Genomic DNA, 52,819 nt, shown 5'->3' with positions numbered 1-52,819 from the left:
TCGACGCGGAACGTATCGCCGCGCTGGAAGCCTGGGTGCAGCGCGGCTTTGCGCCTGATCTCACCCTGCTGTTCGACGTGCCACCCGACGTGGCGGAAGCGCGGCGTTCGGCTGCACGTACCGCCGACCGCTTCGAACGCGAAGCCGACAGCTTTTTCAGCCGCGTGCGCAATGCCTATCTCGAGCGGGCACGGGCCGAACCCGCGCGTATTCGCGTGCTGGATGCGCGTCACAGCATCGCCGAGCTGCAGATCGAGATCGGCCACTTGCTGGAAGGGCTGGGGTGAGCGCGCCGTATCCCTGGCTGGAAGCGTCCTGGCAGCGGTTGCTGGCGACCCGGGCGCGCCCGGCGCAGGCCTTGCTGCTGGCGGGGCCGCGTGGGGTGGGGAAAGGGGTATTGGCGCGGGCATGGGCGCAGGCGTTGCTGTGCGAGGCGCCGCGGTCGGATGGCGCGGCTTGCGGCGAGTGCCCGGCCTGCCATTGGTACGAGGCGGACACCCATCCGGATTTCCGGCTGCTGACACTGCAGGAGAAGACCGGCAAGGAAGGCGAAACCCGCATGGCCACGGCGGTCGAGGTCGACCAGGCGCGCGAGGCGGTCGATTTCGTCCAGATGTCCACCTACCGTGCAGGGTTCCGGGTGGTACTGGTCGATCCGGCGGACGGTCTCAACCTGGCTGCAGCCAACGCGTTGTTAAAGGTGCTTGAGGAACCGCCGTTAAATACGGTATTCGTGCTGGTTTCGGATCAACCGCGTCGACTGTTGCCGACCATACGCAGCCGTTGCACCCGGATCGATATCGGCTTGCCGCCGGCCGGTCAGGCAGCGCAATGGCTGGTCGGGCAGGGTGTGGACGACGCGATGGGCCTGCTGGCGCTTTCCGGCGGTACGCCGCTCGACGCGCAACGTTGGGCCGAAGGGGCCGAGCTGGACGAACGCCGCGGCGTGCTGGAAGGCTTGGCAGATCCCGGTCGGCTCGATCCGGTAACCCTGGGCGAGCGCTGGAAGACGGTCAATCCGCAGACCTGGCACAACGTGGCTTACAAGTGGCTGGGCGATTTGCTGTCGGTCAGATTGCTGGGCAGCGTACAGTTCAACCGCGATTTTGCGGAAGTGCTGGCGCAGTTGGGCAAGAAGGCCGATCTGCCCAGACTGCTGGCACTTGCCAGAACGCAGGCGAACGAAGGCCGGACGCTGGCACACCCGCTCAACCGGGCGTTGCAGCTCGAAGCCTGGCTGATCCAGTACCGGCACGTGTTTGATTGAAAAAAAAAGGATCGATGATGAATGCAGCAGTCAATGATGTCGCAGGTCAGGTACGCCCCGGCGTGCTGTCCCTGTCCATCAAGGAAAAATCCGCGCTTTTTGCCGCCTACATGCCCTTCATCAAGGGCGGCGGACTGTTCATTCCCACCAACAAGCAATACAAGATGGGCGAGGAAGTGTTCATGCTGCTGACGCTGATGGACGATCCCGCCAAGCTGCCGGTGTCAGGCAAAGTGGTATGGGTGACACCCTCGGGCGCCCACGGCAGCCGTACCCAGGGTGTGGGCGTGCAGTTCGCTTTCAACGAAAGCGGCAAGGCGGCGCAAAACAAGATTGAAGGTTTGCTCGGCGGTTCGTTAAAATCGGTGCGTCCCACTCACACCATGTAACGCCGTCTGCGGCGTTCCCGAGCCGCATGTATATCGATTCCCACTGTCACATCAATTTCCCCGATCTCGCCGGCAAGCTGCCCGAGGTCTTCGACCTGATGGCGGCCAATCAGGTGAGCCACGCGCTCTGCATCAGCGTGGAACTGGAAAAATTCCCTGAAATCCGCGCGCTGGCCGAGGCGCATCCGAACGTCTATGCATCCGTGGGCGTGCACCCGGACCATGAAGACTGCACCGAGCCGACCGTGGCTGAACTGGTCGCACTGGCCGATCATCCCAAGGTGGTGGCGATTGGCGAGACCGGGCTGGATTATTTCCGTCTGACCGGCGACCTCGAATGGCAGCGCGAACGCTTCCGCACTCACATCCGCGCCGCGCGTGCCTGTCGCAAGCCCCTGGTCATCCATACCCGTTCCGCGGCCGACGACACCCTGCGCATCATGCGCGAGGAACAGGCAGGCGAGGCGGGCGGCGTGATGCACTGCTTCACCGAGAGCCTGGCGGTGGCCGAAGCGGCGATCGAGCTGGGGTTCTACATTTCGTTTTCCGGCATCGTCACCTTCAAGAACGCCGCTACGCTGCGCGAAGTGGCCGCTGCCATCCCGCTGGAACGCATGCTGATCGAGACCGATTCGCCCTACCTGGCGCCAGTGCCGCACCGCGGGCAGACCAACCAGCCGGGATTCGTGAAGCATGTAGCGGAAGAAATCGCACGGGTGCGCGGCATGACGGCCGAAGCGGTGGGCGAGACCACGACGCGGAATTTCTTTCACCTGTTTGCCTCAGCCCGAACCTGATCCCTCCATTTCCGGTATTGCGCGGCCGAGGCCCACAACCCGGGCGCAAGAAATAGGGGCAAGTCTGGCCGGCTTGACTCAAGTGGCTGGGGGCGAACCCCAGCCAATGCGTCAGAGGCCTGCGGTTTCCAGTTCGAACTGGATCGCCTGGATCCCCGCGCGTGCGCAGGCTTCGTCCTGTTCACCCGTTGCTGCGCCGGAGACGCCGACCGCGCCGACGATGTTGCCGGCAGCCTCGATCGGCACGCCGCCAGCAGAAAATACGAGTCCTTCGACCTTGCCGACCGAGAACGGTTGGGTAAAGCGATCAACCATCGCCGACGTGGCAGCGTTGAAGTTGACCGCCGTATAGGCCTTCTGCTTACTGATCTCCAAGGTCACGCGCGGCGCCAGCGTGTCGCGCAACACCACCATGGCATCGCCACTGCGATCGACCACGGTCACCCCGATCTGGATACCCTGCTTGCGGCAGGCTTCCATCGCGGCATGGGCGAGTTTTCCTGATGCCTCGACGGTGAGCCTGGGAATTTTGACGATGACGGGTTCTTCTGCGGCGATCGTAGGCGAGGCGAACAATACGGCACAGCTCGCAGCGATCAAAGGGAGTTTGCGCATGGGGATTTCCTCCAGTTGGTTAAAGTGGGGAATGTACTGCGGTCACCCGAAAAAGAGCCGCAGGCCATCTCACTCCGTAGAAAGGAAGCCGCACGCGGAGTGAAACCGAACTATTGTCCGAAGAACGATTTCACTTTATCCATGAACGACTGCGCGCGGGGGTTATTGTTGCGTCCCGGGCTCAAGTCATCAAACTCGCGCAGCAGTTCGCGCTGGCGCTCCGACAGGTTCACCGGCGTTTCCACCAGCATGTGGCACATGAGATCGCCCGGCGCGTGGCTGCGCACACCCTTGATACCCTTGCCGCGCAGGCGGAACACCTTGCCGGACTGTGTTTCGGCGGGGATCTTGATCTTGGCGTGGCCATCCAGCGTGGGAATCTCGACCTCGCCGCCGAGCGCCGCGGTGGCGAAGCTGATCGGCATTTCGCAATGCAGGTCGTCGCCGTCGCGCTTGAACACCGGATGTTCCTTGAGATGGATCACCACATAGAGGTCGCCGGGCGGGCCGCCATTGACGCCGGCTTCGCCTTCACCGGCCAGACGGATGCGGTCGCCGCTGTCGACCCCGGCGGGAATCTTCACCGACAGCGTCTTGTGTTTCTTGACGCGGCCTTCGCCATGGCAGCTGGGGCAGGGGTCGGCCACCATCTTGCCGGTGCCGCCGCAACGCGGGCAGGTCTGCTGCACCGAGAAGAAACCTTGCTGGATACGGACCTGACCGTGTCCGCCGCAGGTGGTACAGGTGGTCGGTGTGGTGCCGGGCTTGGCGCCGCTGCCGTGGCAGGTGCCGCATTCCTCCAGGGTGGGAATGCGGATCTTGGTTTCGGTGCCGCGCGCGCCTTCCTCCAGTTCGATTTCCAGGTTGTAGCGCAGGTCTGCACCGCGATAGACACGGTCGCGACGGTTGCCGCCACCTCCGCCGAAGATGTCGCCAAAGATATCCGAGAAGGCGTCGGAGAACCCGCCGCCGCCAAAGCCACCGCCCATGCCGGCCTGCTGGTCGATCCCGGCATGGCCGAACTGGTCATAAGCGGCCCGTTTGTCCGAATCGGACAGGATTTCGTAGGCCTGCTTGGCTTCCTTGAATTTCTCCTCCGCGCTCTTGTCGTCAGGATTACGGTCGGGATGGTGTTTCATGGCCAGCTTGCGGTAGGCCTTCTTGATTTCTTCGTCCGAAGCGTTCTTGGTGACGCCGAGGATTTCGTAGTAGTCGCGTTTTGACATGGTGTTGAGTGGTGAACAGGGAACTGTGAGCAGAAAAGCAAAAAGCGGTGAACGGGGTTGCCGCTCACCGCTTACCGTTCACGCTATTACTTGTCCTTCACCTCTTCAAACTCGGCATCGACCACGTTGTCGTCCGCGGCATGACTGCCCGCGCCTGCTTCTGCGCCGGGTTGTGCGCCACCTTTGGCTTGTTCGGCCTGATACATCTGCTCGGCAAGCTTGTGGCTGGCGGTGGCAAGCGCATTGGTCTTGGCCTCGATGGTGTCCTTGTCGCCTTCGCGCACGGCATCTTCGGCTTCCTTCAGGGCCGCTTCGATCGCCGCTTTTTCGTCGGTCGAGACCTTGTCGCCATATTCGGCCAGCGACTTCTTCACCGAGTGGATCATGCCGTCGGCGGCGTTGCGCGCGGTCGCGAGCTCGACAGCCTTGTGGTCCTCGGCCGCGTTGGCTTCGGCATCCTTCACCATGCGCTGGATTTCCTCTTCGCTCAGACCGGAGCTGGCCTGGATGCGGATGGTATTTTCCTTGCCGGTGGCCTTGTCCTTGGCCGACACGTGCAGAATACCGTTGGCGTCGATGTCGAAGGTGACCTCGATCTGCGGCATACCGCGCGGCGCGGGCGGGATGTCGGACAAGTTGAACTGGCCCAGACTCTTGTTGCCCGAGGCGACTTCGCGTTCGCCCTGAAGCACGTGCACCGTCACTGCGCCCTGGTTGTCGTCGGCAGTGGAGAACACCTGCGAGGCCTTGGTCGGGATCGTGGTGTTCTTCGGGATCAGCTTGGTCATCACGCCGCCCAGGGTTTCGATACCGAGGGAGAGCGGGGTGACGTCGAGCAGCAGCACGTCTTTCACTTCGCCCTGCAACACGCCACCCTGGATCGCAGCACCCACGGCAACGGCTTCGTCCGGGTTGACGTCACGGCGCGGATCCTTGCCGAAGAAGTCCTTCACCGCATCCATTACCTTGGGCATGCGCGTCTGGCCGCCGACCAGGATGACGTCGTCGATCTGCGAGGTGGTGAGACCGGCATCCTTCAGCGCCATCTTGCAGGGGTCGATGGTGCGCTTGATCAGTTCTTCAACCAGCGCCTCGAACTTGGCGCGGGTGATCTTCACCGCCAGGTGCTTGGGCCCGGAGGCGTCGGCCGTGATGTAAGGCAGGTTGACTTCGGTCTGCTGGCCGGAGGACAGTTCTATCTTGGCTTTTTCCGCCGCTTCCTTCAGGCGCTGCAGCGCGAGCACGTCCTTCTTCAGGTCGACGCCCTGTTCCTTCTTGAATTCTTCGGCGATGTAGTCGATCAGGCGCTGGTCGAAGTCCTCGCCGCCGAGGAAGGTGTCGCCGTTGGTCGACAGCACTTCGAACTGGTGCTCGCCGTCCATCTCGGCGATTTCGATGATGGAAATGTCGAAGGTGCCGCCGCCGAGGTCATATACGGCGATCTTGCGGTCGCCTTCCTTCTTGTCCATGCCGAAAGCGAGCGCTGCCGCGGTCGGCTCGTTGATGATGCGCTTGACGTCGAGACCGGCGATGCGGCCGGCGTCCTTGGTCGCCTGGCGCTGGCTGTCGTTGAAGTAGGCCGGTACCGTGATCACGGCTTCGGTGACTTCCTCGCCCAGATAATCCTCGGCGGTCTTCTTCATCTTGCGCAGGGTTTCGGCCGACACCTGCTGCGCGGCCATTTTCTTGTCGCGTACTTCGACCCAGGCGTCGCCGTTGTCGGCCTTGACGATCTTGTAGGGCATCAGGCCGATGTCTTTCTGCACTTCCTTCTCTTCGAAACGGCGGCCGATCAGACGCTTGACCGCGAACAGAGTGTTCTTCGGATTGGTGACCGCCTGGCGCTTGGCCGGTGCACCAACCAGGATTTCGCCGTCTTCGGTGTAGGCCACGATGGATGGCGTCGTGCGCGCGCCCTCGGCGTTCTCGATCACCTTCGGCGTGCCGTTTTCCATCACCGCCACGCAGGAGTTGGTGGTACCCAGGTCAATGCCAATAATGCGTCCCATGATGCGTTCCTTCTAAAAGAGTATTGAATTGATTCAAATGTGGGGGAGGCAGGGCCTATTTCAAGGCCGTTTCAATCCTTGCCCTTGGCGACCATCACCAGCGCCGGTCGCAAGGTGCGATCATGTAGGCGGTAGCCTTTCTGCAGCACAGTGACCACGGTGTTGGCCGGCTGGTCGGACTCGATCATCTGGATGGCCTGGTGCTGGTGCGGGTCGAATTTCTCGCCCATCGGGTTGATGTCGTTCAGGTTGAACTTGCCGAATGCGGAAACCAACTGCTTCAGGGTCAGTTCGACACCATCCTTGAGGTTTTCCACGCTCGGCGACTCCACCGCCAGCGCAGCTTCCAGACTGTCCTTGACTGCCAGCAGCTCGTTGGCGAAGTTTTCCACCGCGAACTTGCGCGCCTTTTCCACGTCGTCCGCCGCACGGCGACGCATGTTCTCGGTTTCCGCCTTGGCCCGTAGCCAGGCGTCGTGATGTTCGGCGGCCTGGAGTTCGGCCGCTTTCAGCATTTCCTCCAGGCTGGGCATGGTTTCTTTCTCGGCCTGGGTTGCGGCCGGGCTTGCATCGGTGTTGAGTTCGTCCTGCATGTGGGCTCCCAATTGGTACTGGCGGAGAACTGGGGACGAATGACCGGGATTCAAGGGGCTAAAGTCATTTTTTCTGCCCCTGTGGCGGAAAACCGCGGATTCCGCATTCAATTTGCCGGGCGTGGGCGCTTCCGGTATGATGCGCCGCTCTCGGAGAGGTGGATGAGTGGTTTAAGTCGCACGCCTGGAAAGCGTGTTCAGGATAATATCCTGACGGGGGTTCGAATCCCCCCCTCTCCGCCAGAATTCCCTTCATTTCCCCTATCAGCAACCCAGCCTGCGGATCCTAGGAGTCGACGGTTCCCGGCCGATGGCTGCGGGTGCATGCGGCAGCCCGGGCAAGCAGCAGCGCACGTTCGCGCGCGTTGCGAGTGAGGGTGGCGGCGCGTTCGAACTCGGTTCGGGCTTCGGCGATACGGTCCAGGCGGGCCAGCAGGTCACCGCGTACGCTCGGCAGCAGATGGTAATTTTCCAGACTGGGTTCGCCAAGCAAGGTATCCACGATTTCCAGCCCGGCTACGGGACCAAAGGCCATGGCCACCGCCACGGCGCGATTGAGCGTGACGACCGGCGAGGGCGCAACCTGGGCGAGCGCGTCATAGAGTGCGGCAATACGTGCCCAGTCGGTGGCATCGGCGGTAACGGCACGCGCGTGGCAGGCCGCAATGGCCGCTTGCAGGGTGTAGGGGCCCAGCGGTCCGGATTGGGATTCGGCGTGCTCAAGCGCGGCCAGACCGCGGCGGATGAGCAGAAGGTCCCAGCGCGCGCGATCCTGGTCGAGCAGCAGGATGGGCTCGCCTTTTGCATCGACGCGTGCCGCAAGCCGCGAGGCCTGGATTTCCATCAGGGCGACCAGACCGTGGACTTCCGGCTCGGACGACATGAGCCCGGCGAGCACGCGGCCCAGGCGCAGCGCCTCTTCGCACAGCGCCGGACGTACCCAGTCGTCGCCTGCCGTGGCCGAATAGCCTTCGTTGAAGATGAGATACACGACCTCAAGTACCGACGCGAGACGGTCTGCCAGTTCCGTGCCGCGAGGCACTTCGAACGGCACGTGCGCGGCCGCGAGCGTGCGTTTGGCACGCACGATGCGTTGCGCGATGGTGGCTTCGGGCTTGAGGTAGGCACGTGCGATCTCGTCGGTGGAAAGGCCGCCCATGATGCGCAGCGTCAGCGCGCTGCGTGCTTCGGGCGAAAGCACGGGGTGGCAGGCGGTGAAGATCAGGCGCAGCAGATCGTCGCCAACGTCATCGCTGAGCGCGTCGTCGACCCTGTCATTGAAGTCGGCGGCAGCTATTTCGTGCTGTGCGTCGAACTCGCGGCTGAGCTCCTCGTGCTTCGGCGCGGTCAGTTTTTCGTGGCGCAGGTGATCCAGCGCACGGCGTTTGGCAGTGGTCATCAGCCAGGCGCCGGGATTGTCCGGCACGCCTGCTGCCGGCCAATGTTCCAGCGCGGCGACGAGCGCATCCTGTGCAAATTCCTCGGCCAGGCCGACGTCGCGCAGCATGCGTGCAACGCTGGCGGTGACCCTGGCCGCTTCGATATGCCAGATCGCCTCGATGGTCCGGGCGGCTTCGCTGCCCGGATCAGGCGTGCCCATAGGCCTGTTTCAGCGCGGCAATGTCGAGCTTGGTCATCTGCAGCAGCGCCTGCATGACCCGATTGGCGCGGTCGGTATCGGGGTCACTCATCATGTCGCCCACTATGCGCGGCACGATCTGCCAGGGCAGACCGAATTTGTCCTTGAGCCAGCCGCATTGCACAGGAGCGCCGCCGTCAGCCGTGAGCGCGGTCCACAGGCGGTCGATTTCGTCCTGCGTATCGCAGTTGACGATGAGAGAGACGCCGTCGTTGAAGCTGAAGTGTGGTCCGCCGTTGACTGCCAGCCAGGCCCGGCCGAACAGTTCGAAGCTCACGGTACGGACGCTACCTGCAGGACCGCCGAACTCGTTGGCACCGCAGCGCGTGAGTCCCGTAATCTTCAATTCGCTGAAAACCGACGCGTAGAACCGGACGGCTTCTTCGGCCTGGTCTTTAAAACACAAACAGGTCGTCAAGGTATGCATGGATTTTCTCCGGATATCCAGGGGGCTCAGAGACTGATCATGGTCTTGAATCCGCCCCAGAACATGCGCTCGCCGTCGAAAGGCAGGGCCGCCGGATCCATCATGCTACCCAGGCGCGGGTCGGCCATGACTTTTTTATTGATGCGATCGCGCTCCTTGCGGGATTTGTACACGATCCAGGCAAATATCACGGTTTCGCCGTCCTTGAGCTTCACGCTCTGCGGGAACGACGTGTGCTTGCCGGGCTGGACGTCATCGGCGAGGCATTCGATGTATTCGAGCGCGCCGTGCTCGCGCCAAATCTTGCCCGTCTGGCGGGCCATGCGACGATAGGCCACCAGGTTGTCGGTGGGAACGGGGAGGATGAAACCGTCTACGTAGGGCATGGGTATCTCCTTGTTATGCGGATTGCATGTGGACCAGTTCCCAGATGTGCCCATCCGGATCCTGGAAGCCGTGACCGTACATGAAGCCATGGTCCTGGGGTTCGTTGTAGGTCGAACCGCCTGCAGCCACGGCAGCGCATACCATGGCGTCCACCGCTGCCCGGCTGTCGCGCGACAGGCAGACCAGCACTTCTGTATGTTGCATGGCATCGCATACTGGCTTGGGCGTGAAGCTCTGGAAGCGTTCGCGCACCAACAGCATGACAAAGATGTTGTCGCCGACGACCATGCAAGTCGCCGTGTCGTCGGTGAATTGCTCGTTGAAACTGAAGCCGAGCCGGGTGAAGAAAGCGATCGAACGCCTGAGGTCGGCAACGGGCAGATTGACGAATATCTGGGTGGACATGGAATTCTCCTAAACAGGGAAGCTCAACCAGGCGAAGGACGCATGCAATCCGTGGGAGGTGGGCATGGGTAATGCATACGCTTTTCCAATGACCTAGCCGACATGGCAGGGCGCAACCTCGCGCACCTCGACTGTGGCCCATTGCGCAGCAGGGCACGCGCTGGCGATGGCAATGGCTTCCTCGCGCGTGGCGCAGTCGATGAGGAAAAAGCCGCCGACCATCTCCTTGGCCTCGGCAAAAGGCCCGTCGCGCAAAACGGTCTTGCCGCCGCGTTGCTGGATCCGCACGCCATGTTGGTCGGGTCGCAGAGATTCGCTGGCGCGCAGCAAGCCGCGCGCCGCGAGTCCCTGGCCGTAGCGCACCATGTCGTCATAGAGTTGGCGGGCTTCTTCCTGAGTGCGCGTATCGCGCTGTCCGCGCGGCTCGACGATCAAAAGCAGATAAGCCATGGTGTCTCCTTGATGGATATTGGCCCGGGCGAACGTCCCCTTGCGCGCGTGGCCTGCTGGTCCGGACCACGATGCGGGAAGGGTTTTCCACCACATGTCGACTAATGTAACGCGGGTGCGCTGATCAGCTACCGAGCGCAGCAACCGCAGCCTGGATGTCCTGCGGACTGAGGTCGCGGATATGGGTGGCGATCGACCACTGGTGCCCAAAGGGGTCTTCGATCCTGCCATAGCGATCGCCCCAGAACATGTCGTCGACGGGCATCGTGACTTTGGCGCCGGCGGCGACGGCCCGTTCGACCGTTGCGTCGACATCCGTGACATAGAGATGGATCGTCACGGGCGAGCCTTGGCCGGATTGCGGCCCCAGCGAGCCGCAGTCGGGGAATTCGTCGACCAGCATGAGGTTGGAATCGCCGATACGAACCATCGCATGCATGAGTTTGCCTTCCGGGCCGGGCAGCCGGGCCAGTTCGACGGCGCCGAAGGCCTTGCCGTAAAACGCGATGGCATCGGCGGCGCCGCGGCACACCAGGTGAGGCGTGATCGTATGCATGCCATTCGGGATGGGGTTTGTTTGGGTTGGGCTCATGTTCATTTCTCCTGTGGGATTGAGGGGACGAAAACGTGTTCCGCTCCGGTGCTTCACTTCGTACGACGAACGGCGGGCTGCCCAATCGACAGGTTGCCGCTTGAGGGGCCGGGAGCGTCGTCGTTCGTGTGAGCGGGCGGCGTTATTGCCTTGCCATTTCCATGTCGCGGAAACGCTCGATTGCGGTCGATGGCGCGAAGTCGTCCAGTTCGTACAATTGCCGCACTTCGATCTCTGCCGGCTTGCCCGCACCGACCGGATTGGGGAACCGGCGCGCCCACTCCAGGCCTTCTTCGCGCGTCTTCACCTGGATCAGCGTATAGCCCCCGATCAACTCCTTGGTCTCGGTGAACGGGCCGTCGATCACCCTGCGTGACTCGCCGTCATAGCGGATACGCCAGCCTTGCGCGCTGGGCTTAAGGCCGGATGCATCGAGCAGCACGCCCGCCTTGGCTAGTTTCTCGTGGTAATCGGCCATTGCAGCCAGCAGGGCTTCATCGGGAGCCGGGTGCGCTGCGGCTTCGGATTCGGCGGTGGCTTTGACGATAATCATGAATCGCATGGGTTTCTCCTGGTTGTTTCGGGTGGGAATCGGACCCTTGCCTGAGGTCGGCGCAAGTCCTCCATCACTACGACGAAGCAGGCCGGGGGAAATCGACATCTGTCAGGCTGTTTTTCTGTGCCCTGGCAGAGTGGGTCGCGGACCGGCGCACGGGGCGGGCATGCCGGGGTGTCCGGAGCATACGCGGCGTTGAAAATAAATTAGAATGCCAAGCTTCTGAAATTTCAAGCTTCGGAAGCCTGTCGATGCGGCCCAGCCCCGGGAATATCTCCCTGTGCCGCCAACACTAAGCGACCCATATAAATACAGCAATGCCCAAACACGCCTACCATGGCAGGCTTTCCGTAGTCGTTCCCGTCAAGAACGAGCAGGACAACGTCGAATCGCTGGTGCGCGAAATCGCGGCCGCGCTGTCCGGAAACACTACGTTCGAAATCATCTATGTCAACGATGGCAGTACCGATGCCACGCAGGCACGATTGGATGCACTGAAAACCGAATTTCCCATGCTGCGGGTGATCCGGCATCGCGCTTCGTGCGGGCAGAGCCGGGCGGTGACGACGGGCGTGACTGTAGCGCGCCATGAATGGATCGCGACGCTCGATGGGGACGGGCAGAACGATCCTGCCGATATTCCGGCCTTGCTGGCCCGGCTGGCCGATCCGGCACAACCGCCTAATCTGGAGCTTCTGGCAGGATGGCGGGCCCGTCGCAACGACACCTTCCTGCGCCGGCTGTCGTCGAAAATCGCCAATGGCGTACGCTCGCGCATGCTGAAGGACAACACGCCGGATACCGGCTGCGGCCTCAAGGTATTTGCCCGCGAGACCTTCCTGCAGCTCCCCAATTTCGACCATATGCACCGCTTCCTGCCGGCATTGGTGATGCGCAATGGCGGCGCGGTGGTGTCGGTTCCGGTTCACCATCGTGCGCGCGAGCGCGGCACCTCCAAGTACGGCGTGCACAACCGGCTGTGGGTGGGGATCGTCGACTTGTTTGGTGTGGCCTGGCTCCAGCGGCGCGTGCGCCTGCCGGTCATCGAGTCCGATTCCGATCTGTAAATGAGGGCGCGCGTCATCGTCAAAGGCCTGGCGCTGATATTGAGCCTGGCGCTGTTGGGCTACCTGTTCGAGTCCAGCGATCTCGGCAACAGCATCAACGAAACCTGGATTGATGCGCGGGTGCGCGGACACGGCGTCAATGGGGCGCTGCTGTTCCTACTGATGGGCGGGATTTTTACAGCCATCGGCCTGCCGCGCCAGATCATTGCCTTTCTCGGTGGCTATGCCTTCAGCATTGGGCTGGGGACACTGCTGGGTGCGCTTGCAGGGTTGCTGGGCTGCATGCTGAGCTTCGGCTACGCACGCCTGTTTGGCAAAGGGCTGCTGCGTGCGCGGCTGGGCGAGCGCGCCGGGCGCTTCGACCGCTTCATACATGAGCATCCGTTTGCCATGACAGTGCTGGTCCGCCTGCTGCCGGTAGGCAACAATTTGTTGACCAACCTGGCTGCGGGGATTTCCAGCATCCGGCCAATACATTTTTTCGCCGGCACGCTGCTCGGCTACCTGCCGCAGACGCTGGTGTTCGCGCTGGTTGGCAGCGGCGTCCACATCGCGCCCGCCCTGAAACTCGCGCTTGCCATCGGTCTGTTTCTGATCTCGGGCGCGTTAGGCGCCTACCTGTATAGACATTTCCGCCACGGCCAGAGCCTCGACGCGCAGATCGATGCGGCGCTGGATGAAACTGATAAGCGATGATGATCATGACTCCACGACACAATCCTGATTCCACCGGGCGCGGCCTGCTGCTTTTGAGCCTGATGCTGCTGGCCGCATTGGCTGTAGTGGCGATCCTGACGCGCCCGCTGACCCCGATAGACGAAACGCGCTACGTCAGTGCGGCATGGGAAATGTGGCTGCGTGGCGACTTCCTGGTGCCGTTCAAGAACGGTGCGCCCTACAGCGACAAGCCGCCCTTCCTGTTCTGGATGTTCCAGGTCGGCTGGGCAGTATTCGGCGTCAACGACTGGTGGCCGCGTCTGGTGCTGCCGCTGTTTTCTGCAGGCGGGCTGCTTCTGACGTTCAGCCTCGCCCGCCGCCTGTGGCCGCAGCATGTGGGCCTTGGCGGACAGGCCGCGCTGGTGCTGGCAAGTGCACTGTTGTGGATCATTTTCTCCACCTCGGTCATGTTCGACGTGATTCTGGCCTTCTGGGTATTGATTGGCCTTCATGGCGTGTTGGCAGCCACCGATGGAAAGCGTGGCGGCTTTGCCGTGCTGGGGGTGGCGATCGGCCTGGGTGTGCTGGCCAAGGGGCCGGTTATCCTGCTACATCTGCTGCCTGTCGTCGCACTGGCACCGTGGTGGAATCCAGGCCTGAAATGGCGCCGCTGGTTCGCCCACACGCTGCTGGCAGTACTGCTAGGCGCGGCAATCGCGCTGGCGTGGGCGCTGCCGGCCGGGTTTTCCGGGGGCGAGGTGTATCGCAATGCGATTTTCTGGGGTCAGACCGCCAACCGCATGGTCGAGTCCTTCGCGCACCGGCGGCCGTTCTGGTGGTATGTACCCCTGCTGCCCTTGTTGCTGTTCCCCTGGTTCGTTTGGCCGGCATGGTGGAAGGCGCTGATCCAACACCGTCGCGAGGGCCTGGATCGCGGTTCACGCTTCTGTCTGGCGTGGATGCTGCCGGTATTCGTCGCGTTTTGTTTCATCAGCGGCAAGCAGCCGCATTATCTGGTTCCCCTGTTTCCCGCCTTTGCCTTGCTGACGGCGCGATTGATGACGGGACGTACGGACGCGCGCGTCGGGCTGCCGGCCTTGCTGGCAGCGGCGCTTGGGGGTGTGCTGATCCTGATCGCCACAGGACATATTGCTGTCCTGCATCGTCAGGTGGCGGCATTGCCGCCAGTCTGGCCGGGTGCGGTCTTGATTGCGCTGGCCTTTGTCGTGTGGGTGGCGGGCCGACGGGGTGTGGCGCCGATACCCAATCTGGCCCTGCTCGGCGCGGCCCTGCTGGCACTGGTGCAGATAGCCGCGATGCATTCGATCGAGCCAATGTACGACATCAAGTCGATGGCGCGGGCGATCAAACAGGTACAGGATGAAGGGCGGCCGGTTGCGAATATCGCGACCTACCATGCGCAATACCAGTTTCTCGGCAGGCTGGAAACGCCCTTGGCCGAAGTGACCGGAGCCAGTGCGATGCAATGGCTGGCCGCCCATCCGGAAGGCTATGCCGTAGTGTATCTGGATAGTCGCCGCCAACTGGCCGGGGTTTCGGCGCGCTATAAGCAGCCCTACCGCGGCGGAGGCGCGGTCCTGGTGAACGCACAAACGGCAGCCGCACTGCTGGCCGCGCCGACTGAATAAGGCGACTTAGGCCTCGGCGTCGCGTTGCGGCAGGACCACTTCGCGCGAAGGCGAAATGGTCGAGATGGCGTGCTTGAAGATCATCTGGGCAGCCTGATCCTGACCTTTCAGCAGCACCACAAACTGGTCGAACGATTCAATTCGCCCCATGAGCTTGATCCCGTTCACGAGAAACACTGAAACCGGGATGCGTTCCTTGCGCAGGGTGTTGAGGAAAACGTCTTGCAGGTGGTTGTATTCTTTGCTGGCCATGATCGGCTCCCTATCAGGTGAAGACGGGGCGAAGCCCCGTTTAATATTATTAGCGGATTACTCAATTTTTGCATCGGTACGCGCTGCCGTGATGGCGTCGCGGATGCGTTGTTGTTGCAACTGCTTGACGATTTCACCCCGCACAGCGTCCAGCGGCGGAAGTTTGGATGTGCGCGTATCGTCAAGACGGATGATGTGGTAACCAAATTGCGTCTTCACCGGGGTTTTGGTGAATTCGCCTTTTTTTAGGCCGGCCAGTGCGTCAGAGAACTCGGGCACGAAGGCACGCCGATCGGACCAGCCCAGCGCGCCGCCGTTCTTGGCCGAGCCGGGGTCCTGGGAGTATTTCTTCGCCAGATCCTCGAATTTGGCCTTCTTGCTGCCCAGTTCGGCGATCAGTTTCTTCGCCTCGGCCTCGGTTTTCACCAGAATGTGGTGGGCCTGGTATTCCGGTTCCATCGGCTCCGTTTTGGCCTTGTCGTACATTGCCTGGATTTCGGCGTCGGTGACCGGGTGAGCCTTGACGTAATCCTCCAGGTAGGCCTTGGCAAGCTGATCCTTGCGGCGGATGTCCAGTGCCGCGGCCAGATGCGGTTCCTTGTCGAGCCCCTTGTCGAGTGCGGCACGCGACAGCAGTTCAAGGTTGATCAGGGACTCGCGTACGCGGGCATCCAGTTGCGGGGAGTCAGGCTGGCCCTGGGCCATTTCGCGCTTGACAAGGTCGCCATACAGGGCGGGGATTTCCTTGCCGTTGACCACGGCCAGCGGCTTGTCGGCGGCGGCGGCCGGGGTGGGGGCCGCAGGCGCGGGGGCTTGCGCCTGTGCCAGCGGGGTGAACGCCAGCATGATCAGGGCGGGGAGAAGAGCAAGACGCATTCGGATTCCTTTCAGAGTTCTTCCGGGGTTAAGGCAGTGATCGACAACGCATGGATCTCGCGTTGCATGAGCTCGCCCATGGCTTCGTATACCAGCCGGTGGCGGGCGAGGGTGGAAAGATTACGGAATTTGTGTGACACCAGGGTGAGGCGAAAGTGCCCGCCACCCGAGGCTGCCCCGGCGTGGCCCCTGTGCTGGGCGCTTTCGTCTTCCAGCGTGTAGGTTTCGGGCTCCAGCGCGGCAAGGCGCTGGCGGATCAGGTCGGGCGTGCTCATGTGGGCAGGGTTTTCTTGAAGGGTTTGACGCTGACGCCGGCATAGACGCCTGCCGTGACATAGGGATCGGCCTCCGCCCATGCCTGTGCGTCGGCGAGCGTGTCGAATTCGGCGACGATCAGGCTGCCGGTAAACCCCGCAGCGCCTGGGTCATTGCTGTCAATGGCCGGAAACGGGCCAGCCAGCAACAGCCGTCCAGCCTGTTGCAAGGCATGCAGACGTTCCATATGGGCGGGGCGGGCGGCCAGTCGCCGCTCGAGGCTGTCGGCCGTATCCTGGCCGACGATGGCATAGAACATTATTGCTTTTCTTCCTTGTTCATATCAGCTTTGTCCAGATATTTGGTCAGCATCATGCTCTGGCCGATTACGAATACCAGCATCAATCCCAAGCTGCCGAACAGCTTGAAATCCACCCAGGCATCCGTCGAGAAGTTGAAGGCGACAAACAGATTTGCAACCCCCATGAAGGCAAAAAATCCGCCCCAGCTCGCATTCAACCGACCCCAGGCGGCGTCGGGAAGTTCCATCTGTTCGTTCATGACGCTTTTGATGACGTTACGTCCGAAGGCGGCGGCACCAAAAATGATGCCGGCGAAAATCCAGTACAGCACAGTCGGCTTCCACTTGATGAAGCTCTCGTCGTGCAGCCACAGCGTGGCGCCGCCGAACAGCACGATGATGCCCAGGCTGACCCACATCATGGTGTCGGCCTTGTGGCCGCGCAGCTTGACCCAGGCGATCTGCCCGACGCTGGCGACGATGGCAACCAGCGTGGCGAGGTAGATGCCGGGCTTCTCGCCCACGCCTGTCGGTTGGGGCAGGCCGAGACCGGCCAACAAGGTACGCGTGGCGTCGGCGTTGGCGTCGCCCAACTTGTAGGCGATGAAAAAGACGATGATGGGGAAGAGGTCGAACAGCAGTTTTTTCATTATGGTTGGGCCGCGCAGTCAGCCGTAATTCGGGCGATTCCTTATTTTGCTATGATTCCCCCTCCTGACCAAGCGCTTTTGGCGCTGGTCGCCAGACCCGATCATCGATGCTCAATATCGATCTGCATTGCCATTCCAACGTGTCAGACGGTGTATTGCCGCCCGCCGAAGTCGTTGCGCGCGCAGCCGCGAACGGTGTGCATGCGCTCGCGCTGACCGACCACGACGACGTGGCAGGGCTTGCCGCTGCGCAGGCGGCGGCCGAGGAAACGGGGCTGACGCTGATCCCGGGCGTCGAGATCTCGGTGACCTGGAGCGGACAGACGGTCCACATCGTCGGCCTGCGCATCGATCACTCACATCCAGAACTCGCCGCCGGCCTGCACGGCATCCGCCTTGGGCGCATCGAGCGCGCGCAACGCATGGGCGTCGACTTGGCGCAGTCCGGCATCGTAGGCGCCTATGAAGGCGCCTACGACTACGCTGCCAACAAGCAGATGGTGGGGCGTACCCATTTTGCCCGCTGGCTGGTGGCGCAGGGCCATGCGTCCGACATGCGCAGTGCTTTCCGGCGCTTCCTGACGCGTGGCAATCCCGGCTATGTCGAACACCAATGGACCACGCTGGAAAACGCCGTCGGCTGGATTCGCGCCAGCGGCGGCATGGCGGTGATCGCACACCCGGGGCGCTACGCCTTCAATGCGCGCGAACTGCATCTACTGCTGGATGCCTTCCGCGCACTGGGCGGCGAAGGCATCGAGGTCATCACCGGCAGCCACCACCCATCCGAATATGGCAAGTTTGCCGACCTGGCCCGCGCATTCGGCCTCAAGGCTTCGCGCGGGGCGGATTTTCATGCGCCGGGCGAGGGCATCGACATCGGCCGGCTGCCGGCGTTGCCGCACTACTGCCAGCCGGTCTGGCAGGGCTGGTCCGAGCTTGAACCGCATCTTTCCCTTTCCCCGACCTGACGATTTATGGCGCAATTCTTCAATATTCACGCAGAAAACCCGCAGCCCCGCCTGATCCAGCAGGCGGTCGACATCCTCAAGCGCGGGGGCGTGATCGTCTACCCCACCGATTCCTGCTATGCGCTGGGCTGTCATATCGGTGACAAGGAAGCGGCGATGCGGCTGCTGTCGGTGCGCGGGCTCGATACGGGGCACGATCTCACGCTGATCTGCCGCGACCTGTCCGAACTCGGGCGCTACGCCCAGGTCGACAACACCCAGTTCCGCTTTCTGAAGGCGCACACGCCGGGCGCCTACACTTTCATCCTGCGCGGCACCCGTGAGGTGCCGAAGCGCCTGCTGCACAAGAAGCACGACACCATCGGCCTCCGGGTTCCCGCGCATCCCATCGTGCAGGCGTTGCTGACCGAACTTGGTGAGCCTATCCTGTCGTCCACGCTGTTGCTGTATGGTGAAGACGTGCCGCTGACCGAGCCCTGGGAAATCCGCGAACGCCTGGAACACCTCGTCGATCTGGTCATCGATGGCGGCGCCTGCGGCCTGACCCCGACCACCGTCGTCGATCTCACCACTGACACGCCGTCCGTGCTGCGCTTCGGCAAGGGCGATACCTCGGACTTCGAGGCCTGATTGCGCATGGAACTCACGCTGGTTCAGAAAATTGCCGTGTTCGCCCTGCCGGTGATCTTTGCGATCACCCTGCATGAAGCCGCGCACGGCTATGTGGCACGCTTCTTTGGCGACATGACCGCGGCTGCTGCAGGACGCATCACCGCCAATCCCCTCAAGCACATCGATCCGGTGGGTACTATCCTGGTGCCCCTGGTGATTCTGCTGACCAGCAAGCTGCTGGGCGGCGGGATGATCTTGTTCGGCTGGGCCAAACCGGTACCAGTCAATTTCGGCCGCCTGCGCCGCCCCAAGCAGGACATGTTGTGGGTCGCGGCTGCCGGCCCCGGCATGAACTTCGTCATGGCGGTGTTCTGGGCACTGATGATCCAGCTCGGCCATGCGCTGGGGAACAGTTTTGCCAGCGCGCCACTGATGCTGATGGGCGCGGCGGGCGTGTTCATCAACGTCATCCTCATGGCGCTGAACCTGATCCCGCTGCCGCCGCTCGACGGCGGCCGCATCGCCGTCAGCCTGCTGCCGGTGAAGCAGGCCATGCAGTTCGCCCGGCTGGAGCCGTATGGCCTATTCATTCTGCTCGGCCTGATGTTCACTGGAATTCTCGGTTTCATCCTGTGGCCGCTCATCAGCGTGTTCATCGGCCTGACCGCGCTGGTCACCGGTCTCGAATCCGCCCAGCTGATCGGCCTGATCCAGCTCGTACTGTCCTGACCGCCACCACTCACCACTCACCACTCACCACTCACCACTCACCACTCACCAACCATGTATTCCGATCGCGTTCTTTCCGGCATGCGCCCCACCGGGCGCCTGCATCTTGGCCACTATCACGGCGTCCTGAAAAACTGGTTGCGCCTGCAGAACGAATACCAGTGCCTGTTCTTCGTCGCCGACTGGCACGCGCTGACCACGCACTACGACACCCCCCAGGGGATCGACGAGAACGTCCGCGACATGGTGGTGGACTGGCTTGCGGCGGGCGTCGATCCGGCGCAGGCGACCCTGTTCGTGCAGTCGCGCGTGATCGAACATGCCGAACTGCATCTGCTGCTGTCGATGATGACGCCGCTCGGCTGGCTGGAACGCGTGCCCACCTACAAGGACCAGCAGGAAAAGCTTGCCAGCAAGGATCTCTCGACCTACGGCTTTCTCGGCTATCCGCTCTTGATGAGCGCCGACATCCTGATCTACCGCGCCAACCGGGTACCGGTCGGCGAAGACCAGGTTCCGCACATCGAATTCACCCGCGAACTGGCGCGCCGCTTCAACCACATGTACGGCCGCGAACCTGGCTTCGAGGACAAGGCGCGCGCTGCGGTCAAGAAGCTCGGCTCGAAGAAGGCCCGGCTGTACGAGGAATGCCGCACCGCCTATCAGGAGAAGGGCGACGACGAGGCGCTGGAATCGGCCAAGGCGCTACTGAATGACGCGCAGAACCTGTCGATGAACGATCGCGAGCGCCTGTTCGGCTATCTCGAAGGCTCCGGCAAGATGATTCTCGTCGAACCCGAGGCCCTGCTGACCGAGGCATCGAAAATGCCGGGCCTGGACGGGCAGAAGATGTCCAAGTCCTACGGTAATACCATCGCGTTGCGCGAAGATCCCGAGACGGTCACCAAGAAAATCCGCACCATGCCGACCGACCCGGCGCGGGTCCGCCGCACCGATCCCGGCAATCCGGCCAATTGCCCGGTGTGGCAGTTCCACCTGGTGTATTCCGACGATGCGACCCGGCAATGGGCCACGGCGGGCTGCACCACCGCCGGCATCGGCTGTCTGGAGTGCAAGCAGCCGGTGATCGACGCCGTGCTGGCCGAACTCGCGCCGATCCGTGAGCGTGCGGTGTATTACGAAGACAATCCCGACCAGGTGCGCAACATCCTTGCCGACGGCTGTGAGAAGGCGCAGGAGCTGGCGCGCGACACCATGCGCGACGTGCGGGAATCGATGGGACTGACCTTCGGCTAGAAGACGCCATGCCATGCCCGGCAAGGCTGCAAGCAGCCAATCAAGCAGTTGCCGGTCGGCTGCTTTACGGTTGATTCACCTCGCCCTTGTCGGTTTTGAGCCTTTCGATCTCTTCCACCATTTTCTCGATGAGGATCAGGGCGGCCTCCAGCACATCTTCCGCCGCCACAGCCTTCTTGAACACGCCCGCCTTTTTCATGACCTGGTGTGCGGCGCGCAGCTTTGCGAGTTCTTCTCTCATGCTTCTCTCTATCCCATTCCACAAGACAAAAAGAGGGGTCAGGCCGCATACCCGAGCACCGCGAAGTAATGGCATGCCGTTCCCGTCATGACAAACAGGTGCCAGATCAGGTGGCCATACTTCAGGCGCGAATCGAGTGCGAAAAAAGCCACGCCTACGGTGTAGGACACGCCGCCCGCAAACAACCAGAGTAGGCCCGCTGTCGGGATTCTCTCAACCATGGGATCGACCGCAATGACGACCAGCCACCCCATCATCAGATAGTTCGTGGTCGAGACAACGGGGTGGAGAGACTGGCGGAAGCTTTCAGTGCCACGCCGGCCAGTGCGAGAAACCAGACGAGTCCGAATAGCGCCCAGCCCCATGCTCCACGCAGCACCCCCAGCGTAAACGGCGTGTAGGTGCCCGCGATAAGCAGAAAGATCGCGGAATGCTCGATCACCCGGAAAACACGCTTGGCCTTGCCGACGGGTAAGGCGTGGTAGAGGGTGGAGGACAGGTAAAGAAGGATCATGGTCGCCGCGAAAATGCTTGCGCCGACGACGAAACGGGTGTCGCCGTGCCGTTCGGCCTGCATGATGAGGTAAGGCGTTCCGACGAGTGCGGCGACCAGCGCCAACCCGTGGCTGATGCTGTTTGCGATTTCTTCCCCTTGCGACTGCGGACGCCTGGGGGCTGCATCCCATGCATGCACAAGCATTCCTTTCGGGACTAATACGGCCTGTTGCGGGTCCCGCTCATAGCAGGCGCGCCCACAAACGGGCGCCGGCTTCCTTCAGCCGCGACAACAGGGAACGGTGTTCCCAATCGTCCCGGGTGATTTGCCGGGATGCCCGCAGGTCTTGCTCGAACATGGTCTGCATGCGGTTGCCGAAGTCCTGTCCCAGAATCACGGCATCGATCTCCTGGTTGTTCAGGCGGCTGCGCCAGTCCAGATTGGTGGAACCGACCGTGGACCACACGCCGTCTATCATCGCGGTCTTCGAATGCAGCAGGGCATCCTGACGTTCATAGATCTTGATTCCACTGCCCAGCAGTTCCTGATAAAACGAGCGCGAGGCAAACAAAACCAGATCGGAATCCGATTTGCCGGGCAGCAGCAGCCGCACATCCACGCCGCGCACCGCGGCATCCTTGAGCGCAGCCAATAACTGCGCGTCGGGAAGGAAGTAGGCATTGGTGAGATAGACCTGGCTTTCCGCGCTGTTGATGGCGGAGATCAGAGTGGCATACATCAGGCTGTAGGGATCGTCGGGCGAACTGCCGATGGCGCGCACGACTTCCGGGCCCCTGTTGCTGAGTTGCGGAAAATAGTTACGGCCGCCCAGCGCATCGCCTTTCTGCCGTTCCCAGGTACTCATGAACAGCTTCTGGAATTCGGCCACCACCGGCCCTTCGATGCGCAGATGGGTATCGCGCCACGTCGGGCCGTCCTGAGTGTGCCGGGCATTTTTGCTTCGTGAAGACGAGCTGCCGAATGAACCGGAGGAATACACGCTGCTGATATTGATGCCGCCGACGTAGGCGATCTTGCCGTCCACCACCAGCAGCTTGCGGTGATCGCGTTCATTGAGCGCCCAGTCCTTGCGTGCCTTGCGCGGGTCAACCGGGTTGTATTCCAGCACATAGGCGCCGGCATCCACCAGCGGCTGGAAGAATTCCTTGGGCGTGGACAGCGACCCGACGCTGTCATAGAGCAGATTGACCTGCACACCGGTACGCTGCTTGACCAGCAGCGTGTCGACGAGGCTCTGGCCGATCTCATCCGGTTCCAGGATGTAGGTTTCCAGATTGATGGTGTCCCTGGCTGCGTTGATCGCGGCAAACATGGAAGCATAGGTGGCCGGCCCATCCAGCAGCAGTTCAACCTTGTTGCCCACCACCAGCGGGCTGCTGCCCATTTCCTGCACCAGCGCCAGATGGCGTTCAAAGATATGGGTGTCATCGGCCCCGAGTTTGAGCCGGGCCAGGATGGCCTTGCTCTGCTGACTGGATAAAGGACCGTGTGCACCTTCCATCTGAATGGGATGGGACGGACGCATGGTCAGGTCGGGATTGATTCTGGGAAGCGAACCACAGCCCGCAAGCAGAAGGGGTGCCATGGCAGCCAGCAGCAGGCCACGCCGCATCAGTGCCTGCATGCGCTGACCGCAACCTTGCTGTAGCGCGGCCATGAGGTGGCATCTTTCCAAGTCGTTCTCCGTTGTTCTCTATACGCCAATGCCAGACCGGCGATGACCTGCCAGTTTAGGGTGCACGCCCTGCCAGCAGGCCCGGCTCCGGCCTGCGCGGTTCGGTCTAGTTGCCGGATTGGCCAAGGACGTGGAAAGGGTCGCCACGGGGGATGTCTGCAAGCAGGCGGTCGTATTCCTTTTTGACCACTGCATAGCATTCGCATACCGTCTTTTCCAGTCCCACCCGGTCGAGCACCTCGATCCGTCCGCGGCTGTAGCGGATCAATCCGGCGCGCTGCAAATTCCCGGCAGCCTCGGTCACCCCTTCGCGACGCACGCCGAGCATGTTCGCGATCAGTTCCTGCGTCATGGTCAGAGAATCCGAGGACAGGCGGTCGAGGCTCAACAACAGCCAGCGGCACAGTTGCTGTTCGATCGAATGGTGCCGGTTGCATACTGCGGTCTGCGTCATCTGCGTGATCAGCGCCTGGGTGTAGCGCAGCAGCAAACGCAGCACCGGACCAGCCCGGTTAAATTCCTGTTTCAGCAGTTCCGCTTTCAGGCGATAACCATGGCCCGCGCTCTGGACCACGGCACGACTGGGCGTGCTGTCACCGCCCATGAACAGCGAAATACCGAGGATTCCCTCATTGCCGACTACCGCAATTTCGGCCGATGCCCCGTCCTCCAGCACATACAGTAGCGACACGATGGAGGTGGTGGGGAAATAGACGTGGCGCAACTGGGCCCCGGACTCATACAGGACTTCGCCAAGCGGCATCGGAATCGATTCCAGATGAGGAGACAGGCGCTCAAACTCGGCAGCGGGCAGGGCGGCGAGCAGATGGTTTTGCGTTGGGCTAAGGGGTGTGGCCATCAGTGAACTCCAGCATTGTGTTCTGGCAATCCCAGTAGCGGGGAAGAAGCAAAAACAGGATCGTATGCGGGCAGCGTAGCACGACTGGTCTGGGTGCGACAGCGCGCAGACAGACCCAGGAGCAATTGTTAGCTTGAAAATATGGATGTGTGTTCAGTCATCATGGATGCCACTTGGCCTGTGGTGCTTCGACACGCGATGGCATGTTGGTATCGGAACGCGACCAACACGCAGAGTGGTTAACCCGACGTTCGAAACAGAGGTGTTCCAATGAAAACGACGAAAATGTTTGCAGTCAGTACGCTGGCCATGGCGGTGCTGCTCGGTTTGGGAGGGTGTAGCGGGATGTCGGCGCGTGACAAGAGTACCGCAATCGGTGCCGGCGTCGGTGCTGTCGGGGGCGCCGCCCTCACGGGTGGCAGTGCGGTCGGAACGGTCGGCGGCGCAGCGGTCGGTGGCGTCATCGGCAACCAGGTCGGTAAATAAGCAATACGCCCCAATTCTCCGGCGCCTTGCCAATTTTGACCGCTTACCCGCGGCCAATGCAGGATGCCCAATCGCTCGCTTGCCTCAGGCCTGGTAGCTGTCCTTGGCCCGTCTGTAGCACGAGCACGCCGAGGCTTCCAGGCCGGGACCATCAATGATGTCGATGTTTCCACGGCTGTAGTCGATCAGTCCGCGTTGCTTGATGGCGTGCGCGGCATGGGTGACGCCGACCCGGCGCACACCCAGCATGTGCCCGATAAATTCATGGGTCAGGTGGAAATGATCCGAGCCTACCCGATCGCGTGTCATCAGGAGCCAGCGTGCGAGGCGCGCCTCGACGACGTGAAAGCGATTGCACGCGGCGGTTTGCGCGATCTGAATCATCAACTCATGGGCATAGAGTCCCACCTGCCGCTGTAGGGCCAGGCTATGCCGGAGTTCCTTGCGAAACGGCGCGGCCTTCATCCGCATCGCCGTGCCGGCGCCTTGAACCAGCGCACGGACCGGACTCAGGCTCACGCCCAATGCAAGCGAAACGCCCACCATGCCTTCGTGGCCGACCATTCCCACCTCGAGGGCGAGGGGCGGATCGACCAATGTGAGTAAGGATATGAGCGAGTCGTTGGGAAAATAGACGTACCTGACCACGTCCCCGGGCTCATACAGTACTTCCCCAAATGCCAGCGTGATCGGCTCCAGACTCGCCAGCAAGCGCCGGTATTCCGGATGCGGAAGCGCGGCCAGCAGTTTGTTGGAGGCCGGCAGCCGGTGGGTGACCTGCATCAGCATCGGATGTCCTTCATGGATCCATCCCAGGCGAGATTGCAGAGGGGCTTTGGAAAAGGGCGGCAAAGATAAGGCATGCCACAAAGGCTAAGGAAGGAAACGCCGACCGTCTGTACGCCAACGCACGGAAGCATTTTGTAACAGGGACGGGAAATCGAACGGGTTTCGTCGAACTATGTTCGACACCGTACAGACGGTATCCAGGTATTTATCCTATAAAGAAAGTGTGGTTTTGATATGGTTGATCGAAAGGCTTGAAGTGTGTGATGTCTCGCGACACGCCTACAGTCTGCGGTCATGTCTTTTTGCCCCGACATCTTCATGGAGAATCAAGAATGAGCACTCAAAACGTACCTGACGAACCGGATTTCCCCGACGTGACCAAGGAACAGCTGATCGCTGACTTCAAGACAGTGGTGTCGGATGCGGAGGCCCTGATCAAGGCCACGGCCAACCAGGGTGGCGAGGCACTGGCCTCGGTGCGCGCCAAGGCCGAAGCGTCGCTTGCCAAGGCGAAGGCCCAGATGGCCGACGCCGAAGCAGCGCTGCTGGTTCGGGCCAAGGCGGCTGCCAAGGCGACAGATGTCTACGTCCACGAGAATCCGTGGAAAGCGATCGGCATCTCTGCAAGTCTCGCGCTGCTGGTCGGCTTCATCATGGGCCGCCGCTAGTCGATCGCCCATGAGCACGGAAACGCCGGGAGGCGGATCGGGGTTATTCGATTCCCTGAAAGGGTTCGCAGCCAGTCTGGTTGCCATCGTACACACCCGGCTCGATCTGCTGTCGACGGATCTGGAGGAAGAGCGGACGCGACTTGCGTCGGTGTTGCTGATGCTGTTCGTGGCGCTGTTTTGCCTCGGTATCGGCGTGGTGCTGCTGACGATCCTGATTGCAGTCGTCTTCTGGGATAGCCACCGGCTCCTGGCCTTGGCCGGGTTGACCGGATTCTTCCTGGCCAGCGGCGTAATGGCGTTCGAGTGTGCGCGACGCAAGTTCAGAGCCAAGCCGAGATTGTTCGCGGCGACTCTCGCTGAATTATCCAAGGACCGGCAGCACCTGACGGATCGATCATGAACAGCACATTAACCAGACTGGCGGAACGCCGCGAACGTTTGGTGGCGCAGTCCGCTGAACAGCGGACTGCGCTGGCGGAAAGCGCGGCGCCCTGGCGCGCACCCTTGGCTTTGGCGGATCGGGGCGTAGAAGCGCTTCGCGCGATCAAGCGGCATCCAGTCTGGGTACTGGGCGGCGTGCTGATGCTTGCGGCCTTGCGGCCACGACGAGCAGGCAGATGGACACGATTCGCCTGGATCGGATGGCAGATTGGGCGAAAACTCCTCGGGCGCTGAAGAATTGAACATGTAGGGCAGTGAATCAAGCATCACGTACCGACTTGCGGGATTGCAACGTGTAGCAAGCAGGGTCTCTGAATCAAGAGAAGTCGCAGGTCCATCATTAAATAAAGGAACATGATCATGAAAAAACAGAGTCTTATCGCCGCCGCCCTTTCCGCCTTTCTGCTGGTTTCCGTCGTGGGGTGCGCATCGACGTCCAAGCAGGAAGGTACGGGTGAATATGTCGATGACGCCGTCATTACCACCAAAGTGAAAGCAGCCATTTTCAATGAACCCAGCCTGAAGTCGACCGAGATCAACGTCGAGACATACAAGGGTGCGGTTCAGCTGAGTGGCTTTGTCAGTTCCCAGGCCGACATCAACAAAGCGGTCGATGTCGCACGCAGCGTAAAAGGCGTCGTCAGCGTCAAGAACAACATGCATGTGAAGTAAATGCCTCGAGTCGTTTGCCGCCTGTTGCTGCCGCCGGATTCCCGTCTGGCCCAGTGAACAGGGTGGCTCGATGAATTTCGGGCCTGTCGAACGATTTTCCAAACCCATTAAAAGGGGAGCGCAACATGCTTGAAACCATCATTGTCGTACTGGTGATTCTATGGCTGCTGGGAATGGTGACGTCCTACACCATGGGCGGACTCATTCACGTTCTACTAGTCATCGCGATCATCGTGGTCCTGATTCGCGTCATTCAAGGTCGGCGTCTCTAGCCCGCTTCGAAAACTTCCATTGCCGCCGTGTGCACAAACCGGTCTGACTGACCGAACTGCGGCGCTCTTCAAACAGGAGGACAGAAAATGCGCTACCTGCTTATTGCATTGTCGATGTTACTTATCCCACTGACCCCAGCCCGCGCCGAGGTCAGCGTCGGCGTCGGCATCCACGTGCCCGGCGTCAGCATCGGTATCAATCTTCCTGCGTATCCGCGGCTCGTTCGGGTGCCAGGCTACCCCGTCTACTACGATCCCGGCGTGAATGTGAATTTCTTCTTTTACGATGGCCTGTACTGGGTATTCCAGGATGACAACTGGTATGCGAGCAGCTGGTACAACGGGCCGTGGGACTTGGTGGATCGTTATGACGTGCCGCTGTATGTACTGCGCGTTCCGGTTCGCTATTACCGTCATCCACCGTCGTATTTCCACGGCTGGCGTGCCGACGCGCCTCCGCGCTGGGGCGATCACTGGGGCCGCGACTGGGAACAGCGTCGAAGCGGATGGGATAACTGGGACCGGCATTCAGCGCCTCGCCCTGCGCCTTTGCCGAGCTACCAGCGCAATTACTCGGGCGACCGCTACCCACATGAGCAGGAACGTCAACAATCGATCCGATCCGAGCGTTATCGCTACCAGCCGCGCGAACCGGTGACGCAGCAGCATTATCAACGGCAGCATGACCAGAATCAGAATGGCCCGCAAGACAGAGGTCGGGGAAACCAACGTGAAGAGCGCGGACAGGATCGCCGGTAATGGCAGATGAACGAATGGCGGCCGCGAAGCGACCGTTGTCTGTCATGCCATCCGTGTCATTCAAGGCGGTTCAGCCTTCCCGAACGTTTTCCCTTACAGACTGGTTTGGCGCTACTTGAAAGGGACTGAAATGAACGCAGTCAAAATCGTGGCTATCGCACTGATCGTGGCCGGGAGTCTGGGACTGATCTACGGCGGATTCACTTATACGAAAAAAACGGATGAGGTGAAGCTGGGACCGCTTGAACTGTCGATCAAGGACAGGGAGACGGTCAATATTCCGGTCTGGGCGGGTGTGGCGGCTATCGTGGCGGGAGCCGCGCTGCTGCTTGTTCGCAAGTGAAGCAGTCAACGGCAGAAAGATCTCTGTGGACGCCCGGAGAGCAGCGACACCGTGGCGAACACGCAACGGGTCATACCCGATAGCTGGGCGATGGCCCGGGATTAAGTACAGAGCAGAAAATGAAAAAGACCTACCTGATCATTGCGATATCGATAGTCCTTGTCGAGGGGTGCTATACCGCTCCGCCCTACCCACCATCTAGCCATGTCTCGGTCGGAGTCGGATATCCTGGTGTCAACATCGGCATCAATTTTTCGACGTACCCGGATCTTGTCCAGATACCGGGCTATCCCGTCTACTACGGCCCCCGCGTGGATTCGAATTATTTCTTTTACGACGGCCTCTACTGGGTGTTCCTGGGTGATGACTGGTATGCGAGCAGCTGGTATAACGGCCCGTGGGATAGGGTGGATTATTACGATGTGCCGGCTTATGTGCTGCGCGTCCCGGTACGCTACTACCGCCAGCCTCCGTCGTATTTCCGTGGCTGGCGTGCCGACGCGCCGCCACGTTGGGGAGATCACTGGGGTCGCGACTGGGAACAGCGTCGAAGCGGGTGGGACCGTTGGGACCGTGGCTCCGCCCCGGTTCCCGCGCCATTGCCGACCTACCAGCGGAACTATTCCGGCGACCGTTATCCTCGCGCAGTAGAACAGCAGCATACGATCCGATCCGAGTATTACCGCTACCAGCCGCGTGAGCCTGTCACGCAGCAGTATTTCAAACCGCGTGTACAGCAGGAACAACAGGACCAGCGTCAGCAAGACCAACGTCAGCAAGACCAACGTCAGCAAGACCAACGTCAGCAAGACCAGCGTCAGCAGGGCCAGCGTCAACAGGACCAGCGTCAGCAGGACCAGCGTCAACAGGACCAGCGTCAGCAGGACCAACGTCAGCAGGACCAACGTCAACAGGGCCAACGTCAGCTAGACCAACGTCAGAAGGAACGGCAGCAAGCGCAGCAGCGCCAGCAACAACAGAAGCAGCAACAAAATCTGGAGCAGAAGCGCGCTCAACCCGAAGCGCAGGGGCAGGATCAAAAGCGCAAGGCTACCCAGCAGGAGCCGAATGGGAAGAAGAGAGCCACGCAGGAGGAGTTGGATCGGAAGAAGAAAGAGGAAGACGCTCGCGATCGGTATCGCCAGTAATTTCAGGCGGCCCGGCGGCAAACTTACTGACGACGATCTCATGATGGCCGAAGGCGACAAGGAGCCCTGCTCGGCAAGCTGCAGGGGCATTATGGTTTGGTCAAGGGCCAGACTGAGCGCTATCGGAAGAATCTCGGACACTGGCTTGTCCCGGTTGCGCGGAGCGCTTGGGACTCGATTCCCGTTTGTGATCAAGGACGTGCCATGATGGATCGCGTGCTCTTAATATTGCGGCTGATCGGGATGATGCCGGGACCCTGTGGCATGTGCCTGGCAAGGTAAAAGAGGGTCCCTTTGCCATCGAAGCGGTCACGGGGCTTCGGATGCACTCGAGCGGCTGCGCGCAGGCGGCATCGGCGTGATCCTCGCGGGCAGTCGCTGCTCGACGGGTGTTGAAACATTCGACCAGTTGTTCGCCTCACCTCTCAGACGCCGATCCTGAGCTCGGTACGCTGGCGACGGAAGTGGGCAGCGAGGTGCGCAAGCACCCTGTCGAGAGGTTACTTTGGTGGCTCGCCATCTCGACCGCACAGGCGATGAGCATGAAAATGGCCCATCCTGGCGCATCACGATTTCCTGATGGATCTGCCGCCGGGTGCTGCTGAATGGCCGCATCATGCAAGCGATTGCTTGTGCGAAAAGGCGCGGCACGCATGTTGCCTGCGCTGCTGGCAACATGAATTCCCGAGGCGGCCTTCCGATGCAGGGGAATTGCCCTGGCTGTAAACGGGTCCGCCCTTGATTTAGGAGACGAAAATGCTGGTGACGTTTACATGTAAGGCCTATGCCGACATCACGATGTTTGGTGATGTCGCGCTCGGCATGCTGAAAATGATGGGGCACAGCGAAACGGTGCCCGGCGCCATTCTGGCCGAGGATGTGCCTGCGGCGCTGGATCGGTTGAAGCGCGCGATCGAGGCGGCGCCGGCCCGGAACGAATCCAGGAAAGCCGAGAACGACGACTCGGACGAGCTGCCTGTCAGTCTGGCGCACCGGGCCTTGCCCCTGATCGAACTGCTCACGGCTGCCGCGCGGCAAAAGGCCGATGTGATGTGGAAATGAAGCGAACGCGCTATCCGCAATCTTGATCCGATCAGTGCTCCGTCCCGGGTTTCAAGCCACGCAGTTTCTTGGTCTCCCCCCGCCGCTGCTTGCTGTCCAGGCGCCGTTTTTTTGACGCCAGCGTGGGCCGGGTGGGGCGGCGCGGCGTCTCCACTTCGCAGGCTTCACGAACCAGTTCAATCAGCCGTTCCAGCGCGTCGTCGCGGTTGCGCCGCTGGCTCCGATAACGCTCGGCTTCGATAATCAGCACACCCTCCTGGGTGAGACGGCGGCCCGCGAGGGCCATCAGGCGGACGCGCACCGGCTCGGGCAGCGAAGGCGAGCGGGCGACGTCGAAGCGTAGTTGCACGGCGGTCGACACCTTGTTGACGTTCTGCCCGCCGGGTCCCGAGGCGCGCACGAAGTCCTCCTGGATTTCGCGCTCGTCGAGCTCGATCTGGGCGTTGACCCGGATCATGGCTGCGGTTTTGCGATCACCACTTCACCACATGCACGTTGTTCAAGGTGCGTCCCAGGAAGCGCTCGCCGATGGTCTGGAAGCGCAGCGGTACATCGGTGACGTAGAAGTCGTAGCGCGGTTGGGCGTGGCTGGGGTTGGCGAGATGTTTCTCGGCCAGGACCGCGGCGACCTGTTCGGCCATGGCTTCGGCGGAATCGACCAATGCGACGTCGTCGCCGACCACCTGGCGCAGCAGCGGCTTCAGCAGCGGGTAATGGGTGCAGCCGAGCACCAGGGTGTCGATGTGCTCGGCCATGAGCGGCTTCAGGTAATCCTGCGCGGTGAGCCGGGTGACTTCGTGGTCGAGCCAGCCTTCCTCCACCAGCGGCACGAACAGCGCGCAGGCCTGCGAATGGATACGCGAGTCGGGCGCATAGTCGTGGATGGCGCGCGCGTAGGCGTTGCTGTTGATGGTGGTAGGGGTGCCGATGACGCCGATCTTCTTGCCGCCGCGCGCCGACACGGCGCCGGCGTCGATCACGTCGAGCACCGGCACCGGCGACAGGTCCTTGACCACCTGCGCCGCCACCGCCGCCATGGTGTTGCAGGCGATGACCAGCAGCTTGACGTCCTTTTCCAGCAGGAACTGCGCGATCTGCGTGGTGAAGTGGGCGATGGTCTCGACCGATTTCACGCCGTAGGGCACGCGTGCGGTGTCGCCAAAATAGACGATGTTCTCGTAGGGCAGGCGCTCCATCAGGGCGCGTACCACGGTGAGTCCGCCGATGCCGGAATCGAATACGCCGATCGGGGAGTGTGCATTCGTGGACATGGGTGGCAGGATGGCGGGATGACAAAGCCAGTATTTTACCTTCAGGGCCGCCTGTGGCGGCATCCCGCATGAGCGGCTGCGGTTGCGATTCGGTGTGCAACGCGCCGCCGCCCGACCCGGGCTACCGGCGTGCGCTGTGGATTGCGCTGGTGCTGAACGCGCTGATGTTCGGCGTCGAGATCGTTGCCAGCTTTGCGGCGCAGTCGGTGTCGCTGCTGGCTGACGCGGTCGATTTCCTCGGCGACGCCGGCAACTACGGCGTGGCGCTGTTCGTTCTCGGCCTGGCGCCGGTATGGCGCTCGCGCACCGCGCTGTGGAAGGGCTGGCTGATGATCGGCTACGGTGTGTTCGTGCTCGGCAAGTCGGTCTGGCAGTGGTCGGCGGGCGTGGTGCCGGAGCCCTTCATCATGGGCTGGGTGAGCCTGCTGGCGCTGGCGGTCAACGTCGGTGTCGCCGCGCTGCTGTATGCGCATCGCCAGGGTGACGCGCAGGCGCGCTCGGTGTGGCTGTGTTCGCGCAACGACGCGCTGGGCAACCTGGCGGTGATGGGGGCGGCAGCTGGGGTATGGGCGACCGCGCGCGGCTGGCCGGATATCGCAGTGGCGTTGGTGCTGGCGGGACTGGCGCTGAGCTCGGGCGCGTCGGTGATCCGGCATGCGCAGCGTGAGCTGCGCGTGAATTAAAACAGCGCCAAGCAGGAATTAAAGGCGGTCTAAGCTATTTCCTGGCGCGCCAGCGCCCACGCGACATGCTCGCGCACCAGTTCGGACGGGTGGTCCAGGCGAGCATTGAGCGCTGCTTTGATATCGGACGAAGGCTGTGCGTTGCCCAGTGCGACCGCGATATTGCGCAGCCAGCGCTCATGCCCGATGCGGCGGATCGCCGAACCCGCCAGGCGTTCGTTGAAGTCGGCCTCGCTCCAGGCGAACAGGTCCACCAGCCGCGCGCTGTCGAGTCCGTTCCGCACTTCAAAATCGGGCAGTGCGGCGGCCTGCGCAAAGCGGTTCCACGGACACACCAGCTGGCAGTCGTCACAGCCGTAGATGCGGTTGCCGATGAGCGGGCGCAACTCCAGTGGGATGCTGCCCTTGAGTTCGATGGTGAGATAGGAAATGCAGCGCCGCGCGTCGAGCGAGTAGGGCGCGATGATGGCCTGGGTGGGGCAGACGTCGATGCAGGCCTGGCAGGTACCGCAGTGGCCGGCCTCGGGCGCGTCCACCGGCAGCGGCAGGTCGGTGTAGATTTCGCCGAGAAAGAACCACGAGCCGTGTTGCCGGTTCAGCAGCAGCGTGTGCTTGCCGCGCCAGCCGAGCCCGGATTTCGTGGCGAGTTCCACTTCGAGCACCGGCGCGCTGTCGGTGAAGACGCGGAAATGGTGCGCGCCGATTTCCGCGCTGATTTTTTCGGCCAGTGTTTGCAGGCGGTTGCGCAGCACCTTGTGATAGTCGCGCCCCAGCGCATAGCGGGAGACATAGGCGGCGTCCGCGTCGGCCAGCACCACGTGGGGGTCGGCGGCGGCCGGCGGGAAATAGTCGAGCCGCGCGCTGATGACGCGAACCGTTCCCGGCACCAGTTCGGCTGGCCGGCTGCGCTTCGTGCCGTGTGCCGCCATATAATCCATCTCGCCATGAAAGCCCCGATCCAGCCACGCCTGCAAGCCTGCCTCGGCCGCGCTCAGTTCGCCGTCCGCAATGCCCACCGCGGCAAAGCCGAGCTCGCGCCCCCATTGCCTGATTTGCCCTGCCAATCGCGTTAAATCCTGCTCATGCATAAGACCGATGATACCGTGCGCTGCTGTCGCCATCTGGCCGACGAAGCCGCGACGCTGGCATTCGGCGCGCAAATGGTGCAGGGGCTGACGGCGGGGCTGACTTTTTATCTGGAAGGCGATCTTGGCGCGGGCAAGACGACGCTAGTGCGCGGGGTGCTGCGTGCGCTGGGTTATGGCGGTCGGGTGAAGAGTCCGACCTATACGTTGGTAGAAAGCTACAGCCTGCCCGCATTTGAACTGTATCATTTTGATCTATATCGTATGCATGATCCGCGCGAGTGGCTTGACGCGGGATTTCGCGACGTAAGCGACGGCCACGCCGTCAGCCTGATCGAATGGCCGGAAAAGGCTGCAGGCTGGCTGCCGCCCCCGGATGTGGTCATCCGGTTGACAATCGCGGACGATGCGCGCGAAATTGAATGTGAAGCGGCGAGCCCGCGCGGCGCCCAATATCTGGAGACATGTTGCACGCCTTGTTGAGAATTTTCCTGCTGTGCGGTTTGCTTGCGTCGGGCTGGGCCCAGGCGCTGCAACTCAGCGCCACCCGTCTGTGGCCGTCGTCCGACTACACGCGGATCACCTTGGAGGCGGCGCAGCCCGTCGCCCATAAATACTTCCTGTTGTCGAACCCGGATCGGCTGGTGATCGACCTCGAGGGGGTCGAGGCGGGCGCTGCGCTCGATGCCCTGGCCGGGCAACTGACCCCGGATGACCCTTTCATCGGGGCGATCCGTGTCGGGATGAACCGCCCTGGCGTCATGCGCCTGGTGCTGAATCTGAAAACGGCCGTCAAACCCTCGGTGTTCCAGCTGCAACCGCAGGGGCAATACGGCCATCGGCTGGTGGTGGATCTCTACCCGGCCCAGACAGGCGATACGGTGGCCAGCCCCGTCGCGCAATCGCAGCCGGACGTGGCCGAGCAGCCGACACCGGCCAAACCAGCCAGGGAGGCGAAGGACAAACCGGGAGCGCCGCAGTATGCGCGGCTGATTACCGTGGCGATCGATGCCGGCCACGGCGGCGAAGACCCCGGCGCCAGCGGGGCGAACGGCTCCCACGAGAAGGACATCACGCTGGCGCTGGCCAGGAAGCTCAAGCAGAGAATCGACGTCCAGGAAAACATGCATGCCGTCCTGATCCGCGACGGCGATTATTTCGTGCCGCTCGGGCAACGGGTCGTCAAGGCGCGTGCGCTGAAGGCCGACCTGTTCATGTCGATCCATGCCGATGCCTTCATCAAGCCCCACGCGCGCGGCTCGTCGGTATTTGCCCTGTCCGAGAACGGCGCGACCTCCGTTGCCGCGCGCTGGCTGGCCAAACGCGAAAACGACGCCGATCTGATCGGCGGCGTCAACGTCGACGTCAAGGATCCCTTCCTCAAGCGCACGCTCATCGATCTGTCGCAGACCGCTACCATCAACGACAGCCTGAAGCTGGGGCGGGCGGTGCTGAAGGAAATCGGCGGCGTCAATACGCTGCACAAGAGCGAGGTGGAGCAGGCGGGCTTTGCCGTACTGAAGGCGCCCGACATTCCTTCGATCCTGATCGAGACCGCGTTCATTTCCAACCCCGAAGAAGAAAAACGCCTCAACGATCCCGGCTACCAGGACAAATTGGTGGATGCCATCGTCGATGGCGTCAAGGATTACTTTGCCAAGCATCCGTTGACTGCGCCGTCGCGGCTGACGCGCAACCCATGACCGTGAGCCTGCTCGGTGCGGCGGCCCCTGGATTCGACCGGCCGCTCGATGTGCTGGAAGCCTGTCACGGTCGCATTGCCCGGCAGTGCGATACCCTCGGCAAACTGCTGGCGCATCTGCCGATGCATGGTGCGGATGCCCAGGCACAGCAAGCAGCGCGTGCGGTCCTGACCTATTTCGATACGGCTGCGGTGCACCACCACGACGACGAGGAGCGCAACCTGTTTCCGCTGCTCGAACAGGCCGGCGCGCCGGGCACCTGCGATCTGGTCGAAAGCCTGACCCTGGAACACGACGAACTGGCGCTGTTGTGGCGACGGCTGCGCGGACAACTGCAGCAGATCGAAGCCGGCTCGGCCGCCGTACTGGATGAGAGGTTGACGCATCGCTTCGCCGCACTCAATCGCAGCCATCTCGAATTCGAGAACACCCATGTGCTGCCGCTGGCGCGGCAGGTTCTGGACGCTGCCGCCATCGAGCGTCTGGGGCGTGCCATGGCCGCTCGGCGGGGTGTCGGGTTCGCAGGTTCGCTGTGACCATCAGAGTTCTGCCCGATGTGCTGATCTCGCAGATCGCAGCCGGCGAGGTGGTCGAACGCCCGGCGGCAGCGTTGAAAGAGATTCTGGAAAACAGCCTCGACGCCGGGAGCACCGACATCCAGGTCGATCTGGAGCAGGGCGGCATCAAGCGCATTCGCGTCGCCGACAACGGCAGTGGCATCGCGCGCGACGAATTGGCGCTGGCCTTGACCCGTCATGCCACCAGCAAGATCGCCAGCCTGGCCGACCTGGAGCAGGTGGCGAGTCTGGGGTTCCGCGGCGAGGCCCTGGCATCGATTGCCGCCATCGCGCGGGTTCAGCTCACCAGCCGCAGTGCCGATGCCGAGCACGCCTGGGCGGTACAGGCCGAAGGCGGCCGCCTTGATGCGCCGGCGCCCGCCGCGCGCGCCGCAGGCACCACGATCGACATCCAGGACCTGTTCTTCAGTACCCCGGCGCGGCGCAAGTTCCTCAAGACCGAAGCCACCGAATACGCCCATTGCGCCGAGACCGTGCGGCGCCTGGCCTTGGCGAACCCGCAGGTGTCGTTCACGCTGAGCCACAACGGCCGGGCGCAACTGCGCCTCAACGCCGAACCCGCCTATGCACGAATACGCCAGGTGCTGGGTGAGGCGTTCGAGCAGAACAGCATTGCAGTCGAGGCCGCTGCCGGCGTGCTGCGGGTGTCCGGCTGGGTGATCCGTCCCAGCGCCGCCACGGGCAGCCGCGACAGCCAACATGTGTTCGTCAATGGCCGCTATGTGCGCGACAAGCTGATCGTCCACGCCCTGAAGGAGGCTTACCGCGACGTCCTCCATCACCAACTGAATCCGGCGTATTGCCTGTTCATCGAACTGCCGCCGGATCTGGTCGACGTCAACGTGCATCCGGCCAAGACCGAGATCCGGTTCCGCGACAGCCGCGGCGTGCACCAGTTCCTGTTCCATGCGGTCGAGCGCCTGCTGTCGGCGCCGGTGGTAACAGATGTCGCCGTGGCCGCATCCGGGCTGTCGCAGGCTTCCCCGCAGCCGGCCTGGGCCGCGCCTCGACAAACGGTGATGCCGCTGCAGGTGAATGAAGCGATGGCATTCTATGCGCCTTTGGACCAGGGGACCAGGGTGCAGGGTTCGGTGGTGCCGGTTGCGCCGACGATGCGGCCCGTGCCGGATGAGGGGACCGATGCGCCGCCGCTAGGCTATGCACTGGCCCAGCTGCACGGCGTGTACGTGCTGGCGCAGAACGCGCAGGGGCTGGTGCTGGTCGACATGCACGCCGCGCATGAACGCGTCGTCTACGAAAAGCTGAAGACTGCGCTGGATGCGCGCGCAGTGCCGGCGCAAACGCTGCTGATCCCCGTCGCGCTGACGGCCGACGCCCGCGATGTGGCGGAAATCAGCCCGCATCTGGATCAACTGGCCGGGATCGGGTTCGAATTGTCGGTGACATCGCCAACCTCGGTGGCGGTGCGTTCGGTGCCGTGGCTGCTGAAAGACGCCGACCCGGTCGAGTTGACCCGCGCCGTGCTGGCCGAAATTGCCGAATTCGGCGTGGCGCGTCTGCTCGCCGAACGGCGCAACGAATTGCTGGCGACACTCGCCTGCCACGGTGCGGTGCGCGCCAACCGCCGCCTGACGCTGCCCGAGATGAACGCGCTGCTGCGCGAAATGGAAGCCACCGAACGGGCTGGGCAGTGCAACCACGGCCGTCCGACCTGGTTCCAGGTCAGCCTCGGCGAACTCGACGCCATGTTCATGCGCGGTCGTTGATTTTGCGACTGGCGCGTTTATATATAAGCTTTGGCTAATTAATTTGGCGAAGTGAGCCCATCATGAACGAACGTACCGAACGCAAAACCATTCCCATCCAGGAGGTCAACGAGGCCAGCAACTGCGCCAGCGCCGAACCCTACGCGTTGATGGTGCTGGGCGATTCGATGATGCCGGAATTCGAAGAAGGCGAGATCATCGTGGTCGAGCCGTCCGGCCTGGTCAGGGACGGCTCCTATGTGGTGGCCTACGTGAACGAGGAATACATCTTCCGCCAGATCGTGAAGCGGGACGACGGCTGGATGCTGAAGCCGCTCAATCCCCTGTACGAGAACATCCCGGTTGCCGATATCGATGTCGCCAAAGGTGTGGTGATCATGAAGAAGCGGCCCGGCAGACGGAAAGAGCAGAAAAGATACATTTGATTTCTTGATCCGTGGGATCAACCCGGCCGGACACCATTATTAGAAATAATGATCCATGCATTCAAAAATTAAATAAATTAGTTGACTAATTTACTCAGGTATATAGACTGGGGGTGTAGTTCAACCCTTCTGAAAGGAGAAAACCATGAGTGGATTGATCGCTAATTTTCCGACCGACGGTATCGTGACAGTCAACCGGGTGGTCCTGAAACCGGAATACACGGTGGACGACCTGCAGGAACGGGTGGCGTTTCTGTGTGAGAACGTCAAAACCTACCATTCCGATACCGGTTTCGTCGGCGGTTTCGTGGCCCTGAACTCCGGCCAGGTGTCGAACGAAGGTTCGACCATCGGCCAGGCTGTCGAAAGCCCGATGAAAGGCAAGGAAGCCTTGATCGTGACGTTCTGGACCGATTTCGAGAACCACGAGAGATCGCATCGTTCCGAAACCTTCCAGCCGCTGTTCCAGAAAGTGCTGGATCTCTGTGAAAACGGCAACGAAGAGATCGCCTACGAAATGCTGTGGTCCGGCAAGGCCTATGGCCCGGAAGAAATCGAGGCGGCGCGCAAGGCCAAGACGCAGTACGCGCACGCGGCCTGACGTCTCGGGCACCGGCAGTCGAAGCGGCAGGGGAAACCCTGCCGCTTTTTTATGGCCGTTCTACCGTACCGTCATACGCGGCCAAGTGGCCGGGATCAGGTCGCGCTTTCCATGGCACGCAGGTATTTTCCGTCGCGTGCCAGGCCATTGAGGTCGCAACGTTTGAGCAGCGCCTGTTGCGCAGCTGCGACCCGGTCTTCCCGACCTTGCCAGGCGGCCAGCACCGGCGCCTGCAGTGCCCGTCCATAGGAAAAGCTGACCTGCCATGGCTGCGGCCCCAGCGCATTCATGGCATTGAGATGCTCGGTCGCGTCTTCCGCGCTCTGCCCACCGGACAGGAACACGATCCCCGGCACCGCGGCCGGCACATAGCGCCTGAGGCAGCGCAGCGTGGCTTCGGCCACCGCCTCTACGCCGGCCTGGTGCGCGCACTTCTTGCCGGCGATCACCATGTTCGGTTTCAGCAGCATGCCCTCGAACAGCACGCCATGGGCGTCGAGTTCGGCGAACACGGCCTGCAGCGCCTGTGCCGTCACTGCCTCGCAGCGTTCGATGCCGTGGGCGCCGTCCATCAGCACTTCCGGTTCGACGATCGGCACCAGTCCGGCCTCCTGGCACAGCGCAGCGTAACGCGCCAGCGCGTGGGCATTGGCGCGGATGCCGAAGGCCGAGGGGATGTCGCGCTCATCGATTTCGATCACGGCCCGCCACTTCGCGAACTGCGCGCCCAGCTGTTTGTATTCGGCAAGCCGGCCGCGCAAGCCGTCCAGTCCCTCGGTCACCTTCTCGCCGGGGTGGCCTGCCAGCGCCTTGGCACCCTGGTCGACCTTGATGCCCGGGACGATGCCGCGGTCTGCCAGCAGCCTGGGGAAAGGAATGCCGTCGCGGGTGTGCTGGCGCAGGGTTTCATCGAACAGGATGACGCCGCCGAGGGTGCGTTCGATCCCTTCGGCGGTGAACAGGATTTCACGGTAGCGTCGGCGATTCTCCTCGGTGGACTCCACCTGGATCGAATCGAAGCGCTTCTTGATGGTGGGGTTGCTTTCGTCTGCTGCCAGCACGCCTTTTTGCCTCGCGACAATGGCATTCGCCACGGATCTGAGTTCGTCGGTATTCATGGACTACGTCCCTCCGGATTGGATAAGCGCATCAGATTTCAGGCAGGCGCATACGACCTGCCGTTCCTCACTCTAGACCTTAATCGCTGCGCTTCATGGGGACTTTCCGCATACACGGGGGCCGGCCGCGACGGAAAGCTGGGGGATAATCGCCCCCCATGCCTGTATCCAGCCATCCGCCCGCCATTTTCCTCATGGGCCCGACCGCCTCGGGCAAGACTGCGCTGGCGGTCGGCCTGGTCGAGCGCTTCCCGCTCGAGATCGTCAGCGTCGACTCGGCACTGGTGTATCGCGACATGGGTATCGGCACCGCCAAGCCCGATGCCGCCACGCTCGCCCACGCACCGCACCATCTGCTCGATATCCGCGACCCGACCGAGGCGTATTCCGCCGCAGCGTTTTGCGACGACGCGCGGCGGTTGATGGCCGACATCGCCGCGCGCGGCAGGGTGCCGCTGCTGGTCGGCGGCACCATGCTGTACTTTCGCGCGCTGCTGCAGGGACTGGACGACTTGCCGCGCGCCGATGCGGCGTTGCGCAAGGAACTGGAAGCGGAGGCGGCCGCGCGCGGCTGGCCGGCGCTGCACGCCGAGCTGGCTGCGGTCGATCCGGCGACCGCAGCACGGCTGGCCCCGAACGATTCGCAGCGCATCGGCCGTGCGCTGGAGATTTTTCGGCTCACCGGCACCCCGATGTCGGCGCTGCTCGACCGTGTGCAATCCGAACTGCCGTATCGCGTCTTGCAACTGGCCCTGATCCCATCCGACCGGGCCGTGCTGCATCAGCGCATTGCCGCACGCTTCGACGCCATGCTCGCCGCAGGCCTGGTCGACGAAGTGGACACCCTGCGCCGCCGTTACGCGCTCAACGCCGATCTGCCGTCCATGCGTGCGGTCGGCTACCGCCAGGCCTGGGCCTATCTCGACGGCGACATCGATTTGAAGGGCTTGCGCGAGCAGGGCATCGCCGCCACCCGCCAGCTCGCCAAGCGCCAGCTGACCTGGCTACGCTCGTGGCCTGACGTGGTGGAACTGGATTGTCTCGCGGACGATCTGGACCTACGGGCGAGGAACCTCGTGGCCCGCCATTTAAGTACGTAAGCCGCTCAGTCCTCGCGGGTGGCGTCGACCGTCGCGCGAACCTGCCCGCGGTGTAGGCGGATGCCGATTTTTTCACCGGCATCGAGCATCGCGGCATCCTGCACGACACTGCCGTTTTCCCGCTGGACGATGCTGTAGCCGCGCGCCAGCACGCCTTCGGGGTTGAGGTGGGCGAGGCTGCTGGCCAGCCGCGCCAGATTGAGCCGGTGCTGCCCGAACCCGCCCTGAACCGCACGTCGTGCGCGCAGGTCGAGCGCGTCCAGGCGCTGCTGTTCGCGCTGGATGACGTGACGCGGCGTCACCAGCCGTTGGCTCAGGCGCGCGATGCGCAATTGCTCGCGCGTCAGGCGCGTGCCGCTGGCGTGATGGAGACGCTGCGCCAGCTGGTTCAATTCGGTCTGCCGGCGGCGCAACTGCTCGGCCGGGTGGACCAGCCGCCGCGCCAGGTAATCCAGCCGCTGCATCTCGCTGTGCTGCCTGCGCGCGTGGTGATGGTGGAGCTGGCGGGCCAGGTGATCCAGTTGCTGCAGCAGTTCCTGACGCACCGGGCTGGCGAGTTCGGCCGCGGCCGTGGGCGTTGGCGCGCGCAGGTCGGCAGCGAAGTCGGCCAGGGTGAAATCGGTTTCGTGGCCGACGCCGCTCACCACCGGCATCGGGCTCGCGGCGATCGCGCGCGCCACCGCCTCGTCGTTGAATGCCCACAAATCCTCCAGCGAACCGCCGCCGCGGCACACCAGCAGCACGTCACACTCGGCGCGCTCGCCCGCCGTGCGGATGGCGGCGGCGATCTGCGCCCCGGCGCCCGCACCCTGCACCGGCGTGGGATAGAGGATCACCGGCAGGCCCGGCATGCGGCGCGCCAGCGCGGTCAGTACATCGTGCAGGGCTGCGGCCTGGGGGGAGGTGACGATGCCCAAGGTGCGTGGAAAGCGCGGCAAGGCGCGTTTCTTCGCGGGTTCGAACAGGCCTTCGGCTTCCAGTTTGGCCTTCAGTTTCAGAAAAGCTTCATATAGTCGCCCGGCGCCGGCGCGGCGGATCGCCTCGGCGCTAAGCTGGAATTCGCCGCGCGCTTCGTACAGCGAGGGCAGGGCGCGGATCTCCACGTGGTCGCCGTTGGCCGGGGTGAAATCGGCAAACTGGTTGCGCCCGCGGAACATCACGCAGCGCACCTGCGCATTGGCATCCTTGAGCGAAAAGTACCAGTGGCCCGATGCGGCACGGGTGAAGTTGGACACTTCGCCTTCGACCCAGAGCAGCGGGAGTTGCGACTCCAGCGCGCGGCGCGCCATGCGGTTGAGCTCACTGACGGTGAGCACGGGCAGGGCGGGCGTACTGTCGGGAAAGTCATCCGGGAAATCCATGGCGTGCAGAATAACGGGTTCGCTTCGGCACGGTTCATGCACAGTCATCAAACGCTCATAAAAAAAATTGGATAACCCTATTGACGATGGTTGTCTTTTTATAACTGCTTGATATTAAAAGGATAAGGCCATTGTCTACTTTTTGGGCCAAACCACTTTTTCCTTTGTGGGCGGGCGCTTAGGGAAGCCGGCAGGGCGTTCTTCACAGACTTATCCACATCAATTGTGGAGAACTCCGGCCCCGACCGAAAAATGCTGCTGGTCTAAAATTTGGTGCTTGCCGAAACCTGCGCGTGAGCGCTACATTTCGCCTGGTTGTTTTATTGTGGAGTGGTATTCAGTGCTTGCCATCATCGAGGCGGCCGGTTGGCCGGTCTGGCCGTTGATATTGGCGTCGGTTCTCGCCGTGGCCATCATCATCGAACGTGCTTACAGCTTGCGCAGCCAGGAGGTCGCCCCTGCGGGCCTGTTGCTGGAGACGATCAAGATTTATCAGGAACGCGGCGTGACGCAGGAACTGGTCACACATCTGGCCGATGGTTCGCCGCTAGGACGGATCTTCGCCACCGCGCTGAAGAACGCCCACAACTCGCGCGAGATCATGAAGGAGTCCATCGAGGAATCCGGCCGCGCCGTCACCCATGAACTCGATCGCTTCCTGACCTCGCTTGGCACCGTCGCCAGCATGGCGCCGCTGCTCGGGCTGCTCGGCACCGTGATCGGCATGATCGAGATCTTCGGCGCGCAGACCGGCGGCGGCACCAATCCCGGCCAGTTGGCACATGGCATTTCGATCGCGCTCTACAACACTGCGTTCGGCCTGATCGTGGCGATCCCGGCAATGATTTTCTATCGCTACTTCCGGGCCAAAGTGGAATCGCTGGTGGTCGACATGGAGCAGCAGGCGATCAAGCTGGTGGAAATCGTCCACGGCGACCGGAAGTAAATGCAGCTATGGATTTCAGAAAAGGCCGCCGCGAGGACTACCCGGAAATCAACCTGATTCCGTTCATCGACATCCTGCTCGTCATCGTGATCTTTCTTGCGGTGACCACGACCTACGCGCGTTTCGCCGAACTCAAGATCAACCTGCCGACCAGTAGCGCTGCCCAGACGCCCAACCCACCCAAACAGATCGAGGTAGCCGTCTCCGAAGACGGCCGCTACGAGATCGACAGCACGGTCGTGGGCGATGCGTCGATCGATGGCCTGGCTGCCGCACTGAAGAAAACCGCCGCCAACGAGAACGAGCCGGTCGTGGTGATCAATGCCGATGCGCGGGCCACTCATCAATCCGTGGTGAACGTGATGGAAGCGGCGCGCCGCGAGGGGCTGACCCGCATTACCTTCGCCACGCAAACCAACCCCTAAGCGGGCTCATGTCCTCTCTACAGCATGTCTGGGCACGCACGGGCGTGCTTGCTGTGCTGCTCCTGCCGCTCGCCATGTTGTTCGCCGTCGTGTCCGGATGGCGGCGCCTGGCGTATCGGCGCGGCTGGCTTCATGCGGTATCGGTCGGTGTGCCGGTGATCGTGGTCGGCAACATCACCGCCGGCGGCAGCGGCAAGACCCCGCTGGTGATCTGGCTGGTGAACTGGCTGCGCAGCCAGGGCTATCGTCCAGGAGTCATCAGCCGCGGCTATGGCGGGACGGCGTGCGGCTGCGTCGAGGTGCAGGCCGACAGCCCCCCGGCGCAGGTGGGCGACGAACCCGTGCTGATCCGGCTCAAGACGGCCGCGCCGGTCGTGGTCGGACGCGACCGGGTGGCAGCGGCGCACACCCTGCTTGAATATCATCCGGACGTGGACGTGATTGTGTCCGACGACGGCCTGCAGCATTACCGCCTGCGTCGCGACATCGAACTGGCCGTCATCGATGCGACGACCGGTCTGGGCAACGGCTGGCTGCTGCCGGCGGGTCCGCTGCGCGAGCCCGCCGCCCGGCTGGCCAGCGTCGATGCGGTCGTCCAGGTGGTGCGCGATACCGCCGAGCCGCGTACATATCGCTCGATCACAGGCTGGCGGGCCGACTACAGTGCGGGACACGCCTATCGGTTGTGCGCCCCGCAGGAAAAGCTGGCGCTGCGCGACCTGCCGCCGCACGACTGGCTTGCCGCGACCGGAATTGGCCGGCCGCAGGGATTCTTCGCCATGCTCGACCGACACGGCCTGCACTATCGCCCGCAAGCCTTCCCCGATCACCACGTTTTCCGACCAACGGACCTGCCCGTGGGCGGGGCGGTGCTGATGACCGAAAAAGACGCGGTAAAATGCCGGGAATTCGCAGGGCCGGACTGGTGGGCGGTGGGGCTGGAGGTCACCCTGGAAAATGGATTTGTTCGCTGGCTGGACGCACGCCTCAAACAATAATTGCGCTCGCCCGTGCGTGCGCATCTGAGGGAGGGATGTATGGGCATTAAAAGTTCGGACTGGAGCGATCGCCGCCACCCCTGCCATTGGGAAGCCGAAAGCGATGACGCCGGCTTCTGGGTGCCCGACCGTTCCGAGCTCGTCACCCAGTTTTTCACCCGCTACCTGTTTTTCTCGCTGGCGGTCATCTATTTTTCCACGCTGGAAAGCGTCCGCCCGGTGCTGTTCAGCATCGAGCAGCTGCTGGTTGCCCTAGGCGTTTATTTCTTCATCAACAGCTGGTTCTTCCGGCAGGCGCTGCAAGACGTCACGCTGCTGAAGATACGCAGCGCCATGAGCGCCGACCTGATCATCGTCACCCTGTGCGTGATCCACGACCCCAATCCGATTCCGCCTTCCGCGCTGGCTTTTTTAATGGTGCTGCTAGGCAACGGTATGCGTTACGGCATGCGGCTGTTCGCCGAGGTACTGGGCGGCGCATTCCTCGGCATGGCGATCGCCTTCGCTTTCCGTTATCGCCTGGGGGGGTTCGAGGTCAATGCGGGTGATGTGTTCTTCGGTGTGTTCTGGGTCACTCTGGCCCTATATGCCTACATCCTGATGGGGCACATCGAGGCGCAGCGCCGCCAGCTCGATTATCGCAGCCGCTTCGATACGCTGACCGGACTGCTTAATCGTCACGGTCTGCTGGCCGCGGCAGACACCATTTTCGACAAGACAAATGCGGGTACACCAGCCACGGTTCTATTTGCCGACCTGAATCAGTTCAAGGCCGTCAACGACCGCTACGGCCATGGCGTGGGCGACCGCGTGCTGGCCGAATTTGCGCAGATATTCAACGAATCGGCCGAAATGGGCGTGTGCGGACGCTGGGGAGGCGACGAATTTGTCGCACTTCTGCCGCAGCGCGACGAGGCCGCCATCCACCAGATTTTCGAGCGCATCGAGGCACGTACCGAAGCCTGGAGCGCCAGCAACGGCCTGCCGATGGCGGTAAGCCTGGGCGTCAGCCATGCCCCGCGCGACGGCAACGACCTGATGACCTTGCTGTCGGTCGCCGACATCCATCTCTACCAAAGCAAGTCGAAGCAGCCCGAGTCGGCCGTTTTGTCCCCATTCAACAGGATTCTGATCGATGAACCCAAAGCTTCTTGAAATTCTCGTCTGCCCGGTCTGCAAGGGCCCGCTCGACTGGAAAAAGCCGGCGCACGAACTGGTGTGCCGCGCCTGCCGCCTGGCCTATCCCATCCGTGACGACATTCCGGTGATGCTGCCGGAAGAGGCGCGTGCGCTGTCGCCCGACGAAATCCACGGCAAGGCTTGAGGCTGGCCCGTGCATTTCCGCGTCGTCATCCCCGCCCGTTACGCGTCGAGCCGCCTGCCGGGCAAGCCGCTGGCGGATATCGGCGGGCGGCCCATGGTGCTGCATGCACTGGAACGCGCCCTGCAGGCGGGCGCAGAATCGGTGGTGGTCGCCACCGACGACGTGCGGGTACTGCAGGCAGTCGAAGCCGCCGGCCACCAGGCCCTGATGACCTCGCCGGCTCATCAGTCCGGTACCGAGCGCCTGGTGGAAGTCGCCGAAACCCTGGGCTGGCCGGACGGCACGTTGGTGGTGAACGTACAGGGTGACGAACCGCTGATCGACCCGGCTTTGATCCGCGAAGCCGCGCGCCAGCTGGTGCTGCACGACGATGCGGTGATGGCCACGCTGGCACACCCGATCCACGACCATGCCGATTTCATCAATCCCAACGTCGTCAAGGTGGTGGCCGACGAGGCCGGCTACGCGCTGTATTTCAGCCGTGCGCCCATTCCCTGGCCGCGCGATGCCTTTGCCTCACAGCAACCGATGCCGCACGAATTCGGCGCCCTGCGCCACATCGGCCTGTATGCCTATCGCGTCGGCTTCCTGCGCACTTACGCCAGCCTGGCCAGCTCGCCGCTTGAACGTTACGAAATGCTCGAACAATTGCGGGTGTTGTGGCACGGCTACCGTATCAGCCTCGGCGTGACGCCGATCGCGCCCGCTCCGGGCGTGGATACGCAGGAAGACCTGGCACGGGTGCGGGCCCTGTTTGGGGCTGCCTAGCAGCCTCTTGAATCCCGCAATAAAAATTTTTAAGTGTTGCTCGAACCGCGCTTGCCTTAGGCTAATGCGGTTTGACATATCCATAAATCGAGGAGACACGTAATGCGTTTGATTTTATTGGGCGGTCCGGGTGCGGGCAAAGGCACGCAGGCCAATTACATCAAGGAAAAATACGGCATCCCACAGATCTCCACCGGCGACATGCTGCGTGCGCAGATCAAGGCCGGCACCGAGTTGGGCATGAAGGCCAAGGCCATCATGGATGCGGGCGGTCTCGTTTCCGACGACATCATCATCGGCATGGTCAAGGCCCGACTGACCGAAGCCGACTGCAAGAATGGCTATCTGTTCGACGGCTTCCCGCGCACCATTCCGCAGGCCGAGGCCATGAAGGCTGCCGGCGTGCCGATCGACTATGTGGTCGAGATTGACGTGGCGGACGAAGAGATCGTCAAGCGCATGTCGGGCCGCCGCGTCCACGTGGCGTCGGGCCGCACCTACCATGTCGTGTTCAACCCGCCCAAGGTGGCCGGCAAGGACGACGTCACAGGCGAAGACCTGATCCAGCGCGACGACGACCACGAAGACACCGTCAAGAAGCGCCTCGACGTTTACCACGCGCAGACCGAGCCGCTGGTGAAGTACTACGGCGACTGGGCCGCGCGCGGCGAGGCCGGCGCACCCAAGTACGTGAAGGTTGCCGGCGTCGGCAAGGTCGAAGGCATCCGCGATTCGATCTTCAAAGCACTCGGCTAAGGCGACGATGCCACAACAGATTCACCCGCTGACCGACACCGAACGCTGGATCGTCTCCAGCGCGGTGAAGGAACGCTACGGCAGGGAAGTCGAGATCCAGGACGTCGAAACTGAAATCCGCCTGCACATCGATGACCGCGAACTGACGCTGTGCCCGGGCTTTTACTGGAACGAGCGCGGCTGTCATTTCGTACTGTCCAAGACGGGCGACTCGCGTTATCGCAGCATGTTCTTCTATCGCATCCGCGACCGCTTCAGCACCGGACGCGAGGAATACGACGACATTGGCGACTGCGTCACCACGCTGCTGAAAATGCAGGCCGATGAAGAAGCCAAGCGCCTGGCCGAGGGCGAGGCGTCCGGCAATAGTTGATTTCAAAGCCAGCCTTGCGCTGGCTTTTTGTTTTGCAAATGACCACCAGAAATAACAAGGAGAAGCACCCATCATGGCGAAAAAAATGAACGCCTTTTACGCACAGTCCGGCGGCGTTACCGCGGTCATCAACGCGTCGGCCTGCGGCGTGATCGAAACCGCGCGCAAGCACAAGGACAAGATCGGCAAGGTCTACGCCGGCCGCAATGGCATCATCGGCGCACTGACCGAAGACCTGATCGACACCACCAAGGAAAGCGCCACCGCGATCGCCGCGCTGCGCAACACACCGTCGGGCGCCTTCGGCTCCTGCCGCTTCAAGCTGAAGTCGCTGGAAGCCAACAAGCGCGAATACGAGCGCCTGATCGAAGTGTTCAAGGCGCACAACATCGGCTACTTTTTCTACAACGGCGGCGGCGACTCGGCCGACACCTGCTTCAAGGTCAGCCAGCTGTCCGAGCAGATGGGCTATCCGATCCAGGCGATCCACGTGCCGAAGACGGTCGACAACGATCTGCCGATCACCGACTGCTGCCCCGGCTTCGGCTCGGTCGCCAAGTACATCGCCGTCTCCACGCTGGAAGCCAGCTACGACGTACGCTCGATGGCCAAGACCTCGACCAAGGTGTTCGTGATCGAAGTCATGGGCCGCCACGCCGGCTGGATCGCCGCTGCCGGCGGTCTGGTCGAGGACCACGGCATTCCGGTCGTGATCCTGTTCCCCGAAATCGAATTCGACCAGAAGAAGTTCCTCGCCCGCGTCGACAAGCTGGTGAAAGAACACGGCTACTGCACCGTCGTCGTCTCCGAAGGCTGCCACTATCCGGACGGCAAGTTCCTCGCCGAACAGGGCTCGCGCGACGCCTTCGGCCACGCCCAACTCGGCGGTGCCGCCCCGGTCGTCGCCAACATGATCAAGGACGCGCTCGGCCACAAGTTCCACTGGGCCGTCGCCGACTACCTGCAGCGCGCCGCACGCCACATCGCCTCCAAGACCGATGTCAAGCAGGCCTACGAACTGGGCCAGAAGGCCGTCGAGCTTGCGATCAAGGGCCACAACTCGGTCATGCCGACGGTCGACCGCATTTCCGACAGCCCCTACAAGTACAAGATCGGCATGGCACCGCTGTCCAAGGTTGCCAACGTCGAGAAGTTCATGCCGCGCGACTTCATCACCAAGGACGGCTTCGGCATCACGCCCAAGTGCAAGCGCTATCTGACGCCGCTGATCCAGGGCGAGGACTATCCGAAATACAAGGATGGCCTGCCGGTGTACGTGACGCTGAAGAACATCGCGGTGGCGAAAAAGCTGCCTACGTTCAAACTTTGAGAGATCGGGATTCAGGGGCCAGGGATCAGGGAACGTGTGGGCAAAGCCCATGCCCTGATCGCTGAATCCAGACTCCTGCCAACATGACACTTGACCGCGCCAAACAACTATTGAAAGTCCAGGCCGATTTCGGCGGCTTCTACAACGGCAATTCAGCCAAGCTGATTCTGTCGGAGGTGCAGCGCGAGCATGGGCAGGGGGCGGTCGATCAGCTCATCCGGGATCTTGAGCTTGACCGGATCTTCGGGTTCGAGCCCGGCACACGGTTCGAGGGTGGGCTGGCAATGGGTAAATAGGTCGACGGCAGCGCAAGCTGCCGTTTTGTTTTGGTGCGTAGTAAAACGATAAGGAGTTGTGATGGAGACGCAGTTGATGTGGATCTTGGCCAGCGCAGTGCTGGCTTTGGTATATGGCGTGATATCGATCGGATGGATTCTGAAAAAGCCGGCCGGGAATGCACGCATGCAGGAAATCGCGTTGGCGGTACAACAGGGCGCGCAAGCGTACCTCAACCGTCAATACACCACCATTGCCATGGTCGGCGCAGTGCTGTTCGTCGCGCTGTGGCTGGCGCTGGGGGCTCACACCGCGATCGGTTTCCTGATCGGCGCGGTGCTCTCGGGGGCGGCGGGCTTCATCGGCATGAACGTGTCGGTGCGTGCCAACGTCCGTACCGCCGAAGCGGCTTCGCACGGCCTGAATGCGGCGCTCAACGTCGCATTCAAGGGCGGCGCCATCACCGGCATGCTGGTGGTCGGACTGGGCCTCTTGGGCGTGGCCGGCTACTACGCCGTTCTGACCATGATGGGCGCGACCTCTGAAGGCGCGATCCACTCGCTGGTCGGCCTCGGTTTCGGCGGCTCGCTGATCTCCATCTTCGCGCGTCTCGGCGGCGGCATCTTCACCAAGGGCGCGGACGTCGGCGCCGACCTGGTGGGCAAGGTTGAAGCCGGCATTCCCGAGGACGACCCGCGCAACCCGGCGGTGATTGCCGACAACGTCGGCGACAACGTCGGCGACTGCGCCGGCATGGCGGCCGACCTGTTCGAGACCTACGCGGTGACCCTGATCGCCACCATGCTGCTGGGCGTGCTGATGGCGAGCCAGGCCGGCAGCGGCGCGGTGATCTACCCGCTGGCGCTGGGCGCGGTGTCGATCATCGCTTCCATCGTCGGCTCGTTCTTCGTCACCGCGCGCGAAGGCGGCAAGATCATGAACGCGCTGTATCGCGGCCTCGCGGTGGCGGGCGGCCTGAGCCTGATCGCCTTCTACCCGGTGACGCAGATGCTGATCGGCGATGGCCTGCAGATGAACGACGGCTCGGTGATCGCGTCGATGAACCTGTATTACGCCGCGTTGATCGGCCTCGCGCTCACCGCTGCGATGGTCGTCATCACCGAGTACTACACCGCAACAGAGTACGCGCCGGTGCGTCACATCGCACAAGCGTCGACGACTGGTCACGGTACCAACATCATCGCCGGCCTCGGCGTGTCGATGAAGTCCACCGCAGCACCGGTGCTGGCCGTGTGCCTGGCGATCTATGGCGCCTATGCGCTGGCGGGCCTGTACGGCATTGCCATCGCCGCCACCGCCATGCTGTCGATGACCGGCATCATCGTCGCGCTCGACGCCTACGGCCCGATCACCGACAACGCCGGCGGCATCGCCGAAATGGCCGGCTTGCCGGAGAGCATCCGCAACATCACCGATCCGCTCGACGCCGTGGGCAATACCACCAAGGCCGTCACCAAGGGCTACGCCATCGGCTCGGCCGGTCTTGCCGCACTGGTGCTGTTCGCCGACTACACCCACGCGCTGCAGGCCAAGACGGGCGGTGTCACGCTGTTCGACCTGTCCGACCACATGGTCATCATCGGTCTCTTCATTGGCGGCATGGTGCCCTATCTGTTCGGTGCGATGGGCATGGAAGCGGTCGGCCGCGCGGCTGGTTCGGTGGTGGTCGAAGTGCGCCGCCAGTTCAAGGAAATCCCCGGCATCATGGCCGGCACGGCCAAGCCCGATTATTCGCGTGCGGTCGACATGCTGACCAAGGCGGCAATCAAGGAAATGATCGTGCCGTCGCTGCTGCCGGTGCTGGTTCCGGTTCTGGTCGGCCTGATCCTCGGCCCCAAGGCGCTCGGCGGCGTGCTGCTCGGCACCATCATCACCGGCATCTTCGTGGCGATTTCGATGACCACCGGCGGCGGTGCATGGGATAACGCCAAGAAATACATCGAGGAAGGCAATTTCGGCGGCAAAGGGTCGGAAGCGCACAAGGCCGCCGTCACCGGCGACACCGTGGGCGATCCCTACAAGGACACCGCCGGTCCGGCCGTCAACCCGCTGATCAAAATCATCAACATCGTTGCGTTGCTGATCGTGCCGCTGATCGGGTGAATTGCGTTAAGCTTCGCCCTGCGTGTCTGTTCCATGTCTACCCGGCATGGCAGGGCGAGCAATCGCACACGTTCAATCAATCAAAAGGAGGAAGCATGGCAAAAAACGTCGGTGGAGTTGATCGTATTGTCCGCGCAGTGGTCGGGATCGCGCTCATTGGGTATGCGATGTCGAATTTGCCGGGTGCCGAGAGCTGGATGGTTCCAGCGGGCATCGTGGGCTTTATCGTCCTGCTGACCGCCATCTTCGGATTTTGCCCAGCCTACCTGCCGTTCGGCATCAGAACCTGCAAGACGAAATAAACTTTCGCCATCCTGCAGGGTCATGCAAAGTGCGCCCTTGTGGCGCACTTTCTTTTGGAGCCTTCATGCGTTTATTGTTTCTGCTGTTTGCGCTGGTCGCCAGCGCAGCCCACGCCGGCGGCGTCGACCGTCTGAAAGCCTTCATTGCCGGCGCCAGGACCGCCCAGGCCGATTTCGTCCAGACCGTCTCCGACAAGAACGGCCGTATCACCCAGCAGGCCAGCGGCCAGATGGCGTTTGCCCGGCCCGGCAAGTTCCGCTGGGATTACAACGCGCCCTACGAGCAGGTGATCGTCGGCGACGGCGCCAAACTCTGGCTGTACGACGTCGATCTCGACCAGGTCACCGTCAAGCCGCTCGGCGAGGTCATCGCCGGCACGCCCGCCGCCCTGCTGGCCGGCGACAACGCCATCGAGAAATACTTCAGCCTGAAAAACGCGGGCGAGAGCGACGGCCTCGAGTGGCTGGACGCCACGCCTAAAAACCGCGACACCACCTTCGAGCGCATCCGCATGGGTTTCAAGGGCGACGCCCTGGTGCAGATGGAGTTGTTCGACCAATTCGGCCAGCACACCACGCTCAAGCTGACGCACTTCGTGCGCAATCCGTCCATCGCGCCGTCGCGTTTCAAGTTCACGCCGCCGAAGGGCGCGGATGTGATTGGGGAGTAGTCAGCAGTGAGCAGTGAGCAGTGAGCAGTGAGGAGTGGACCGCTTCCCGCTTCCCGCTTCCCGCTTCCCGCTTCCCGCTTCCCGCTTCCCGCTTCCCGCTCACCGCTCACCGCTCACCGCTCACCGCTCACCATGTGATAATTCGGGACAAATGAGCTCCCAGGACCTTTTCCAGACCGACACCCCCGGGCCCGCGCGCGACGACCCGAACGCGCCGCTGGCCGAGCGCCTGCGCCCGCATACCCTGGCCGACGTCGTCGGGCAAACGCACTTATTGGGCCCCGGCAAGCCGCTACGGCTCGCCTTCGATT

General features: G+C 62.4%; 67 protein-coding genes, 1 tRNA gene and 2 pseudogenes (1 of these 70 cut by a window edge). 44 read left to right on the top strand and 26 right to left on the bottom strand.

Features of this window, described 5'->3' with window-relative positions; translation table 11 throughout:
- The 4 genes in view from tmk to B058_RS0115550 are tightly spaced (at most 26 nt apart) and all read left to right on the top strand, a layout consistent with a single transcriptional unit that may run on beyond the window.
- Positions 1–287 carry the 3' portion of a dTMP kinase gene (tmk, locus tag B058_RS0115565; RefSeq protein WP_018509424.1) on the top strand. 325 nt of this gene lie to the left of the window's left edge, so the window shows 287 of its 612 coding nt (coding positions 326–612); its start codon lies off the left edge, out of view; it ends in the stop codon at positions 285–287.
- Positions 284–1,267 carry a DNA polymerase III subunit delta' gene (holB, locus tag B058_RS0115560; protein ID WP_018509423.1) on the top strand — a complete coding sequence of 328 codons (984 nt, stop codon included), beginning with the start codon at positions 284–286 and terminating at the stop codon, positions 1,265–1,267. Before tmk ends, holB begins: the two co-directional genes overlap by 4 nt.
- Before the next feature lie 17 nt (positions 1,268–1,284).
- Positions 1,285–1,656, top strand: coding sequence for a PilZ domain-containing protein (locus B058_RS0115555; RefSeq protein ID WP_018509422.1), 372 nt, complete (start codon positions 1,285–1,287; stop codon positions 1,654–1,656).
- Between the two features lie 26 nt (positions 1,657–1,682).
- Complete coding sequence (locus B058_RS0115550) at positions 1,683–2,453, top strand: TatD family hydrolase (RefSeq protein ID WP_018509421.1); 771 nt, start codon at positions 1,683–1,685, stop codon at positions 2,451–2,453.
- 111 nt (positions 2,454–2,564) lie between these two features.
- Here the strand turns inward: B058_RS0115550 and B058_RS0115545 are convergent, their stop codons facing one another.
- The 4 genes from B058_RS0115545 to grpE form a co-directional block, all read right to left on the bottom strand.
- Positions 2,565–3,068: a GlcG/HbpS family heme-binding protein gene (locus tag B058_RS0115545; RefSeq protein WP_018509420.1), complete on the bottom strand. Its 504-nt coding sequence runs from the start codon at positions 3,066–3,068 to the stop codon at positions 2,565–2,567.
- Positions 3,069–3,178: 110 nt separating this feature from the next.
- Positions 3,179–4,294 carry a molecular chaperone DnaJ gene (gene dnaJ, locus B058_RS0115540; protein ID WP_018509419.1) on the bottom strand — a complete coding sequence of 372 codons (1,116 nt, stop codon included), beginning with the start codon at positions 4,292–4,294 and terminating at the stop codon, positions 3,179–3,181.
- 86 nt (positions 4,295–4,380) lie between these two features.
- Entirely contained in the window at positions 4,381–6,303 is a 1,923-nt protein-coding gene (gene dnaK / locus B058_RS0115535; protein WP_018509418.1) for a molecular chaperone DnaK, read from the bottom strand.
- Positions 6,304–6,374: 71 nt separating this feature from the next.
- Complete coding sequence (grpE, locus tag B058_RS0115530; protein WP_018509417.1) at positions 6,375–6,896, bottom strand: nucleotide exchange factor GrpE; 522 nt, start codon at positions 6,894–6,896, stop codon at positions 6,375–6,377.
- Between the two features lie 152 nt (positions 6,897–7,048).
- Between grpE and B058_RS0115525 the strand changes: the two genes are divergently transcribed.
- Positions 7,049–7,139, top strand: a tRNA-Ser gene (locus tag B058_RS0115525).
- A 43-nt stretch (positions 7,140–7,182) separates the two neighbouring features.
- On the opposite strand, the gene B058_RS0115520 is transcribed toward B058_RS0115525, so the two are convergent.
- The 7 genes from B058_RS0115520 to B058_RS0115490 form a co-directional block, all read right to left on the bottom strand.
- Entirely contained in the window at positions 7,183–8,496 is a 1,314-nt protein-coding gene (locus tag B058_RS0115520) for an RNA polymerase sigma factor (protein WP_018509416.1), read from the bottom strand.
- Positions 8,483–8,962: a VOC family protein gene (locus B058_RS0115515; protein ID WP_018509415.1), complete on the bottom strand. Its 480-nt coding sequence runs from the start codon at positions 8,960–8,962 to the stop codon at positions 8,483–8,485. The genes B058_RS0115520 and B058_RS0115515 overlap by 14 nt, the downstream gene beginning before the upstream one ends.
- 26 nt (positions 8,963–8,988) lie before the next feature.
- Complete coding sequence (locus B058_RS0115510) at positions 8,989–9,348, bottom strand: DUF1428 domain-containing protein (protein ID WP_018509414.1); 360 nt, start codon at positions 9,346–9,348, stop codon at positions 8,989–8,991.
- A gap of 13 nt (positions 9,349–9,361) precedes the next feature.
- Positions 9,362–9,754 (bottom strand): VOC family protein, encoded by a 393-nt coding sequence (locus tag B058_RS0115505; RefSeq protein WP_018509413.1) that lies wholly within the window; start codon positions 9,752–9,754, stop codon positions 9,362–9,364.
- A gap of 93 nt (positions 9,755–9,847) precedes the next feature.
- Positions 9,848–10,204 carry a YciI family protein gene (locus B058_RS0115500; protein ID WP_018509412.1) on the bottom strand — a complete coding sequence of 119 codons (357 nt, stop codon included), beginning with the start codon at positions 10,202–10,204 and terminating at the stop codon, positions 9,848–9,850.
- Between the two features lie 124 nt (positions 10,205–10,328).
- On the bottom strand, positions 10,329–10,796 hold the full coding sequence (locus B058_RS0115495; RefSeq protein WP_026240979.1) for a VOC family protein: 468 nt from the start codon (positions 10,794–10,796) through the stop codon (positions 10,329–10,331).
- A 142-nt stretch (positions 10,797–10,938) separates the two neighbouring features.
- Positions 10,939–11,358 carry a YciI family protein gene (locus B058_RS0115490; RefSeq protein ID WP_018509410.1) on the bottom strand — a complete coding sequence of 140 codons (420 nt, stop codon included), beginning with the start codon at positions 11,356–11,358 and terminating at the stop codon, positions 10,939–10,941.
- A gap of 311 nt (positions 11,359–11,669) precedes the next feature.
- On the opposite strand from B058_RS0115490, the gene B058_RS0115485 reads away from it, so the two are divergent.
- Genes B058_RS0115485 through B058_RS0115475 form a run of 3 tightly spaced genes read left to right on the top strand, consistent with a single transcriptional unit; the run spans position 11,670 to position 14,725 of the window.
- Positions 11,670–12,419 carry a glycosyltransferase family 2 protein gene (locus B058_RS0115485; protein WP_018509409.1) on the top strand — a complete coding sequence of 250 codons (750 nt, stop codon included), beginning with the start codon at positions 11,670–11,672 and terminating at the stop codon, positions 12,417–12,419.
- On the top strand, positions 12,420–13,115 hold the full coding sequence (locus B058_RS0115480) for a TVP38/TMEM64 family protein (RefSeq protein ID WP_018509408.1): 696 nt from the start codon (positions 12,420–12,422) through the stop codon (positions 13,113–13,115).
- Between the two features lie 5 nt (positions 13,116–13,120).
- On the top strand, positions 13,121–14,725 hold the full coding sequence (locus B058_RS0115475; protein WP_157265937.1) for an ArnT family glycosyltransferase: 1,605 nt from the start codon (positions 13,121–13,123) through the stop codon (positions 14,723–14,725).
- A gap of 6 nt (positions 14,726–14,731) precedes the next feature.
- Here the strand turns inward: B058_RS0115475 and hfq are convergent, their stop codons facing one another.
- From hfq to B058_RS0115450, 5 genes are read right to left on the bottom strand one after another with little or no spacing between them, the layout of a single operon-like run.
- Positions 14,732–14,977 carry an RNA chaperone Hfq gene (hfq, locus tag B058_RS0115470; protein WP_018077292.1) on the bottom strand — a complete coding sequence of 82 codons (246 nt, stop codon included), beginning with the start codon at positions 14,975–14,977 and terminating at the stop codon, positions 14,732–14,734.
- A 57-nt stretch (positions 14,978–15,034) separates the two neighbouring features.
- Complete coding sequence (locus B058_RS0115465; RefSeq protein WP_018509406.1) at positions 15,035–15,853, bottom strand: peptidylprolyl isomerase; 819 nt, start codon at positions 15,851–15,853, stop codon at positions 15,035–15,037.
- 11 nt (positions 15,854–15,864) lie between these two features.
- On the bottom strand, positions 15,865–16,128 hold the full coding sequence (locus B058_RS0115460; protein WP_018509405.1) for a BolA family protein: 264 nt from the start codon (positions 16,126–16,128) through the stop codon (positions 15,865–15,867).
- Positions 16,125–16,427, bottom strand: a complete 303-nt coding sequence (locus tag B058_RS0115455; protein ID WP_018509404.1) for a YciI family protein — start codon at positions 16,425–16,427, stop codon at positions 16,125–16,127. Before B058_RS0115455 ends, B058_RS0115460 begins: the two co-directional genes overlap by 4 nt.
- Positions 16,427–17,059, bottom strand: a complete 633-nt coding sequence (locus B058_RS0115450) for a septation protein A (protein WP_018509403.1) — start codon at positions 17,057–17,059, stop codon at positions 16,427–16,429. Before B058_RS0115450 ends, B058_RS0115455 begins: the two co-directional genes overlap by 1 nt.
- Before the next feature lie 107 nt (positions 17,060–17,166).
- On the opposite strand from B058_RS0115450, the gene B058_RS0115445 reads away from it, so the two are divergent.
- Genes B058_RS0115445 through B058_RS0115430 form a run of 4 tightly spaced genes read left to right on the top strand, consistent with a single transcriptional unit; the run spans position 17,167 to position 20,628 of the window.
- Positions 17,167–18,030 carry a 3',5'-nucleoside bisphosphate phosphatase gene (locus B058_RS0115445; protein ID WP_018509402.1) on the top strand — a complete coding sequence of 288 codons (864 nt, stop codon included), beginning with the start codon at positions 17,167–17,169 and terminating at the stop codon, positions 18,028–18,030.
- Between the two features lie 6 nt (positions 18,031–18,036).
- On the top strand, positions 18,037–18,660 hold the full coding sequence (locus tag B058_RS0115440; RefSeq protein WP_018509401.1) for an L-threonylcarbamoyladenylate synthase: 624 nt from the start codon (positions 18,037–18,039) through the stop codon (positions 18,658–18,660).
- Positions 18,661–18,666: 6 nt separating this feature from the next.
- On the top strand, positions 18,667–19,371 hold the full coding sequence (locus B058_RS0115435; RefSeq protein WP_018509400.1) for a site-2 protease family protein: 705 nt from the start codon (positions 18,667–18,669) through the stop codon (positions 19,369–19,371).
- Positions 19,372–19,425: 54 nt separating this feature from the next.
- Entirely contained in the window at positions 19,426–20,628 is a 1,203-nt protein-coding gene (locus B058_RS0115430) for a tryptophan--tRNA ligase (protein ID WP_018509399.1), read from the top strand.
- Positions 20,629–20,692: 64 nt separating this feature from the next.
- On the opposite strand, the gene B058_RS17965 is transcribed toward B058_RS0115430, so the two are convergent.
- The 4 genes and pseudogenes from B058_RS17965 to B058_RS17115 all read right to left on the bottom strand — a co-directional run bounded on the left by B058_RS17965 (position 20,693) and on the right by B058_RS17115 (position 23,920).
- Positions 20,693–20,869, bottom strand: a complete 177-nt coding sequence (locus tag B058_RS17965) for a hypothetical protein (RefSeq protein WP_018509398.1) — start codon at positions 20,867–20,869, stop codon at positions 20,693–20,695.
- Positions 20,870–20,907: 38 nt separating this feature from the next.
- Positions 20,908–21,569: pseudogene (trhA, locus tag B058_RS17120) on the bottom strand (PAQR family membrane homeostasis protein TrhA).
- Positions 21,570–21,606: 37 nt separating this feature from the next.
- Positions 21,607–23,043, bottom strand: a complete 1,437-nt coding sequence (cls, locus tag B058_RS0115415) for a cardiolipin synthase (protein WP_018509397.1) — start codon at positions 23,041–23,043, stop codon at positions 21,607–21,609.
- 124 nt (positions 23,044–23,167) lie between these two features.
- Positions 23,168–23,920, bottom strand: coding sequence for a Crp/Fnr family transcriptional regulator (locus tag B058_RS17115; RefSeq protein WP_051082149.1), 753 nt, complete (start codon positions 23,918–23,920; stop codon positions 23,168–23,170).
- 270 nt (positions 23,921–24,190) lie between these two features.
- Between B058_RS17115 and B058_RS0115405 the strand changes: the two genes are divergently transcribed.
- On the top strand, positions 24,191–24,406 hold the full coding sequence (locus B058_RS0115405) for a glycine zipper 2TM domain-containing protein (protein WP_026240976.1): 216 nt from the start codon (positions 24,191–24,193) through the stop codon (positions 24,404–24,406).
- An 84-nt stretch (positions 24,407–24,490) separates the two neighbouring features.
- Here the strand turns inward: B058_RS0115405 and B058_RS0115400 are convergent, their stop codons facing one another.
- Positions 24,491–25,195, bottom strand: a complete 705-nt coding sequence (locus tag B058_RS0115400; RefSeq protein WP_018509394.1) for a Crp/Fnr family transcriptional regulator — start codon at positions 25,193–25,195, stop codon at positions 24,491–24,493.
- 332 nt (positions 25,196–25,527) lie between these two features.
- On the opposite strand from B058_RS0115400, the gene B058_RS0115395 reads away from it, so the two are divergent.
- The 9 genes from B058_RS0115395 (at position 25,528) to B058_RS0115355 (ending at position 30,563) form a co-directional block, all read left to right on the top strand.
- Positions 25,528–25,863, top strand: a complete 336-nt coding sequence (locus B058_RS0115395; RefSeq protein ID WP_018509393.1) for an ElaB/YgaM/YqjD family protein — start codon at positions 25,528–25,530, stop codon at positions 25,861–25,863.
- A gap of 10 nt (positions 25,864–25,873) precedes the next feature.
- Positions 25,874–26,266, top strand: a complete 393-nt coding sequence (locus B058_RS0115390; protein ID WP_018509392.1) for a phage holin family protein — start codon at positions 25,874–25,876, stop codon at positions 26,264–26,266.
- A complete protein-coding gene (locus tag B058_RS18540) occupies positions 26,263–26,541 on the top strand; it encodes a YqjK-like family protein (RefSeq protein ID WP_081616819.1) in 279 nt (92 codons plus the stop codon). Before B058_RS0115390 ends, B058_RS18540 begins: the two co-directional genes overlap by 4 nt.
- 126 nt (positions 26,542–26,667) lie before the next feature.
- Positions 26,668–26,979 (top strand): BON domain-containing protein, encoded by a 312-nt coding sequence (locus tag B058_RS0115380; RefSeq protein WP_026240975.1) that lies wholly within the window; start codon positions 26,668–26,670, stop codon positions 26,977–26,979.
- A 125-nt stretch (positions 26,980–27,104) separates the two neighbouring features.
- The gene (locus B058_RS17960) at positions 27,105–27,251 is read left to right on the top strand and encodes a lmo0937 family membrane protein (protein ID WP_018509390.1); all 147 of its coding nucleotides are present in this window, start codon (positions 27,105–27,107) and stop codon (positions 27,249–27,251) included.
- A gap of 87 nt (positions 27,252–27,338) precedes the next feature.
- The gene (locus tag B058_RS17110) at positions 27,339–28,010 is read left to right on the top strand and encodes a hypothetical protein (RefSeq protein WP_018509389.1); all 672 of its coding nucleotides are present in this window, start codon (positions 27,339–27,341) and stop codon (positions 28,008–28,010) included.
- A 130-nt stretch (positions 28,011–28,140) separates the two neighbouring features.
- Positions 28,141–28,353, top strand: coding sequence for a hypothetical protein (locus tag B058_RS0115365; RefSeq protein WP_018509388.1), 213 nt, complete (start codon positions 28,141–28,143; stop codon positions 28,351–28,353).
- A gap of 119 nt (positions 28,354–28,472) precedes the next feature.
- Positions 28,473–29,501: a hypothetical protein gene (locus B058_RS18205; RefSeq protein WP_211208716.1), complete on the top strand. Its 1,029-nt coding sequence runs from the start codon at positions 28,473–28,475 to the stop codon at positions 29,499–29,501.
- A gap of 756 nt (positions 29,502–30,257) precedes the next feature.
- Complete coding sequence (locus B058_RS0115355; RefSeq protein WP_018509385.1) at positions 30,258–30,563, top strand: DUF1840 domain-containing protein; 306 nt, start codon at positions 30,258–30,260, stop codon at positions 30,561–30,563.
- 31 nt (positions 30,564–30,594) lie between these two features.
- Here the strand turns inward: B058_RS0115355 and arfB are convergent, their stop codons facing one another.
- Complete coding sequence (arfB, locus tag B058_RS0115350; RefSeq protein ID WP_018509384.1) at positions 30,595–31,020, bottom strand: alternative ribosome rescue aminoacyl-tRNA hydrolase ArfB; 426 nt, start codon at positions 31,018–31,020, stop codon at positions 30,595–30,597.
- 16 nt (positions 31,021–31,036) lie between these two features.
- The gene (murI, locus tag B058_RS0115345; protein WP_018509383.1) at positions 31,037–31,834 is read right to left on the bottom strand and encodes a glutamate racemase; all 798 of its coding nucleotides are present in this window, start codon (positions 31,832–31,834) and stop codon (positions 31,037–31,039) included.
- A gap of 53 nt (positions 31,835–31,887) precedes the next feature.
- Here murI and B058_RS0115340 point away from each other — a divergent pair, with 53 nt between their 5' ends.
- Entirely contained in the window at positions 31,888–32,517 is a 630-nt protein-coding gene (locus tag B058_RS0115340; protein ID WP_342661993.1) for a cation efflux transmembrane domain-containing protein, read from the top strand.
- 29 nt (positions 32,518–32,546) lie between these two features.
- Here B058_RS0115340 and queG read toward each other — a convergent pair whose 3' ends face one another.
- Complete coding sequence (queG, locus tag B058_RS0115335; protein WP_040724671.1) at positions 32,547–33,605, bottom strand: tRNA epoxyqueuosine(34) reductase QueG; 1,059 nt, start codon at positions 33,603–33,605, stop codon at positions 32,547–32,549.
- Between queG and tsaE the strand changes: the two genes are divergently transcribed.
- The 6 genes from tsaE to B058_RS0115305 all read left to right on the top strand — a co-directional run bounded on the left by tsaE (position 33,600) and on the right by B058_RS0115305 (position 38,636).
- Positions 33,600–34,085 (top strand): tRNA (adenosine(37)-N6)-threonylcarbamoyltransferase complex ATPase subunit type 1 TsaE, encoded by a 486-nt coding sequence (gene tsaE, locus B058_RS17095; RefSeq protein WP_018509380.1) that lies wholly within the window; start codon positions 33,600–33,602, stop codon positions 34,083–34,085. The two genes, queG and tsaE, sit on opposite strands and share 6 nt — an antisense overlap.
- Positions 34,067–35,305 carry an N-acetylmuramoyl-L-alanine amidase gene (locus B058_RS0115325; protein ID WP_018509379.1) on the top strand — a complete coding sequence of 413 codons (1,239 nt, stop codon included), beginning with the start codon at positions 34,067–34,069 and terminating at the stop codon, positions 35,303–35,305. Before tsaE ends, B058_RS0115325 begins: the two co-directional genes overlap by 19 nt.
- On the top strand, positions 35,302–35,841 hold the full coding sequence (locus tag B058_RS0115320) for a hemerythrin domain-containing protein (protein WP_018509378.1): 540 nt from the start codon (positions 35,302–35,304) through the stop codon (positions 35,839–35,841). The genes B058_RS0115325 and B058_RS0115320 overlap by 4 nt, the downstream gene beginning before the upstream one ends.
- Positions 35,838–37,610 (top strand): DNA mismatch repair endonuclease MutL, encoded by a 1,773-nt coding sequence (gene mutL / locus B058_RS0115315; protein WP_018509377.1) that lies wholly within the window; start codon positions 35,838–35,840, stop codon positions 37,608–37,610. Before B058_RS0115320 ends, mutL begins: the two co-directional genes overlap by 4 nt.
- A gap of 62 nt (positions 37,611–37,672) precedes the next feature.
- Positions 37,673–38,035: a S24 family peptidase gene (locus B058_RS0115310; protein ID WP_018509376.1), complete on the top strand. Its 363-nt coding sequence runs from the start codon at positions 37,673–37,675 to the stop codon at positions 38,033–38,035.
- A gap of 145 nt (positions 38,036–38,180) precedes the next feature.
- Positions 38,181–38,636 carry a hypothetical protein gene (locus B058_RS0115305; protein ID WP_018509375.1) on the top strand — a complete coding sequence of 152 codons (456 nt, stop codon included), beginning with the start codon at positions 38,181–38,183 and terminating at the stop codon, positions 38,634–38,636.
- Between the two features lie 95 nt (positions 38,637–38,731).
- Here the strand turns inward: B058_RS0115305 and B058_RS0115300 are convergent, their stop codons facing one another.
- The gene (locus B058_RS0115300) at positions 38,732–39,754 is read right to left on the bottom strand and encodes a class I fructose-bisphosphate aldolase (RefSeq protein ID WP_018509374.1); all 1,023 of its coding nucleotides are present in this window, start codon (positions 39,752–39,754) and stop codon (positions 38,732–38,734) included.
- Positions 39,755–39,912: 158 nt separating this feature from the next.
- On the opposite strand from B058_RS0115300, the gene miaA reads away from it, so the two are divergent.
- Positions 39,913–40,854 (top strand): tRNA (adenosine(37)-N6)-dimethylallyltransferase MiaA, encoded by a 942-nt coding sequence (miaA, locus tag B058_RS0115295; protein WP_018509373.1) that lies wholly within the window; start codon positions 39,913–39,915, stop codon positions 40,852–40,854.
- 5 nt (positions 40,855–40,859) lie between these two features.
- On the opposite strand, the gene xseA is transcribed toward miaA, so the two are convergent.
- Entirely contained in the window at positions 40,860–42,215 is a 1,356-nt protein-coding gene (gene xseA / locus B058_RS0115290) for an exodeoxyribonuclease VII large subunit (RefSeq protein WP_018509372.1), read from the bottom strand.
- A 340-nt stretch (positions 42,216–42,555) separates the two neighbouring features.
- On the opposite strand from xseA, the gene B058_RS0115285 reads away from it, so the two are divergent.
- The 14 genes and pseudogenes from B058_RS0115285 to B058_RS18370 form a co-directional block, all read left to right on the top strand.
- Positions 42,556–43,161 (top strand): MotA/TolQ/ExbB proton channel family protein, encoded by a 606-nt coding sequence (locus B058_RS0115285; RefSeq protein ID WP_018509371.1) that lies wholly within the window; start codon positions 42,556–42,558, stop codon positions 43,159–43,161.
- An 8-nt stretch (positions 43,162–43,169) separates the two neighbouring features.
- A complete protein-coding gene (locus tag B058_RS0115280) occupies positions 43,170–43,586 on the top strand; it encodes an ExbD/TolR family protein (RefSeq protein WP_018509370.1) in 417 nt (138 codons plus the stop codon).
- A gap of 8 nt (positions 43,587–43,594) precedes the next feature.
- On the top strand, positions 43,595–44,584 hold the full coding sequence (lpxK, locus tag B058_RS0115275) for a tetraacyldisaccharide 4'-kinase (protein ID WP_026240972.1): 990 nt from the start codon (positions 43,595–43,597) through the stop codon (positions 44,582–44,584).
- A 39-nt stretch (positions 44,585–44,623) separates the two neighbouring features.
- Complete coding sequence (locus B058_RS0115270; protein ID WP_018509368.1) at positions 44,624–45,739, top strand: GGDEF domain-containing protein; 1,116 nt, start codon at positions 44,624–44,626, stop codon at positions 45,737–45,739.
- Complete coding sequence (locus tag B058_RS0115265) at positions 45,720–45,908, top strand: Trm112 family protein (protein WP_018509367.1); 189 nt, start codon at positions 45,720–45,722, stop codon at positions 45,906–45,908. Before B058_RS0115270 ends, B058_RS0115265 begins: the two co-directional genes overlap by 20 nt.
- A 9-nt stretch (positions 45,909–45,917) precedes the next feature.
- A complete protein-coding gene (gene kdsB, locus B058_RS0115260; RefSeq protein ID WP_018509366.1) occupies positions 45,918–46,676 on the top strand; it encodes a 3-deoxy-manno-octulosonate cytidylyltransferase in 759 nt (252 codons plus the stop codon).
- 102 nt (positions 46,677–46,778) lie between these two features.
- Positions 46,779–47,432, top strand: a complete 654-nt coding sequence (gene adk / locus B058_RS0115255) for an adenylate kinase (protein ID WP_018509365.1) — start codon at positions 46,779–46,781, stop codon at positions 47,430–47,432.
- A gap of 7 nt (positions 47,433–47,439) precedes the next feature.
- Complete coding sequence (locus B058_RS0115250) at positions 47,440–47,805, top strand: hypothetical protein (RefSeq protein ID WP_018509364.1); 366 nt, start codon at positions 47,440–47,442, stop codon at positions 47,803–47,805.
- Between the two features lie 73 nt (positions 47,806–47,878).
- Positions 47,879–49,135, top strand: a complete 1,257-nt coding sequence (locus B058_RS0115245; RefSeq protein ID WP_018509363.1) for a 6-phosphofructokinase — start codon at positions 47,879–47,881, stop codon at positions 49,133–49,135.
- 83 nt (positions 49,136–49,218) lie between these two features.
- Complete coding sequence (locus B058_RS0115240) at positions 49,219–49,431, top strand: hypothetical protein (protein WP_018509362.1); 213 nt, start codon at positions 49,219–49,221, stop codon at positions 49,429–49,431.
- A 61-nt stretch (positions 49,432–49,492) separates the two neighbouring features.
- Positions 49,493–51,535, top strand: coding sequence for a sodium-translocating pyrophosphatase (locus B058_RS0115235; RefSeq protein ID WP_018509361.1), 2,043 nt, complete (start codon positions 49,493–49,495; stop codon positions 51,533–51,535).
- A 95-nt stretch (positions 51,536–51,630) separates the two neighbouring features.
- Entirely contained in the window at positions 51,631–51,837 is a 207-nt protein-coding gene (locus tag B058_RS0115230) for a YgaP family membrane protein (RefSeq protein WP_018509360.1), read from the top strand.
- Positions 51,838–51,902: 65 nt separating this feature from the next.
- On the top strand, positions 51,903–52,508 hold the full coding sequence (lolA, locus tag B058_RS0115225) for an outer membrane lipoprotein periplasmic chaperone LolA (RefSeq protein ID WP_018509359.1): 606 nt from the start codon (positions 51,903–51,905) through the stop codon (positions 52,506–52,508).
- Between the two features lie 151 nt (positions 52,509–52,659).
- Positions 52,660–52,819 (top strand): annotated as a pseudogene (locus B058_RS18370) (recombination factor protein RarA); the annotation flags it as partial.

It is taken from the genome of Thiobacillus thioparus DSM 505 (assembly GCF_000373385.1).
GTDB classification, from domain to species: domain Bacteria; phylum Pseudomonadota; class Gammaproteobacteria; order Burkholderiales; family Thiobacillaceae; genus Thiobacillus; species Thiobacillus thioparus.
The sequence above is the reverse complement of the archived record's forward strand: the minus strand, read 5'-3'. Positions and strand labels throughout refer to the sequence as shown.

Excerpts from the sequence above, each read along its gene's own strand:
- B058_RS0115555 (WP_018509422.1), top strand. The coding sequence starts at position 1,285 with ATGAATGCAGCAGTCAATGATGTCGCAGGTCAGGTACGCCCCGGCGTG.
- B058_RS0115550 (WP_018509421.1), top strand. The coding sequence starts at position 1,683 with ATGTATATCGATTCCCACTGTCACATCAATTTCCCCGATCTCGCCGGC.
- B058_RS0115545 (WP_018509420.1), bottom strand. The coding sequence starts at position 3,068 with ATGCGCAAACTCCCTTTGATCGCTGCGAGCTGTGCCGTATTGTTCGCC.
- dnaJ (WP_018509419.1), bottom strand. The coding sequence starts at position 4,294 with ATGTCAAAACGCGACTACTACGAAATCCTCGGCGTCACCAAGAACGCT.
- dnaK (WP_018509418.1), bottom strand. The coding sequence starts at position 6,303 with ATGGGACGCATTATTGGCATTGACCTGGGTACCACCAACTCCTGCGTG.
- grpE (WP_018509417.1), bottom strand. The coding sequence starts at position 6,896 with ATGCAGGACGAACTCAACACCGATGCAAGCCCGGCCGCAACCCAGGCC.
- B058_RS0115520 (WP_018509416.1), bottom strand. The coding sequence starts at position 8,496 with ATGGGCACGCCTGATCCGGGCAGCGAAGCCGCCCGGACCATCGAGGCG.
- B058_RS0115515 (WP_018509415.1), bottom strand. The coding sequence starts at position 8,962 with ATGCATACCTTGACGACCTGTTTGTGTTTTAAAGACCAGGCCGAAGAA.
- B058_RS0115510 (WP_018509414.1), bottom strand. The coding sequence starts at position 9,348 with ATGCCCTACGTAGACGGTTTCATCCTCCCCGTTCCCACCGACAACCTG.
- B058_RS0115505 (WP_018509413.1), bottom strand. The coding sequence starts at position 9,754 with ATGTCCACCCAGATATTCGTCAATCTGCCCGTTGCCGACCTCAGGCGT.
- B058_RS0115500 (WP_018509412.1), bottom strand. The coding sequence starts at position 10,204 with ATGGCTTATCTGCTTTTGATCGTCGAGCCGCGCGGACAGCGCGATACG.
- B058_RS0115495 (WP_026240979.1), bottom strand. The coding sequence starts at position 10,796 with ATGAGCCCAACCCAAACAAACCCCATCCCGAATGGCATGCATACGATC.
- B058_RS0115490 (WP_018509410.1), bottom strand. The coding sequence starts at position 11,358 with ATGCGATTCATGATTATCGTCAAAGCCACCGCCGAATCCGAAGCCGCA.
- B058_RS0115485 (WP_018509409.1), top strand. The coding sequence starts at position 11,670 with ATGCCCAAACACGCCTACCATGGCAGGCTTTCCGTAGTCGTTCCCGTC.
- B058_RS0115480 (WP_018509408.1), top strand. The coding sequence starts at position 12,420 with ATGAGGGCGCGCGTCATCGTCAAAGGCCTGGCGCTGATATTGAGCCTG.
- B058_RS0115475 (WP_157265937.1), top strand. The coding sequence starts at position 13,121 with ATGACTCCACGACACAATCCTGATTCCACCGGGCGCGGCCTGCTGCTT.
- hfq (WP_018077292.1), bottom strand. The coding sequence starts at position 14,977 with ATGGCCAGCAAAGAATACAACCACCTGCAAGACGTTTTCCTCAACACC.
- B058_RS0115465 (WP_018509406.1), bottom strand. The coding sequence starts at position 15,853 with ATGCGTCTTGCTCTTCTCCCCGCCCTGATCATGCTGGCGTTCACCCCG.
- B058_RS0115460 (WP_018509405.1), bottom strand. The coding sequence starts at position 16,128 with ATGAGCACGCCCGACCTGATCCGCCAGCGCCTTGCCGCGCTGGAGCCC.
- B058_RS0115455 (WP_018509404.1), bottom strand. The coding sequence starts at position 16,427 with ATGTTCTATGCCATCGTCGGCCAGGATACGGCCGACAGCCTCGAGCGG.
- B058_RS0115450 (WP_018509403.1), bottom strand. The coding sequence starts at position 17,059 with ATGAAAAAACTGCTGTTCGACCTCTTCCCCATCATCGTCTTTTTCATC.
- B058_RS0115445 (WP_018509402.1), top strand. The coding sequence starts at position 17,167 with ATGCTCAATATCGATCTGCATTGCCATTCCAACGTGTCAGACGGTGTA.
- B058_RS0115440 (WP_018509401.1), top strand. The coding sequence starts at position 18,037 with ATGGCGCAATTCTTCAATATTCACGCAGAAAACCCGCAGCCCCGCCTG.
- B058_RS0115435 (WP_018509400.1), top strand. The coding sequence starts at position 18,667 with ATGGAACTCACGCTGGTTCAGAAAATTGCCGTGTTCGCCCTGCCGGTG.
- B058_RS0115430 (WP_018509399.1), top strand. The coding sequence starts at position 19,426 with ATGTATTCCGATCGCGTTCTTTCCGGCATGCGCCCCACCGGGCGCCTG.
- B058_RS17965 (WP_018509398.1), bottom strand. The coding sequence starts at position 20,869 with ATGAGAGAAGAACTCGCAAAGCTGCGCGCCGCACACCAGGTCATGAAA.
- cls (WP_018509397.1), bottom strand. The coding sequence starts at position 23,043 with ATGGCCGCGCTACAGCAAGGTTGCGGTCAGCGCATGCAGGCACTGATG.
- B058_RS17115 (WP_051082149.1), bottom strand. The coding sequence starts at position 23,920 with ATGGCCACACCCCTTAGCCCAACGCAAAACCATCTGCTCGCCGCCCTG.
- B058_RS0115405 (WP_026240976.1), top strand. The coding sequence starts at position 24,191 with ATGAAAACGACGAAAATGTTTGCAGTCAGTACGCTGGCCATGGCGGTG.
- B058_RS0115400 (WP_018509394.1), bottom strand. The coding sequence starts at position 25,195 with ATGCTGATGCAGGTCACCCACCGGCTGCCGGCCTCCAACAAACTGCTG.
- B058_RS0115395 (WP_018509393.1), top strand. The coding sequence starts at position 25,528 with ATGAGCACTCAAAACGTACCTGACGAACCGGATTTCCCCGACGTGACC.
- B058_RS0115390 (WP_018509392.1), top strand. The coding sequence starts at position 25,874 with ATGAGCACGGAAACGCCGGGAGGCGGATCGGGGTTATTCGATTCCCTG.
- B058_RS18540 (WP_081616819.1), top strand. The coding sequence starts at position 26,263 with ATGAACAGCACATTAACCAGACTGGCGGAACGCCGCGAACGTTTGGTG.
- B058_RS0115380 (WP_026240975.1), top strand. The coding sequence starts at position 26,668 with ATGAAAAAACAGAGTCTTATCGCCGCCGCCCTTTCCGCCTTTCTGCTG.
- B058_RS17960 (WP_018509390.1), top strand. The coding sequence starts at position 27,105 with ATGCTTGAAACCATCATTGTCGTACTGGTGATTCTATGGCTGCTGGGA.
- B058_RS17110 (WP_018509389.1), top strand. The coding sequence starts at position 27,339 with ATGCGCTACCTGCTTATTGCATTGTCGATGTTACTTATCCCACTGACC.
- B058_RS0115365 (WP_018509388.1), top strand. The coding sequence starts at position 28,141 with ATGAACGCAGTCAAAATCGTGGCTATCGCACTGATCGTGGCCGGGAGT.
- B058_RS18205 (WP_211208716.1), top strand. The coding sequence starts at position 28,473 with ATGAAAAAGACCTACCTGATCATTGCGATATCGATAGTCCTTGTCGAG.
- B058_RS0115355 (WP_018509385.1), top strand. The coding sequence starts at position 30,258 with ATGCTGGTGACGTTTACATGTAAGGCCTATGCCGACATCACGATGTTT.
- arfB (WP_018509384.1), bottom strand. The coding sequence starts at position 31,020 with ATGATCCGGGTCAACGCCCAGATCGAGCTCGACGAGCGCGAAATCCAG.
- murI (WP_018509383.1), bottom strand. The coding sequence starts at position 31,834 with ATGTCCACGAATGCACACTCCCCGATCGGCGTATTCGATTCCGGCATC.
- tsaE (WP_018509380.1), top strand. The coding sequence starts at position 33,600 with ATGCATAAGACCGATGATACCGTGCGCTGCTGTCGCCATCTGGCCGAC.
- queG (WP_040724671.1), bottom strand. The coding sequence starts at position 33,605 with ATGCATGAGCAGGATTTAACGCGATTGGCAGGGCAAATCAGGCAATGG.
- B058_RS0115325 (WP_018509379.1), top strand. The coding sequence starts at position 34,067 with ATGTTGCACGCCTTGTTGAGAATTTTCCTGCTGTGCGGTTTGCTTGCG.
- B058_RS0115320 (WP_018509378.1), top strand. The coding sequence starts at position 35,302 with ATGACCGTGAGCCTGCTCGGTGCGGCGGCCCCTGGATTCGACCGGCCG.
- B058_RS0115310 (WP_018509376.1), top strand. The coding sequence starts at position 37,673 with ATGAACGAACGTACCGAACGCAAAACCATTCCCATCCAGGAGGTCAAC.
- B058_RS0115305 (WP_018509375.1), top strand. The coding sequence starts at position 38,181 with ATGAGTGGATTGATCGCTAATTTTCCGACCGACGGTATCGTGACAGTC.
- B058_RS0115300 (WP_018509374.1), bottom strand. The coding sequence starts at position 39,754 with ATGAATACCGACGAACTCAGATCCGTGGCGAATGCCATTGTCGCGAGG.
- miaA (WP_018509373.1), top strand. The coding sequence starts at position 39,913 with ATGCCTGTATCCAGCCATCCGCCCGCCATTTTCCTCATGGGCCCGACC.
- xseA (WP_018509372.1), bottom strand. The coding sequence starts at position 42,215 with ATGGATTTCCCGGATGACTTTCCCGACAGTACGCCCGCCCTGCCCGTG.
- B058_RS0115280 (WP_018509370.1), top strand. The coding sequence starts at position 43,170 with ATGGATTTCAGAAAAGGCCGCCGCGAGGACTACCCGGAAATCAACCTG.
- lpxK (WP_026240972.1), top strand. The coding sequence starts at position 43,595 with ATGTCCTCTCTACAGCATGTCTGGGCACGCACGGGCGTGCTTGCTGTG.
- B058_RS0115270 (WP_018509368.1), top strand. The coding sequence starts at position 44,624 with ATGGGCATTAAAAGTTCGGACTGGAGCGATCGCCGCCACCCCTGCCAT.
- B058_RS0115265 (WP_018509367.1), top strand. The coding sequence starts at position 45,720 with ATGAACCCAAAGCTTCTTGAAATTCTCGTCTGCCCGGTCTGCAAGGGC.
- adk (WP_018509365.1), top strand. The coding sequence starts at position 46,779 with ATGCGTTTGATTTTATTGGGCGGTCCGGGTGCGGGCAAAGGCACGCAG.
- B058_RS0115250 (WP_018509364.1), top strand. The coding sequence starts at position 47,440 with ATGCCACAACAGATTCACCCGCTGACCGACACCGAACGCTGGATCGTC.
- B058_RS0115245 (WP_018509363.1), top strand. The coding sequence starts at position 47,879 with ATGGCGAAAAAAATGAACGCCTTTTACGCACAGTCCGGCGGCGTTACC.
- B058_RS0115240 (WP_018509362.1), top strand. The coding sequence starts at position 49,219 with ATGACACTTGACCGCGCCAAACAACTATTGAAAGTCCAGGCCGATTTC.
- B058_RS0115235 (WP_018509361.1), top strand. The coding sequence starts at position 49,493 with ATGGAGACGCAGTTGATGTGGATCTTGGCCAGCGCAGTGCTGGCTTTG.
- B058_RS0115230 (WP_018509360.1), top strand. The coding sequence starts at position 51,631 with ATGGCAAAAAACGTCGGTGGAGTTGATCGTATTGTCCGCGCAGTGGTC.
- lolA (WP_018509359.1), top strand. The coding sequence starts at position 51,903 with ATGCGTTTATTGTTTCTGCTGTTTGCGCTGGTCGCCAGCGCAGCCCAC.